General features: G+C 66.8%; 36 protein-coding genes. 18 read left to right on the top strand and 18 right to left on the bottom strand.

Annotation, left to right across the window (positions count from 1 at the left end; translation table 11 throughout):
• Both AC1DW4_RS12210 and AC1DW4_RS12205 read left to right on the top strand, forming a co-directional pair.
• A partial coding sequence (locus AC1DW4_RS12210) for an EF-Tu C-terminal domain-related protein (RefSeq protein ID WP_477017546.1) occupies positions 1–144 on the top strand: 144 nt, incomplete at its 5' end.
• A gap of 151 nt (positions 145–295) precedes the next feature.
• Positions 296–1,699, top strand: coding sequence for an adenosine deaminase family protein (locus AC1DW4_RS12205; RefSeq protein ID WP_477017536.1), 1,404 nt, complete (start codon positions 296–298; stop codon positions 1,697–1,699).
• Here AC1DW4_RS12205 and AC1DW4_RS12200 read toward each other — a convergent pair.
• Positions 1,696–1,860, bottom strand: coding sequence for a hypothetical protein (locus tag AC1DW4_RS12200; RefSeq protein ID WP_477017535.1), 165 nt, complete (start codon positions 1,858–1,860; stop codon positions 1,696–1,698). The genes AC1DW4_RS12205 and AC1DW4_RS12200 overlap by 4 nt on opposite strands.
• A 144-nt stretch (positions 1,861–2,004) precedes the next feature.
• On the opposite strand from AC1DW4_RS12200, the gene AC1DW4_RS12195 reads away from it, so the two are divergent.
• The 4 genes from AC1DW4_RS12195 (at position 2,005) to rpoC (ending at position 12,843) form a co-directional block, all read left to right on the top strand.
• Positions 2,005–3,174, top strand: coding sequence for a GNAT family N-acetyltransferase (locus tag AC1DW4_RS12195; protein WP_477017534.1), 1,170 nt, complete (start codon positions 2,005–2,007; stop codon positions 3,172–3,174).
• Positions 3,175–3,185: 11 nt separating this feature from the next.
• Positions 3,186–4,109 (top strand): cupin-like domain-containing protein, encoded by a 924-nt coding sequence (locus AC1DW4_RS12190; protein WP_477017533.1) that lies wholly within the window; start codon positions 3,186–3,188, stop codon positions 4,107–4,109.
• 324 nt (positions 4,110–4,433) lie between these two features.
• Complete coding sequence (gene rpoB, locus AC1DW4_RS12185) at positions 4,434–8,549, top strand: DNA-directed RNA polymerase subunit beta (protein ID WP_477017532.1); 4,116 nt, start codon at positions 4,434–4,436, stop codon at positions 8,547–8,549.
• Positions 8,550–8,649: 100 nt separating this feature from the next.
• Positions 8,650–12,843 carry a DNA-directed RNA polymerase subunit beta' gene (gene rpoC / locus AC1DW4_RS12180; RefSeq protein ID WP_477017531.1) on the top strand — a complete coding sequence of 1,398 codons (4,194 nt, stop codon included), beginning with the start codon at positions 8,650–8,652 and terminating at the stop codon, positions 12,841–12,843.
• A 67-nt stretch (positions 12,844–12,910) separates the two neighbouring features.
• Here rpoC and AC1DW4_RS12175 read toward each other — a convergent pair whose 3' ends face one another.
• The 4 genes from AC1DW4_RS12175 to rnr are packed head-to-tail and all read right to left on the bottom strand — an operon-like array spanning position 12,911 to position 17,200.
• On the bottom strand, positions 12,911–13,714 hold the full coding sequence (locus tag AC1DW4_RS12175; RefSeq protein ID WP_477017530.1) for a hypothetical protein: 804 nt from the start codon (positions 13,712–13,714) through the stop codon (positions 12,911–12,913).
• Positions 13,715–13,774: 60 nt separating this feature from the next.
• Entirely contained in the window at positions 13,775–14,176 is a 402-nt protein-coding gene (locus AC1DW4_RS12170) for a DUF5990 family protein (protein WP_477017529.1), read from the bottom strand.
• Entirely contained in the window at positions 14,169–14,873 is a 705-nt protein-coding gene (locus AC1DW4_RS12165; RefSeq protein WP_477017528.1) for an NUDIX hydrolase, read from the bottom strand. The genes AC1DW4_RS12170 and AC1DW4_RS12165 overlap by 8 nt, the downstream gene beginning before the upstream one ends.
• A complete protein-coding gene (rnr, locus tag AC1DW4_RS12160; RefSeq protein WP_477017527.1) occupies positions 14,870–17,200 on the bottom strand; it encodes a ribonuclease R in 2,331 nt (776 codons plus the stop codon). The genes AC1DW4_RS12165 and rnr overlap by 4 nt, the downstream gene beginning before the upstream one ends.
• 112 nt (positions 17,201–17,312) lie before the next feature.
• Between rnr and AC1DW4_RS12155 the strand changes: the two genes are divergently transcribed.
• On the top strand, positions 17,313–18,725 hold the full coding sequence (locus tag AC1DW4_RS12155) for a pyridoxal-phosphate dependent enzyme (protein ID WP_477017526.1): 1,413 nt from the start codon (positions 17,313–17,315) through the stop codon (positions 18,723–18,725).
• Between the two features lie 4 nt (positions 18,726–18,729).
• Entirely contained in the window at positions 18,730–19,893 is a 1,164-nt protein-coding gene (locus AC1DW4_RS12150; protein ID WP_477017525.1) for a cystathionine gamma-synthase, read from the top strand.
• Positions 19,894–19,933: 40 nt separating this feature from the next.
• Here AC1DW4_RS12150 and AC1DW4_RS12145 read toward each other — a convergent pair whose 3' ends face one another.
• From AC1DW4_RS12145 to AC1DW4_RS12130, 4 genes are all read right to left on the bottom strand, one after another.
• Positions 19,934–20,527 (bottom strand): fasciclin domain-containing protein, encoded by a 594-nt coding sequence (locus tag AC1DW4_RS12145; protein ID WP_477017524.1) that lies wholly within the window; start codon positions 20,525–20,527, stop codon positions 19,934–19,936.
• Between the two features lie 113 nt (positions 20,528–20,640).
• A complete protein-coding gene (locus AC1DW4_RS12140; RefSeq protein ID WP_477017523.1) occupies positions 20,641–21,576 on the bottom strand; it encodes an NAD(P)H-dependent flavin oxidoreductase in 936 nt (311 codons plus the stop codon).
• 76 nt (positions 21,577–21,652) lie between these two features.
• Positions 21,653–22,231: an SOS response-associated peptidase gene (locus AC1DW4_RS12135; protein ID WP_477017522.1), complete on the bottom strand. Its 579-nt coding sequence runs from the start codon at positions 22,229–22,231 to the stop codon at positions 21,653–21,655.
• Positions 22,232–22,308: 77 nt separating this feature from the next.
• Positions 22,309–23,163, bottom strand: coding sequence for an acyl-CoA thioesterase (locus AC1DW4_RS12130; RefSeq protein ID WP_477017521.1), 855 nt, complete (start codon positions 23,161–23,163; stop codon positions 22,309–22,311).
• A 221-nt stretch (positions 23,164–23,384) separates the two neighbouring features.
• On the opposite strand from AC1DW4_RS12130, the gene AC1DW4_RS12125 reads away from it, so the two are divergent.
• Positions 23,385–23,888 (top strand): winged helix-turn-helix transcriptional regulator, encoded by a 504-nt coding sequence (locus tag AC1DW4_RS12125; protein WP_477017520.1) that lies wholly within the window; start codon positions 23,385–23,387, stop codon positions 23,886–23,888.
• Here AC1DW4_RS12125 and AC1DW4_RS12120 read toward each other — a convergent pair.
• From AC1DW4_RS12120 to AC1DW4_RS12095, 6 genes are all read right to left on the bottom strand, one after another.
• Positions 23,885–24,451, bottom strand: a complete 567-nt coding sequence (locus AC1DW4_RS12120; protein ID WP_477017519.1) for a hemerythrin domain-containing protein — start codon at positions 24,449–24,451, stop codon at positions 23,885–23,887. The two genes, AC1DW4_RS12125 and AC1DW4_RS12120, sit on opposite strands and share 4 nt — an antisense overlap.
• Positions 24,444–25,676 carry a tRNA 2-thiouridine(34) synthase MnmA gene (mnmA, locus tag AC1DW4_RS12115; protein WP_477017518.1) on the bottom strand — a complete coding sequence of 411 codons (1,233 nt, stop codon included), beginning with the start codon at positions 25,674–25,676 and terminating at the stop codon, positions 24,444–24,446. Before mnmA ends, AC1DW4_RS12120 begins: the two co-directional genes overlap by 8 nt.
• 107 nt (positions 25,677–25,783) lie before the next feature.
• Positions 25,784–26,068: a CtrA inhibitor SciP gene (gene sciP / locus AC1DW4_RS12110; RefSeq protein WP_477017517.1), complete on the bottom strand. Its 285-nt coding sequence runs from the start codon at positions 26,066–26,068 to the stop codon at positions 25,784–25,786.
• Between the two features lie 173 nt (positions 26,069–26,241).
• Positions 26,242–27,678, bottom strand: coding sequence for a flagellar hook-basal body complex protein (locus tag AC1DW4_RS12105; RefSeq protein WP_477017516.1), 1,437 nt, complete (start codon positions 27,676–27,678; stop codon positions 26,242–26,244).
• A 46-nt stretch (positions 27,679–27,724) separates the two neighbouring features.
• On the bottom strand, positions 27,725–28,390 hold the full coding sequence (locus tag AC1DW4_RS12100; RefSeq protein ID WP_477017515.1) for a flagellar hook assembly protein FlgD: 666 nt from the start codon (positions 28,388–28,390) through the stop codon (positions 27,725–27,727).
• A 4-nt stretch (positions 28,391–28,394) separates the two neighbouring features.
• On the bottom strand, positions 28,395–29,705 hold the full coding sequence (locus AC1DW4_RS12095; protein ID WP_477017514.1) for a flagellar hook-length control protein FliK: 1,311 nt from the start codon (positions 29,703–29,705) through the stop codon (positions 28,395–28,397).
• 373 nt (positions 29,706–30,078) lie between these two features.
• Here AC1DW4_RS12095 and flgK point away from each other — a divergent pair, with 373 nt between their 5' ends.
• The gene (flgK, locus tag AC1DW4_RS12090; RefSeq protein WP_477017513.1) at positions 30,079–32,202 is read left to right on the top strand and encodes a flagellar hook-associated protein FlgK; all 2,124 of its coding nucleotides are present in this window, start codon (positions 30,079–30,081) and stop codon (positions 32,200–32,202) included.
• Positions 32,199–33,128: a flagellin gene (locus tag AC1DW4_RS12085; protein WP_477017512.1), complete on the top strand. Its 930-nt coding sequence runs from the start codon at positions 32,199–32,201 to the stop codon at positions 33,126–33,128. The genes flgK and AC1DW4_RS12085 overlap by 4 nt, the downstream gene beginning before the upstream one ends.
• On the opposite strand, the gene AC1DW4_RS12080 is transcribed toward AC1DW4_RS12085, so the two are convergent.
• Positions 33,116–33,523, bottom strand: a complete 408-nt coding sequence (locus tag AC1DW4_RS12080) for a GIY-YIG nuclease family protein (protein WP_477017511.1) — start codon at positions 33,521–33,523, stop codon at positions 33,116–33,118. The two genes, AC1DW4_RS12085 and AC1DW4_RS12080, sit on opposite strands and share 13 nt — an antisense overlap.
• A 116-nt stretch (positions 33,524–33,639) precedes the next feature.
• On the opposite strand from AC1DW4_RS12080, the gene AC1DW4_RS12075 reads away from it, so the two are divergent.
• The 6 genes from AC1DW4_RS12075 to AC1DW4_RS12050 all read left to right on the top strand — a co-directional run bounded on the left by AC1DW4_RS12075 (position 33,640) and on the right by AC1DW4_RS12050 (position 39,911).
• Positions 33,640–34,881 carry a putative DNA modification/repair radical SAM protein gene (locus AC1DW4_RS12075; RefSeq protein WP_477017510.1) on the top strand — a complete coding sequence of 414 codons (1,242 nt, stop codon included), beginning with the start codon at positions 33,640–33,642 and terminating at the stop codon, positions 34,879–34,881.
• A 1-nt stretch (position 34,882) separates the two neighbouring features.
• A complete protein-coding gene (locus tag AC1DW4_RS12070) occupies positions 34,883–36,328 on the top strand; it encodes a UdgX family uracil-DNA binding protein (RefSeq protein WP_477017509.1) in 1,446 nt (481 codons plus the stop codon).
• Between the two features lie 105 nt (positions 36,329–36,433).
• Positions 36,434–37,552 (top strand): MlaE family ABC transporter permease, encoded by a 1,119-nt coding sequence (locus AC1DW4_RS12065; protein ID WP_477017508.1) that lies wholly within the window; start codon positions 36,434–36,436, stop codon positions 37,550–37,552.
• Positions 37,549–38,358 (top strand): ABC transporter ATP-binding protein, encoded by an 810-nt coding sequence (locus tag AC1DW4_RS12060; protein ID WP_477017507.1) that lies wholly within the window; start codon positions 37,549–37,551, stop codon positions 38,356–38,358. Before AC1DW4_RS12065 ends, AC1DW4_RS12060 begins: the two co-directional genes overlap by 4 nt.
• A 12-nt stretch (positions 38,359–38,370) precedes the next feature.
• Positions 38,371–39,309: an MlaD family protein gene (locus AC1DW4_RS12055; protein WP_477017506.1), complete on the top strand. Its 939-nt coding sequence runs from the start codon at positions 38,371–38,373 to the stop codon at positions 39,307–39,309.
• Complete coding sequence (locus AC1DW4_RS12050) at positions 39,306–39,911, top strand: ABC-type transport auxiliary lipoprotein family protein (RefSeq protein WP_477017505.1); 606 nt, start codon at positions 39,306–39,308, stop codon at positions 39,909–39,911. The genes AC1DW4_RS12055 and AC1DW4_RS12050 overlap by 4 nt, the downstream gene beginning before the upstream one ends.
• Here AC1DW4_RS12050 and AC1DW4_RS12045 read toward each other — a convergent pair.
• Both AC1DW4_RS12045 and AC1DW4_RS12040 read right to left on the bottom strand, forming a co-directional pair.
• Positions 39,908–41,686, bottom strand: coding sequence for a patatin-like phospholipase family protein (locus tag AC1DW4_RS12045; RefSeq protein ID WP_477017504.1), 1,779 nt, complete (start codon positions 41,684–41,686; stop codon positions 39,908–39,910). The two genes, AC1DW4_RS12050 and AC1DW4_RS12045, sit on opposite strands and share 4 nt — an antisense overlap.
• 30 nt (positions 41,687–41,716) lie before the next feature.
• Positions 41,717–43,249 (bottom strand): D-alanyl-D-alanine carboxypeptidase, encoded by a 1,533-nt coding sequence (locus tag AC1DW4_RS12040; RefSeq protein WP_477017503.1) that lies wholly within the window; start codon positions 43,247–43,249, stop codon positions 41,717–41,719.
• 280 nt (positions 43,250–43,529) lie between these two features.
• On the opposite strand from AC1DW4_RS12040, the gene AC1DW4_RS12035 reads away from it, so the two are divergent.
• Positions 43,530–44,021 (top strand): phasin family protein, encoded by a 492-nt coding sequence (locus tag AC1DW4_RS12035; RefSeq protein WP_477017502.1) that lies wholly within the window; start codon positions 43,530–43,532, stop codon positions 44,019–44,021.
• Positions 44,022–44,036 lie beyond the last annotated feature (15 nt).

Raw genomic sequence — 44,036 nt, 5'->3', positions numbered from 1 at the left:
GTCGAGATGATCATGCCCGGCGACAACGCCGAGCTGAACGTCGAGCTGATCACGCCGATCGCCATGGAAGAGAAGCTGCGCTTCGCCATCCGTGAAGGCGGCCGCACCGTCGGCGCCGGCGTCGTCGCCAAGATCATCGCCTGATCTTAAGGGCGCTAACGCTCGCCGCGCGGCGGCTCGCTGCTTGAGCGCGTGAGTGACTGAACCGAGCAAGGCCTCCCGGTGCGAACCGGGGGGCCTTTTTCTTTGCGCACGCCGAGGGGCGATGCCAGTCTGTCGGGCAGAGGGATGGGCCATGAAGATCGCTGCGACCGGAGCCATGCTCTTGTTTCTGGGCCTGTCGGCCTGCGCGTCCCTGGGCGCGTCGGAAGCAGTCGAGACCCGGGATCGCTTCGCGCCCGATCTTTCGGCCATGTCCGATGCGGAACTGACGGCCTTCACCCGGGCGATGCCGAAGGGCGGCGATCTGCATCTGCACCTCGCGGGAGCGCTGTTCGCCGAGACGTTGATCGGCTGGGCGGCGGAAGGCGGCCTGTGCGTCGATCTGACGGCGCTGGAATTTCAGCCGCCCTGCCAGCCGGACGACACCCACGTCATCGCCGGTACCCTGACGTCGGAGCAGAGGAGCGCGTTGATCGACAGCCTCAGCGCCCGGACGCCGGGATTTGCCGGACGGAACGGTCACGATCAGTTCTTCACCACCTTCGACCGGTTCGGCCCCGTCTTCGCCGGGCGCGCGGGCGATGCGCTGGCCGACGTCATGCGGACGCTGGCCGCCCAGAATACGGGCTATGTCGAGGTCATGGTGACACCGCAGGGGGCGGCCAGTCGGTCGCTGGGTCAGGCGCTGACGTGGAACGACGACATGGCGGCCATGCAGATGACTTTGGCTCCATCCTTGCCCGACATCGTGGCGGCCGCGCGTCGCGATACGGATGCGATGGAAGCCCGCGCCCGCGACCTGCCTCACTGCGATACGCCACAGGCGGATTCAGGGTGTGGCGTGACGGTCCGCTATCTGGTTCAGGTCAACCGTCTGACGCCTGCGCCGATGACCTTCGCTCAGCTGCAGGTCGGGGTCGCCGTCGTGGCGGCCGATCCCCGATGGGTCGGGCTTCAGCTGGTCGCACCCGAGGACGACCCGCTCGCCTTGGCCAACTATCGCTCGCAGATGGCCATGATCGCCTTTCTGACCGACCGGGGCCGATCGACACCGGTCGCGCTTCATGCCGGCGAACTGACCCTGGCGTGGGCGACGCCGACGGACCTGTCGTTCCATATACGCGAAGCGATCCAAGCGGGGGCTCGGCGGATCGGCCACGGCGTCGCCATCGCACATGAGGATGGGGCGGCCGAGCTGGTGGAAACGATGGCGCGCGACGGGATCGCCGTGGAAGTCAATCTGACGTCCAACGCCGTCATCCTGGGGATCGAGGGGGCCTCTCATCCGGTCGTCTGGCTGCGCGAACAGCACGTGCCCGTCACCTTGTCGACGGACGACCCCGGCATTTCACGAACCGATCTGTCGCAGGAATACGCCCGTGCTGTCCGCGAGACCGGCGCGACCTACGATGATCTGGTCGCCTCGGCCCGGACCGCGATCACGGCAAGCTTTCTCAACGGCGCCGACAAAACTCGCATGCTGGATGACTTCGAACGACGGCTGGCCGCGTTCGAGGCGGCGGAGACAGGGCGCTAGTCGTTCGGCTTGCCGGTCGCGGGGTCCGTGGCGGTCTCACCGGAGTTGCTGCTGCCCTCCGAGCCGCGCGGTTCGGTGGCGGGGCGGGGGGTCGTGCCCTCACCGGCGGGGCGCTGGTTTTCGTTTTCGGTCTGGCGGGGCGGGCGGGCGGGGTCGGTCATGGGTGGGCTCCGGGTTGATCAAGGCAACGCTCGCCCGCTCGCGAAGGTTTCGTTCACCACGCCGTTCAACCGTCCCGAAACGGCGCGTGGGGTAGCACTCGCGCTGGAACGGCGCTTGCTGCTGCGGGCGTCTTGGAGACGCGCATGGCCGGAACGCTACAGATCGAGGTCGTCAAGGCGGACCAGCTGACGGTCGCCGACGTCGCCCTGTGGCGTCAGATGACGGACGCCAATCCCGATCTGGCCAGCCCTTATTTTCGGTGGGAGTTCACCGAGATCGCGGCGCGGATCAGCCCGGACGCGGCGGTGGCGATCCTGACCCGCGATGGACGGACCGTCGGCTATTTCCCCCATCAGCGACGCGGATCGGCGATCCAGCCGCTGGGCGCGCCGATGAACGACTATCACGGCGTGATCGCCATGCCGGGCGAGGCCCCGACCCTGGCGGCGATAGCTGAGCTGCTGGGGGCACCCCGCCTGAACGTCTCGGCCTGGGTCGGGCCGTCGGGCGTGGGGGCTTTGCGCGAGACCCTGATGACGGTCGTGCCAGAGGCGGGCGAGGCCTCTTATGACGGCTGGTACGCCGAACGGCGCCAGACCTGGGGCAAGTATTTCAAGGACAAGGAGCGGGCCCGTCGCAGCCTGGAGGCCGAGCTGGGTCCGATCCGGGTCGAGCATGGGCTGCGCGATCCGGCGCTGCTGGATCACCTGATCGGGTTGAAGCGCGACCAGTATGCACGCACGGGGCGGCACGACATCTTCGCCTGCGGCTGGACCGTCGAACTGCTGCACGCCCTGATGAGCGAGACCCGCACCGATTTCGGGGCCTCGATGGCGGCGCTGTGGGCGGGCGACCGGCTGACCGCCATCGAGTATTCGCTGCATGCGGGCGACCGCTATCACTTCTGGTTCCCCGCCTATGAGCCGGCGCTGGCGCGATGCTCGCCGGGCATCCTGCTGACCATGGACACGATGCGGCTGGGCTGTGACGCCGGTTTCCGGGTGTTCGACTTCGGCTTCGGCGGCGAGGGCTACAAGAAATACTTCTGCAATGCGACGCAGAGCGTGCGCGAGGCCGTGGTGCTGAAGCCCGGCCTGGGGGCCAGCCTTTCGGACGCGGCGGTGGGCTTGCTCGACAGTGCGTCCGGCGGGCGTGGAGAGCGGCTGAGGACCAGCGTGCGGCGTCGCTGGGCCGCCATCGAGGCGTGCGAGACGACGCCCGCCAACCGCTTCATGGGGGCGGTGGCCGCTGCCGGTGTCGCGATGAAAAAAGTGACCGGCCGCCCCATGAGTGCGGGAGGGGCCGCGGCCTGAGAGAGATGACGATGATCCAGACCCAGCAAGCCGCCCGCCGCACCCGCTATCCGGGTCCGATCGCTCAGGCCGCCAAGCACCCGCATGCCCTGGTCGATCAGGGGTTCGCGACCGACGAGGCGCTGGCCGAGATCCTGCACCGGTATCCGGCGCATCTGTTCGACATCAACCTGTACGACTACGACGACGAGGGTCAGGTCAGCTTGCGGACCGGCGCGCGGGGCAATCTGACGGGCGACCAGATGCTGGCGGCGATCCAGGCCGGGCGGCTGTGGGTCAACCTGAGGCAGGCGGAGCAGGGATGTCCGGAGCTGTGGCGCGCCTCGATGGGCGAGTTCGCGAAGATCCAGGCGACCTATCCCGGCATGAAGGCGGTGACCAACGCGGGTCAGCTGATCATCTCCTCGCCCGTGGCCAAGGTGCCCTATCATTTCGACGCCGCGGGGGTGGTGCTGTTCCACCTGCGGGGGCGCAAGCGGCTGTTCATCTATCCGGGTGACGAGGCGCATCTGCCCGAACAGGCGATGGAGCAGGTGGTGGCGCGCCAGACGACCGAGGAACTGCCCTATACGCTGGCATTCGAGGCCGATGCCCAGGTCATGGACCTGGAGCCGGGCGAGGCCCTGACCTGGCCGCTGTATGCGCCGCACCGGGTGGAGAACCTGGACAAGTTCTGCGTCAGCCTGTCGATGGATTTCCAGACCTGGCCGACGCGGTTCAGGAACGGCGCGATCTATACCAATGCCGTGATCCGCAGCCGGGGCGGGCGTCCGCGCTTTACCGACGGCATGTCGACGCCGGAACTGGCCGCGCGCTGGGCCGCGTCGTTGGCGCTGCGTCGCGTGGGCGGACTGAAGAGCCGGATCGAGCATTTCGAGCGTGATTTTATGCCGGATGCGGCCGCGGCCGACGGAGCCGGGGCCTTGCCCGCCTGACCTGAGGGCGACACTCGCATCGGCAAACCGCCGACGGACGAAATCGCGCGACGGGCCTTTATTTCGCCCGCGAAGCGCGTATATATGCGCGTTCCGCAATCACTCCATGATTCCGCGCGAAAGCGCCGAGGCCCGGTCCGTCGCCCTCCGACCGAGCGAAGGCGTGGCTCCTTCCCCAGGGAGCTTACCAGATTTCAGGCCTCCTGATGCGCGAAGGCGCGTCGAGGGTGGAGGCCGAAACCGATTGTCGCGGGACACCGAACGGTGCCCCGTGCCGCTGCATTTCACGCGCGCTTCCCCCGGCGCGCGCCATGGGAAAACAGAATGACTGACGTCCTGAACGGTCTCACCATCAACGGTCAGATCGCATCGGCCACGACCTTCACCGGCAAGAAGCGCATCCGCAAATCGTTCGGCCGCATCCCCGAGGCGGTGCAGATGCCGAACCTGATCGAGGTTCAGCGCGAATCCTACGAGCAGTTCCTGCAGCGCGAGGTTCGCCCCGGCGTCCGCAAGGAGCAGGGTATCGAGGCCGTGTTCAAGTCGGTCTTCCCGATCAAGGACTTCAACGAACGCGCCGTGCTGGAATACGTGTCCTATGAGTTCGAGGACCCCAAGTACGACGTCGAGGAATGCATCCAGCGCGACATGACCTATGCCGCGCCGCTGAAGGTCAAGCTGCGCCTGATCGTCTTCGAAGCGGACGAGGAAACGGGCGCGCGCTCGGTCAAGGACATCAAGGAACAGGACGTCTACATGGGGGACATCCCCCTGATGACGGACAAGGGGACCTTCATCGTCAACGGCACCGAGCGGGTCATCGTCTCGCAGATGCACCGGTCGCCGGGCGTCTTCTTCGACCACGACAAGGGCAAGACCCACTCGTCTGGCAAGCTGCTGTTCGCCGCTCGGGTGATCCCGTACCGCGGGTCGTGGCTGGACTTCGAGTTCGACGCCAAGGACATCGTGTTCGTCCGCATCGACCGTCGCCGCAAGCTGCCCGCCACCACCTTCCTGATGGCGCTGGGCATGGACGGTGAAGAGATCCTGCGCACCTTCTATGAGACCGTGCCCTATGAGAAGCGCGGCGAAGGCTGGGTCACGCCGTACAAGGCCGAACGCTGGAGGGGCGTGAAGCCCGAGTTCGACCTGGTCGACGCCGACACCGGCGAGATCGTCGCCCAGGCCGGCCAGAAGATCAGCGCCCGCGCCGCCAAGAAACTGGGTGACACCACCAAGTCGCTGTCGCTGGCCGCCGACGCCCTGGTGACCCGCTATCTGGCGGCCGACGCCGTCAACTACGAGACCGGCGAGATCTATGCCGAGGCCGGCGACGAGCTGGACGCGCCGACCATCGAGCTGCTGGAAGAGCGCGGCTTCACCACCATCGACGTGCTGGACATCGACCACGTCACGGTCGGCGCCTACATGCGCAACACCTTGCGGGTCGACAAGTCGACGGGCCGCGAGGACGCGCTGTTCGACATCTATCGCGTGATGCGCCCCGGTGAGCCGCCGACCCCGGAAGCCGCCGAGGCCATGTTCAACTCGCTGTTCTTCGACGGCGAACGCTATGACCTGTCGGCCGTCGGCCGGGTCAAGATGAACATGCGTCTGGAAACGCCGGAAGTGTCCGACGAAATCCGCGTCCTGCAGAAGGACGACGTGCTGAAGGTGCTGCAGATCCTGGTCGGCCTGAAGGACGGCCGTGGCGAGATCGACGACATCGACAACCTGGGCAACCGCCGGGTCCGTTCGGTGGGCGAGCTGCTGGAAAACCAGTATCGCGTCGGCCTGCTGCGCATGGAGCGCGCGATCAAGGAGCGGATGTCGTCGGTCGATATCGACACGGTGATGCCGCACGACCTGATCAACGCCAAGCCGGCCGCCGCCTCGGTGCGCGAATTCTTCGGCTCGTCGCAGCTGTCGCAGTTCATGGACCAGACGAACCCGCTGTCGGAAATCACCCACAAGCGTCGCCTGTCGGCGCTTGGACCGGGCGGTCTGACGCGCGAACGCGCGGGCTTCGAAGTCCGCGACGTGCACCCGACCCACTATGGCCGCATCTGCCCGATCGAAACGCCGGAAGGCCCGAACATCGGCCTGATCAACTCGCTGGCGACCCACGCCCGGGTCAACAAATACGGCTTCATCGAGAGCCCGTACCGGCGCGTGAAGGACGGCAAGGCCCTGGACGAGGTGGTCTACATCTCGGCCATGGAGGAGTCGAAATACACGATCGCCCAGGCGAACATCGGCCTGAAGGACGGCATGATCGTCGACGAACTGGTCCCCGGCCGGATCAACGGCGATTCGCAACTGCTGATCCGCGCCGACGTGGACATGATGGACGTGTCGCCCAAACAGGTCGTCTCGGTCGCCGCGGCCCTGATCCCCTTCCTGGAAAACGACGACGCCAACCGGGCCCTGATGGGCGCGAACATGCAGCGTCAGGCCGTGCCTCTGGTGCAGTCCGACGCGCCGCTGGTCGGCACGGGCATGGAAGCGGTCGTCGCGCGCGACTCGGGGGCCGTCGTGGTCGCTCGTCGTGACGGCGTGGTCGAACAGATCGACGGCACGCGGATCGTGGTCCGCGCCACCGGCGACCTGGACGCCGGCCGTTCGGGCGTCGACATCTATCGCCTGTCCAAGTTCCAGCGTTCCAACCAGTCGACCTGCATCAACCAGCGCCCGATCGTGCGCGTAGGCGATGAAGTGAAGACCGGCGACGTGATCGCCGACGGTCCGTCGACGGACCTGGGCGAACTGGCCCTGGGCCGCAACGCGCTCGTCGCGTTCATGCCCTGGAACGGCTACAACTTCGAGGACTCGATCCTGATCTCCGAGCGCATCGTGCGCGACGACGTCTTCACCTCGATCCACCTCGAGGAGTTCGAGGTCATGGCCCGCGATACGAAGCTTGGGCCTGAGGAAATCACCCGCGACATCCCCAACGTCGGCGAGGAGGCCCTGCGCAACCTCGACGAAGCGGGAATCGTGGCCATCGGCGCCGAGGTCCAGCCGGGCGACATCCTGTGCGGCAAGGTCACGCCCAAGGGCGAGAGCCCGATGACCCCGGAAGAGAAGCTGCTGCGCGCCATCTTCGGCGAGAAGGCTTCGGACGTCCGCGACACCTCCCTGCGCCTGCCGCCCGGCGTGGCCGGCACGATCGTCGACGTGCGCGTGTTCAACCGTCACGGCGTCGACAAGGACGAGCGCGCCATGTCGATCGAACGCGACGAGATCGAGCGTCTGGGCAAGGACCGCGACGACGAACTCGCGATCCTGGAGCGCAACACCTACGGCCGTCTGAAGCCTCTGCTGCTGGGCAAGAACGCTATCTCGGGTCCCAAGGGCCTGGGTCGTGGCGAAGTCACCGAAGCCAAGCTGGGCGAGCTGTCGCGCGGCCTGTGGTGGCAGATCGCCCTCGACGACGAGAAGGCGATGGGCGAGCTGGAGCAGATGAAGAAGTCGTTCGAGGACGCCCGCAAGGCCCTCGACCGCCGCTTCGAGGACAAGGTCGAGAAGCTGCAGCGCGGCGACGAACTGCCCCCCGGCGTGATGAAGATGGTCAAGGTCTTCGTGGCGGTGAAGCGCAAGCTTCAGCCCGGGGACAAGATGGCCGGTCGTCACGGCAACAAGGGCGTCATCTCGAAGATCCTGCCGATCGAGGACATGCCGCACCTGGAAGACGGGACTTCGGTCGACGTCGTTCTGAACCCGCTGGGCGTGCCCTCGCGCATGAACATCGGCCAGATCTTCGAAACCCACCTGGGCTGGGCCTCGGCCGGTCTGGGCAAGCAGATCCAGGGTCTGCTGGAAGCCTGGCAGGGCGGCGGCCAGAAGCAGGCGCTGATCGATCACCTGACCGGCATCTATGGCGAGGACACCCCCTTGCCGCAGGACGAGCATGAGCTGGTCGAGCTGGCGCAAAACCTGTCCAAGGGCGTTCCGTTCGCCACCCCGGTGTTCGATGGCGCGCATATCTCGGACATCGAGGACCTGCTGGAGAAGGCAGGGCTGGAGCGTTCGGGTCAGTCGATCGTCTATGACGGCACGACGGGCGAGCAGTTCAAGCGTCCGGTCACGGTCGGCTACATCTACATGCTGAAGCTGCACCACCTGGTCGACGACAAGATCCACGCCCGTTCGATCGGACCGTACTCGCTCGTTACCCAGCAACCGCTGGGCGGCAAGGCGCAGTTCGGCGGCCAGCGCTTCGGGGAAATGGAGGTCTGGGCTCTGGAAGCCTATGGTGCCGCCTACACCCTGCAGGAGATGCTGACGGTGAAGTCCGACGACGTGGCCGGACGGACGAAGGTCTACGAGGCCATCGTGCGCGGCGACGACAGCTTCGAGGCGGGCATTCCCGAGAGCTTCAACGTTCTCATCAAGGAAATGCGCTCGCTGGGTCTGAACGTGGAGCTGGAGAACAGCTGACCGACCGAATGATCCCTCCTCGCGCAAGCGGGGAGGGACGGTCCCTCCGCTCTCTCCACCTTTCGAATTTTACGCGGCCCCCGCCGCAGAAGGAATCAAGATGAACCAGGAAGTCCTGAACATCTTCAACGCGGTCCCGGTCACCCCGACCTTCGACCAGATCAAGATCGCCCTGGCGTCCCCCGAAAAGATCCGCTCGTGGTCGTTCGGCGAGATCAAGAAGCCCGAGACGATCAACTATCGCACGTTCAAGCCCGAGCGTGACGGCCTGTTCTGCGCGCGCATCTTTGGCCCGACCAAGGATTACGAATGCCTGTGCGGCAAGTACAAGCGCATGAAATACAAGGGCATCATCTGCGAGAAGTGCGGCGTGGAGGTCACCCTGGCCCGTGTTCGGCGCGAGCGGATGGGTCACATCGAGCTGGCGTCCCCCGTCGCCCACATCTGGTTCCTGAAGTCGCTGCCGTCGCGCATCTCGCTGATGCTGGACATGGCGCTGAAGGACGTGGAGCGGGTGCTCTACTTCGAAAACTACATCGTCACCGAGCCGGGCCTAACCCCGCTGAAGCAGAACCAGCTGCTGACGGAAGACGAGTTCTATCGCTACCAGGACGAGTTCGGCGATGACGGCTTCACCGCCGAGATCGGCGCCGAGGCCGTGCGCAACCTGCTGATGGGCATCGACCTGCACGCGGAGGCCGAGCGCCACCGTGGCGAGCTGGCCGACAGCCCGTCGGAAGTGAAGGCCAAGAAGGCGTCCAAGCGCCTGAAGCTGATCGAGGCCTTCCTGGAATCCGGCAACAAGCCGGAATGGATGATCCTGACGGTCGTGCCGGTCATTCCGCCGGAACTGCGTCCGCTGGTGCCGCTGGACGGCGGTCGTTTCGCGACCTCCGACCTGAACGACCTGTATCGTCGCGTGATCAATCGCAACAACCGCCTGAAGCGGCTGATGGAGCTGCGTGCGCCCGACATCATCATCCGCAACGAAAAGCGGATGCTGCAGGAATCGGTCGACGCCCTGTTCGACAACGGCCGTCGCGGTCGCGTCATCACGGGGGCCAACAAGCGTCCGCTGAAGTCGCTGGCCGACATGCTGAAGGGCAAGCAGGGCCGCTTCCGCCAGAACCTTCTGGGCAAGCGCGTCGATTATTCGGGCCGTTCGGTCATCGTGGTCGGCCCCGACCTTAAGCTGCACGAGTGCGGCCTGCCCAAGAAGATGGCGCTCGAGCTGTTCAAGCCGTTCATCTATGCGCGCCTGGACGCCAAGGGCCTGTCGGGCACCGTTAAGCAATCCAAGCGCATGGTCGAGCGCGAACAGCCCCAGGTGTGGGACATCCTGGAAGAGGTGATCCGCGAGCACCCGGTCATGCTGAACCGCGCACCGACGCTGCACCGTCTGGGCATCCAGGCGTTCGAGCCCAAGCTGATCGAGGGCAAGGCCATCCAGCTTCACCCGCTGGTCTGCGCCGCGTTCAACGCCGACTTCGACGGCGACCAGATGGCCGTGCACGTCCCGCTGAGCCTCGAGGCCCAGCTGGAAGCGCGCGTCCTGATGATGTCGACCAACAACATCCTGTCGCCCGCCAACGGCAAGCCGATCATCGTGCCGTCGCAGGACATCGTCCTGGGCCTGTACTACCTGTCGCTGGTCAAGGACGGTGAGCCGGGCGAAGGCAAGCTGTTCGCCAACATCGGCGAGATCGACGCGGCGCTCGACGCCGGTGTCGTGACCCTGCACACCCGCATCAAGGCGCGCTGGACCGAGGAAGACAAGGACGGCAACGAGGTGACCAAGGTCATCGACACGACGCCGGGCCGGATGAAGCTGGGCGCGCTGCTGCCCAAGAACCCGAACGTCGGTTACCGCCTGCTCGAGAAGAACCTGACCAAGAAGGAAATCGGCAACCTGATCGACGTGGTCTATCGCCACTGCGGTCAGAAGGCGACGGTGATCTTCGCCGACCAGATGATGGGACTGGGCTTCAAGGAAGCGGCCCGCGCCGGCATCTCGTTCGGCAAGGACGACATCGTGATCCCGGCCAAGAAGGTCGAGATCGTCGCCGCCACCCGCACCCTGGTCGAGGAGTACGAGCAACAGTACGCCGACGGCCTGATCACCAAGGGCGAGAAGTACAACAAGGTCGTCGACGCCTGGGCCAAGGCCACGGACCGGGTCGCCGACGAGATGATGGGCGAGATCGCTCAGCCGCGCGTCCTGGCTTCCGGTCGTACGGCCGAGATCAACTCGGTCTACATGATGGCCAACTCCGGTGCCCGTGGTTCGCAGGCCCAGATGAAGCAACTCGGCGGGATGCGCGGCCTGATGGCCAAGCCGTCCGGCGAGATCATCGAGACGCCGATCGTGTCGAACTTCAAGGAAGGCCTGACCGTCCTCGAATACTTCAACTCGACCCACGGTGCCCGCAAGGGCCTGGCCGACACCGCGCTGAAGACCGCCAACTCGGGTTATCTGACCCGTCGTCTGGTGGACGTGGCGCAGGACTCGATCGTCACTGAGGAAGACTGCGGTTCCACGCGGGGCATCACCCTGCGCGCCGTGGTCGAGGGCGGCGACGTGCTGGTCTCGCTGGGGCAACGCGTCCTGGGTCGCTACAACGCCGAGGACATCAAGGCTCCGGGCACCGACACCGTGCTGTTCCCGGCCGACACCTATCTGGTGGAGGACGTGGTCGAGGTCATCGACCGCGAGGGCGTCCAGTCGGTCAAGGTCCGCTCGGCCCTGACCTGCGAAGCCGAAGCCGGCATCTGCGGCATGTGCTACGGCCGTGACCTGGCGCGCGGCACCAACGTGAACATCGGCGAAGCGGTCGGCGTGATCGCGGCGCAGTCGATCGGCGAACCGGGCACCCAGCTGACGATGCGGACCTTCCACATCGGCGGCACGGCCCAGGTGGCGGAAACCTCCTTCTACGAGGCGACCAACGCCGGCACGATCAAGATCGTGGGCCCCACCGTCACCGGCACGACCGGCGACCTGGTGTCGATGAGCCGCAACGTGGTCGTCACCGTCATGGTCGATGGCAAGGATCGCGAGTCGTACAAGATCCCGTACGGCGGCCGTCTGCGCGTCAAGGAAGGCGAAGAGGTCAAGAAGAACCAGCGCCTGGCCGAGTGGGACCCCTACACCACCCCGATCATCACCGAGGTGGGCGGCACCGTCCGCTTCGAGGACCTGACCGAGGGTCTGTCGTTCCGCGAGGAAACCGACGAAGCGACGGGCATCGCCCAGCGCGTCGTCATCGACTGGCGGGCCTCGCCGCGTGGTTCGGACCTGCGTCCGGCCATGGGCATCACGGCGGGCGACGCCTACACCAAGCTGGCCTCGGGCTCCGACGCCCGCTACCTGCTGCCGGTGGGGGCCATCCTGTCGGTCGCCAACGGCGACGAGGTGAAGCCCGGCGAAATCCTGGCCCGTATCCCGACCGAGGGCGCCAAGACCCGCGACATCACCGGCGGTCTGCCGCGGGTGGCCGAGCTGTTCGAGGCCCGTCGTCCCAAGGACTGCGCGGTCATCGCCGAGATGGACGGCCGCGTCGAGTTCGGTCGCGACTACAAGAACAAGCGCCGGATCAAGATCACGCCGGAGCTGAACGCGGACGGCGAACAGCCCGAAGCGGTCGAGTTCCTGATCCCCAAGGGCAAGCACATCTCCGTCCACGACGGCGATCTGATCCAGAAGGGCGACTACATCATCGACGGCAACCCCGATCCGCACGATCTGCTGCGCATCCAGGGCGTCGAGGCGCTGGCCGAGTATCTGGTGAACGAAGTGCAGGAGGTCTATCGACTGCAGGGCGTGCCGATCAACGACAAGCACATCGAGGTGATCGTTCGCCAGATGCTGCAGAAGGTCGAGATCATCGACTCGGGTGAAACCACCCTGATCCGTGGCGACACGGTCGAGGTGGCCGAGGCGGTGCTGGAGAACGAGAAGGTCGAGAAGCGTGGGGGCCGAATCGCCACCACCCAGCCCGTCCTGCTCGGCATCACCAAGGCGTCGCTGCAGACCCGCAGCTTCATCTCGGCGGCGTCCTTCCAGGAGACCACCCGCGTCCTCACCGACGCTTCGGTCAACGGCAAGAAGGACACGCTGGAAGGCCTGAAGGAGAACGTCATCGTCGGCCGCCTGATCCCGGCGGGCACCGGTGCCTACCTCCGCAGCCTGCAGAAGGTCGCCAACCAGCGCGACGCCGAGCTGACCTCGACCCGCGAAGCCGCGATCGAGCCCCTGCCGGCCGAACTGCAACTGGAGCTGGCCGAAAGCGAGTGATCGCTGTCGCAGACTGAAGACCGAAGAGGGCGGTTCCGGTGACGGAGCCGCCCTTTTCGTTGGGTGCCTATTCCATCTTGCGGTTGTTCCGCAGGCGGTCGTCGGTCATCTCGAACCCAGGCCGAAGGAACGCCCCGGCGCAGCTGCCGCGCAGATTGCCGCCCGGGCAGTCCGGGCTGGCCCCGACGATGCCGGAGCCGCCGGACGGAGGCGCGTGGTTGCGCTCGTAACGTGCCAGGGCCTGCGCGCCCTCGCGGTCGAGCTCAGCCTGGCGTTCGGCCTCTCTGGCGGTGAGTGTGCGTGGCCCCAGCGGTCCGGCACGACCGGCGGCCTCGTTGAAGCGGTCATCACACAGCCGCTGCTCCGAAGGGCTCAGACGGCCGTCCATGGCGCGGCAGCCGGCGGCACCCAGACGCATCGAGCGGGCAACGGCGGCCCGCATCGTCTCGGGCGTCACCTGCCAGGGATCCACGGTTGCAGCGGGCGCACCGGCCGCGGGATCGGCCGCGATGCGGGGTGACGGCGTGGGTGGCGTGTCTTCGTTCTGCCCCTCCGTCCCGGACAGGGTCGAGGGCTGGGACAGCGCCTGTCCCAAGGTCGGGACCGGCCCGGAAGGACTGGCGGCCGGCGCACGGGTCCTCGCCCTTTCCCCCGGCAGCAGCGGCCGGGGTTCCATTTCCAGATACATTGGAGCCAGAAACAGGGGGTCGGAAATCACGCCGGGCGGCGGAGGCTCGAAGAACCGCAGCGCCAACGGTGTCAGGATCGCGACGTAGAACAGCATCGACCCGGCCAGCAGTGCGGCGCGTCGGCGCTGGACCGGCCCGAAGGACGGACGGCGCGGCAGGAAATTCAAGCTGGCGTCGACCACGCATCCTCCCCGCCGATCTCAATGAGGCTGACGGGCGACCGTGGCGGGATCAGGGCGCGCTTAGCCGACGAGCCGCCAGGGCGTCAGCGGGCGCACGGTGGCGCAGGCGGGCGTGCCGTCCTTGCCGCGACCGGGCAGGGTGGTCTCGATCACCGCGCCGGGCCTCAGCAGGTCGGCGGGGATGTCGTGGACATCGATCTTGGCGCGGCGGCTGACGACGGGCAGGCCGGGCATGGCACCGCCGATGGCGATGTAGACGAAGCGGCGTTCCTTGCCCTCGCGCCTAACCCATGTGCCGCCCAGCTTGCCGTCCGGACGCAGATCGACGGGCATGTCGAACGTCAGCGGGGCCTCGGTGGACAGGCGGATGTCGTGGGGCGCGTTCTTCGCGTCCTGCCGCCAGTAATGCAGGCCGGGGACGGGGTCGGCGATGGTCAGGCGCAGGGTCAGGGTTTCAGTCATGGGTCACGATGTGGCTGCCGCGCACCATGCGTACGAACGGGATGGGGCGGCCTTGCTGGTGCAGTCGCTCGGCCACCTCGGCCAGAACGAACCGGGTGATCGAGGGCAGGTCGAGCGCGCGCGCCTCCTCCAGCGGGAACCAGGCGATTTCGTCTAGTTCGCCCGATCCGGCCGTGGGCTCCGGGGCCAGCAGGGCCGAGGCGTCGGCCATGAAGAACCGGGCGTCGAAACGGCGCGTGCGGCCGGGCGGGGTGATGGCGCGGGCGACATAGTCCAGCGCGGCCAGGTCGGGCAGGGCGCCGGCGTGTCGAAACGCGCGCCAGGGACCGGCGACAGAGGCGGTGGGTGCCGGGCGACCCAGGATCAGCCCCGTCTCCTCGAAGGTCTCCCGCACGGCGGTCAGGCACAGGGCGCGGGCGCGATGCGGGGCCAGCTCGGTCTCCAGCCGCGCGCGGGTGATGGCTGAGGGGTCGCTGGCGGACGCGGCCGCGAAATCCGAGCGGTCGATCCGGCCGCCGGGAAAGACCCATTTGGACGCCATGAACACATGCCCCGGCGCACGGCGGCCCATCAGCACCTGCGGGTTCCTGCCGGATCGGACGAGGATCAGGGTCGCGGCATCCCTGGGGCGCTGACGCGGGCCGGTGGCGCGCGGAGCATCGGCCAGATCCTGTGCGGCGTCGAAGGGGATGCTCACTTCCGCTTGCCCTTTCGAACGCCCTTCAGACCCCCTGACGGACGTCCGCCGTTTCGCGGCTTGGGACCGCCGGGGCGGCCGGTGCCGCGCTTGGGCGGGGCTTCGCCGCCGCGTCCGCGCATGCCCAGACGCGGCGCGGGCGCGTTCGGATCGCGGGGTTCAGGGTCCGACAGCATCTCGAACAGCAGGCCGCCGGTGATGGGGGTGGCCTCCTTGAGCTTGACCTCGACGGTGCGGCCCAGGGTGTAGCGCTGGCCACTGCGTTCCCCGACCAGGGCGTGGGCGCGGTCGTCGTGGGTGAAATACTCATTGCCGAGCGAGGAGACCGGCACGAGGCCATCGGCCCCGGTCTCGTCCAGGCGGACGAACAGGCCGAAGCGGGTGACGCCGGTAATGCGGCCGCTGAAGGTCGCGCCCACGCGGTCCTCCAGGAAGGCGGCGATGTAGCGGTCCATGGCGTCGCGCTCGGCGGCCATGGAGCGGCGCTCGGTCAGGGTCACCTGATCGGCGATGGCGGGCAGTTCGGCGATCTCGCGGTCGGTCAGACCGTCGGAGCCGAGGTTCAGCGCGCGGATCAGGCCCCGGTGGACGATCAGGTCCGAGTAACGCCGGATCGGCGAGGTGAAGTGGGCGTAGCGATCCAGGTTCAGGCCGAAGTGTCCGACGTTGTCCGGGCTGTAGATGGCTTGCATCTGGCTGCGCAGGACGACCTCGTTGACGACCTCGGCGTGGGGGCCGTCGCGGGTCTCGTCCAGCAGCCTGTTGAACCGCTTCGTCGTCGGGGCCTCGCCCTTGTTCCACGGCTTGCCGAGGGTCGACAGGAAGTCGGCGAGGTTGAAGACCTTTTCCTGGCTGGGGGTGTCGTGAACGCGGAAGATCAGGGGGGTCTTCTTCGCCTCCAGGGTCTCGGCTGCGCAGACGTTGGCCTGGACCATCATCTCCTCGATCAGCCGGTGGGCCTCGAGGCTGACGCGTTTCTCGATCGAGGCGATGCCACCGTCCGGCGACATGCGGATGCGGCGTTCGGCGCTGTCGATCTGCAGGGGCGCGCGTTTCAGCCGGCCCTTCAGCATGGTGTGGTAGGCGTTCCACAGCGGATACAGGATCGCATCCATGATCGGCCCGGTCGTGTCGTCGGTGCCGCCGCCGTTCTCGACCCCGTCGATGGCGGCCTGGGCCTGTTCGTAGCTGAGCTTGGCGTGGCTGCGCATCAGGCCGCGATGGAATTTGTGGCCGAGTTTGCGGCCCTCCTTGTCGAAGACCATGCGGACAGCGAGCGTCGCGCGGTTCTCGCCCTGCTTCAGGCTGCACAAGCCGTTCGACAGCCGCTCGGGCAGCATGGGCTCGACGCGGTCGGGGAAGTAGGTGGAGTTGCCCTTGGCGCGGGCTTCGCGGTCCAGGCTGGTGTTCGGCCGGACGTAGGCGGCGACGTCGGCGATGGCGACCCAGACGATCCAACCACCCTCGTTCTTTGGATCCTCGTCGCGCTGGGCGTAGACGGCGTCGTCGTGGTCGCGGGCGTCGGCCGGGTCGATGGTGACGAAGGGGATGTCGCGCAGGTCGTCGCGCCCTTTGAGCGTTGGCAGGTCCTGGTTTTCGGCCTCCTGCTCGACGGCCTCGGAGAAACCCATCGGCACGCCGTGGGTGTGGATGGCGATCAGGGAGGCGGCGCGGGGATCGTCCTCGCGGCCCACGGTCTCAAGGATCTTGCCGCGCTTGTGGCCGTATCGCTGGTCGGATTTCTCGATGGCGGCAAGGACGAGGTCGCCGTCGCGAAGGTCGCCGGCCTGGACGGCCGGCACGATCAGGACGTCCTTGGAGCGCCGGTCGACGGGCTCGACGCGGGTCTCCTTGTTCGATTTGCGGATCACGCCGAGGACGCGGTTGTTGTTGGTGTCCAGCGTCTTGATCAGCCGGGCTTCCCAGCCGTTCGGGCCGTGCTCGAACTTGGCCAGGACGCGGGCTCCCAGGCCGGGGGCAGGGCCGGGCTTTCCCTTGTCCGGGATAAGGAGGGCCTTGGGCGCGTCGGCCGAGGCCTCGACCATGCGGACATAGAGGTCGCCGTCGTCGTCCTTCTCGACCACGTCGGCGACGCCGACGGGGGGCAGGGCCCCGGCTTCGGTAAAGCCCTTCCTGCCGCGCTTGCCGAGCTTGCCTGCCGATTCGAGGCTCCGGATCATCTCGCGCAGGCGGCGGCGATCCTCGCCCTTGAGCCCGAAGTGGCGGGCGATATCGCCCTTTTCCGCCGATCCGGCATCGCCCAGGAAGGCCAGCAGCGTGGCCTCATCCGGTAATCCAGCGGCGGGTTTTTTGGGTGTTTTGGTCATTGAGTTCCTATGTAAAGCGCTTCGCGTAAAAGGGCGAAATCTTGCGCCGCTTGACCGGATGAGGTCGGGCGATCAGCTTCCGCCGCGCCTGCCTGATCCGGAGTCTATTCGAATGTCTGCCATGTCCCTTGCCGAACACCCGACCCTGAGCGCGCCGACCGGTTCGCTGCTGGACCTGATCGGCAAGACGCCGATGGTGGAGGTGACGCGGATCGATACCGGGCCGTGCAAGCTGTTCCTGAAGCTGGAAGCCCAGAATCCCGGCGGGTCGATCAAGGACCGCATCGCCCTGTCGATGATCGCGGCGGCCGAAGCCGAGGGCTATCTGAAGCCCGGCGGGACCATCGTCGAGGCGACGGCCGGGAACACCGGACTGGCGCTGACGCTGGTCGGTCAGGCCAAGGGCTATAAGGTGTTGCTGGTCATCCCGGACAAGATGTCGAAGGAAAAAATCCAGCATCTGCGCGCCATGGGGGCCGATGTGCGCCTGACCCGGTCCGACGTCGCGCACGGGCATCCGGAATATTACACCGACATGGCCGAGCGGCTGGCGCAGCAGATCCCGGGCGGGTTCTTCGTCAACCAGTTCGCCAACCACGCCAACTCCGCCGCCCATGTAAAGACGACCGGCCCCGAAATCTGGGAGCAGATGGGTCATGACATCGACGCCTATGTCGCCGGCATCGGCTCTGGCGGGACGATCACGGGGGTGGCGCAGTATCTGAAGAGCCAGGGATCCAAGGCCGAGATCGTGCTGGCCGATCCCGTCGGCTCGGTGCTGGCCGGTATCGTCAACGACGGGGTGCCGGGGCCGGAGGGCAGCTATACCGTCGAGGGCATCGGGCAGAACTTCGTGCCGGACACCGCCGACATGAGCCTGATCGACAAGGCCTATTCGATCCCGGACGCGGAAGCCGTGGCGACGGTGCGGGAACTGTTGCTGAAGGAGGGCATCCTGGCCGGGTCGTCGTCGGGCACGCTGATCGCGGCGGCCCTGCGCTGGTGCCGCGAACAGACAGAGCCAAAGCGGTGCGTCACCTTCGTGTGCGACACCGGGGCCAAATATCTGTCCAAGGTCTACAACGACGCCTGGCTGGCCGATCAGGGGCTGGGCGAGCGAGTCATCCAGGGCGACCTTTCGGACCTGATCAGCCGCAAATACGAGAAGGGCGACGTGGTCACGGCCGGGCCGGACGATACGCTGGACACCGCCTTCAAGCGGATGCGATCGGCCGACGTGTCGCAGCTGCCGATCATTCAGGACGGCCGTCTGGTCGGCATCCTGGACGAGAGCGACATCGTCCACATCATGAACACCGACGAGATCACGCGGAAGGAGCGGTTCGCCAAGCCGGTGTCCTCCGCCATGACGCGCGACCTGGACACGGTTCAGGTGACCGAGCCGCTGGACGCGCTGATTCCGCTGTTCGACCGGGACCGGGTGGCCATCGTGCTGGACGGCGAAAAATTCGTCGGCCTGATCGCCCGCGTCGATCTGATCAACCACCTCAGCCTGAACCGGTAGGACCATGGCCGATCTGAAGAACAGCCAGGGTTTCTCGACCCGCGCCATTCATGCCGGACAGCGGCCGGACCCGACGACGGGGGCGGTGATGACGCCGATCTACGCCACCTCGACCTATGCCCAGGAAAGCCCGGGCGTGAACAAGGGGTACGAATACGCGCGGGGCAAGAACCCGACGCGCGAGGCGTTCGAGGCCTGTATCGCCGATCTGGAAGGCGGCGTGCAGGGGTTCGGTTTCGCCAGCGGAATGGCGGCGACCTCGACGGCGCTGGAGCTGCTGGACGCGGGGTCGCACATCGTCACGGGCGACGACCTTTACGGCGGGTCCTGGCGGTTGTTCGAGCGGGTGCGTCGGCGCTCGATGGGGCTGGATTTCGCCTATGTGGACCTGAGTGACGTCGCGGCGGTCGAGGCGGCGATCACGTCGAAGACTAAGATGCTGTGGGTCGAGACGCCCACCAACCCGCTGATGAAGCTGGCCGACATCGCGGCCTTGTCGAAGGTCGCCAAGGCGCACGGTCTGCTGCTGGTGGTGGACAACACCTTCGCCACGCCGTGGAGTCAGCGGCCGCTGAGCCTGGGCGCCGACATCGTCATGCATTCGGCGACGAAATACCTGAACGGCCACTCCGACATCATCGGCGGGGTGCTGGTCGCCGGGAACGCCGAGATCGCCAGGGAGATCAAGTTCCTGCAGAACTCGGTCGGCGGGGTGATGGGGCCGTTCGACGCCTTCCTGGCCAACCGGGGGCTGAAGACCCTGGGCCTGCGCATGAAGGCGCACAACGAGAACGCCCTCGCGATCGCGCGATGGCTTGAAGCGCGCGATGGCGTCGCGAAAGTGATCTATCCGGGGCTGATCAGCCACCCGCAACACGACCTTGCGACGCATCAGATGAACGGTCGCTACGGCGGCATGGTTACGGTCCTGATCGACGGCGACCTGTCGCGGACGAAGCAGGTGCTGGAGCGGGTGCAGGTCTTCACCCTGGCGGAATCGCTGGGGGGCGTGGAGAGCCTGGTCAACCACCCGGCCATCATGACCCACGCGTCCGTGCCGAAAGAGGTCCGCGAGGCGGGCGGGGTCACGGACAATCTGATCCGCCTGTCTGTCGGGGTCGAGGACATCGACGATCTGATCGCCGATCTGGATCAGGCGCTGGGATAGGCCGAGACGGAGGGGGCGAACCCCCTCCGTGCAAGGTCGCCTAGTTCGGCATCGAGACCGCGTCGGTGACGTGGATCACGCCGTTCGACTGCAGCACATCAGCCTGGGTCACGCGGGCGGTGCCGCCCTTTTCGTCGGTCAGGACGACGGTGTCGCCATCCAGGCTGGCCGTCAGGGTGCCACCTTCGACGGTGGTCAGGGCGGCAGAGCCGTTGCCGGCCTCGATCCGGGCGATCAGGTCAGCCGCGGTCACGCGGCCGGCGACGACGTGATAGGTCAGGATCTTGGTCAGGGTCGCCTTGTTGGCAGGCTGGACCAGGCTCTCGACCGTGCCGGCGGGCAGGGCGGCGAAGGCTTCGTCCGTCGGGGCGAAGACGGTGAAGGGGCCGGGGCCGGACAGAGTCTCGACCAGACCGGCGGCCTTCACGGCGGCGACCAGGGTGGTGTGGATCGGCGAGTTGACGGCGTTCTCGACGATCGTCTTGGTGGGATACATGGGCGCGCCGCCGACCGTGACGGTGTCGGAGGCCATGGCCATGTGATCCTGGGCGCTCATCGACTGGGCCAGGGCGGCGGGGGCGGTGGCGAGCAGGGCGGCGGCCGAAACGGTACCGGCGAGAATGGTCAGTTTCATCGAATCTCTCCTGAGAAGATCGCATCGAGGCGAACTGCGCAGGAACGACCGTCGGCTGGGTCTGGATGCCCGGACAGGCTGTCGCGCGGCATCCGGCCACGCCCCCCAGGAGGTCAGGCGGCGACGCCGACCTTGCCTGCGAACTGGGTGGTCGCCTCGGCATATTCGGACCGCAGCCGGGCGACCAGCTCGGCCGCCGGGACCACGTCGTGGACCGCGCCCGCGCCCTGTCCGGCGGACCAGACCGTCTTCCAGGCCTTGGCCTCATCGCCCATGTCCAGCTTGTGCTCGGGCAGCTGTTTCGGATCGATACCGTTGGCCTGCAGCGACTTGATCATGAAGTTGGCGGGGATGCCGGAAACAGCCGGCGTATGGACGATGTCGGTCGCGCCGGACTCGATGATCATGTCCTTGTAGGCGTCCGGTGCCATGGCCTCGGTCGTGTTGATGAAGCGGGTGCCCATATAGGCGAAGTCGGCCCCCAGCATCAGGGCGGCGGCCACGTCCTGGCCCGTCGACAGGCAGCCGGACAGGATGATGGTGCCCTTGAAGAACTCGCGCACCTCGTTGACCAGGGCGAAGGGATTGATGATTCCGGCGTGCCCGCCCGCGCCATTGGCGACCAGGATCAGGCCGTCGACGCCGGATTCCGCGGCCTTCCTCGCGTGACGAACGTTGGCGATGTCGTGGAAGACCACCCCACCGTAGCCGTGGACCGCGTCGACGACGTCGCGCACGGCCCCCAGCGAGGTGATGATCAGCGGCACCTTGTGCTCCACCGAGACCATCATGTCGGCCATCAGGCGCGGGTTGGTCGGGTGGACGATGTGATTGACGCCGAAGGCGGCTGCATCGGGGTTCAGGCGCGATTTGATCTCGACCAGCCACTCGGCATAGCCCTCGGTGGTGCGCGCGTTCAGCGACGGGAAGGTGCCGATGATGCCGCTGTTGCAGCACTCGACCACCAGGTCGGGCCCGGACACCAGGAACATCGGCGCCTCGATGACCGGCAGCTTCAGACCCTTCTGCAGGGAGGCGGGGATGGCCATGGCGTTCGCTCCGTTTTGTTTGGCTACGCTTAACCGGGTGTCGCGGGGGAAGGCAAATCAGCCCTTGGGTCGTAAGTCAGGTCTTCGCCGTCTCGAACACCGTGAACGACCCGGCCTCGGACGGGGCCAGATGGGGCGCGCGAGAGCGTTCGTCCAGCCAGGCGGCCCAGTCCGCGGGTGCGACGACAGCGGGCTGGCGGTCGTGGGTACCCACGATGTCGGGACCTGCGTCCACCGTCAGCAGACTGAATCGGGGCCCCTCGGGTGTCGGCTTCCACAGGGCGGCGAAGGTGATGAAGTCACGCTCGACCGGCGCGATCGTCCACTTCGTCTTGGGGTATTTGGTGCCGGTGTATTCATAGAACCAACTGGCAGGGACCAAAGCCCGACCGGTCGAGAAGCTGCGGCCCTCGCTGCGCATATTGATCAGCAGGGGGCGTTTGGGCGCGCTGGGCGGCAGGCCCCAGCGGACCGTGGTCAGGCTGGCGCTGCCCGCGCCGTCGCCCCGGATCAGCAGGGCGGGGTCGGTCGGGCGTATGCTTTCGGCAGGCTCCGCATTGGGCATGCCCTCGGGGAACAGCATCGGTATGGCGGCGTCGGCGAAGCTGGCCATCAGCGTGGCCGGCGACACCTTCATCGCATAGTTGTTGCACATCCCTGGGACTTCCTTCGGAGCGCGTTATCGCTCGACGTGCGGCGTCACGCTATTCGAGCGCGTTCTGGTCCGTCCCGCTACCGCTCGGAACGCGCAGGCCGCTGGGGGGCCAGTTTGCGGCGCTGGCGGGCGAGGGCGAGGGGTTGGCCGGTCGGCGAGAAGGCGATGCCGTCGTCCAGCGCCCAGCCGCCGCCCAGATCGCGGACGGTGAACTGGAACACGGCCCATCCCTCCGGCGACGTCTCGGGTGTCAAGGGTTCGATGAAATCGTAGCGCAGGTCGACGCTGGCCGAGATGATCGGCGGGGCGGGCAGGACGGTCATGTAGGACGGAAAGATGCCATCGAGCAGGAAGCACAGATCCAGTTCGTCCAGCGGCTTGTGGTCCGTCGTGCGCATCCACAGGCGAAGGGTCGGGTCGGTGACGGGGTTCTGCTGATACAGACGCGGCCCGCCGTCGAACCGATGCTCGATGTAGCGGGTGAACCAGGGGGCCAGACCAGGATCGACCGGCGACGGGTCCAGAGCGCCGAAGGGCGTGACGGGGGCGGTCAGCGGCTTGATCGTCTGGCCGGGCACCACCGTGCCGAAGGTCGCGAGCGCCGACAGCGCAGGACGGTCGGGCTGGCCTGCCTCGACGCGGGCGAAGGCGACATTGCGGCCGCCGCGCAGCAGGGTGGGGGCGAAGGCGCAGTCCTCGAACCGGGCGGCGGCCAGATACTGGACCGTCAGGGTCTGGAGCGGCGGCGCGATGTCCAGGCCCTCACGCGCCGTCCGGACGGCCAACGCCGCCATAAGGCCACCGAAGGGCGCGCCCTTGCTCGGGTCCATGGCAAGGGGGGCGTTGGAGAAGTCACTGGTCAACCGCGCGAACAGAACGCCGTCGGCGCTGGGCGTCAGGGTCAGGGCTTCGGCCAGGGACTGTTGCGACATGGGACCTGATCACAAGAAAACGGGCGACAGACAAGCTGCCGCCCGGAAGTCGGGAATGCAGGAACGCCGCGACGGATCGCAAAGTTCGTTGCGAAACAAGACTGACTGACTGGGTTCCTTTTGGCAACCCTCTTGCAAATTGGCTGACGTGACGTCACCTTCACAGATCAGTGGGCGTCATCCTGTCGGAAAAACGCTCGCACTTTTCCGGACGACGCCTGATGGGACGCACAGCCGACTATTCACGCCAGAGCTGCTCGATCGCCGCGACGCTGGAGGTCATCGGCGATCCGTGGACGCTTCTGGTCATCCGCGACGCCTTTCAGGGCGTGAAGCGGTTCGAGCAGTGGCAGGACCGGCTGGGCGTGGCGCGCAACGTCCTGGCTGCGCGGTTGAAGACCCTGGTGCAGCACGGCGTTCTGGAGCCGCAGCTGTACTCCGAACGGCCGCCGCGCAACGAATACGTCCTGACGCCCAAGGGGCGCGACCTGTCGGACGTTCTGGTCAGCCTGTACGGCTGGGGATCCAAGCATGTCTATGACAAGGAGGTCGCCGGCTTCGACATGGTTCACGAAACCTGCGGGCACTCGCTGCAACCTCGTATTGCCTGTGCCTGCTGCGGAGAAATCGTCAATCGACGCGACATCACACTGACCCGGACCGAGAACCGACCCACGGTGGGCGAGGTCATGCCGCGCGAAATGGCTTCCGAAGACGCCGCCTAGCCTCTGAAAACATCCGCGTGGCGGGTAATGAGCGGGACGACGATGTCCTCCTCGTCCTCCAGATGGCGAGCCAGGGACGGGCCCGACGTGTCCAGCGCGTCGGCCAGCCGCGCGGCGGCGTCGCCCGCGGTCGGCGTGTTGCCGCCGACCGCCTGGTGGAAGGCGAGCCCTGTCTGAAACAGCGTCTCGAGATGACCGTGGATGACGTCGTGGTCGCGGTCCAGCAGGTCGATGCCCGCCCCGATGCGCGGCTCAACCCTGCGCATGGTCGGGAAATAGTGGTGGGTCTCGATATTATGGTGGCCCTCCAGATGCTGGAGGAACTGCTGCAGGGTGGGGATCAGCCGGCGGTGCAGGTCGGGCAGGGCGAGTGTGCCTGAGCGCCACTGGCCGGTCAGGGCGTCCATCTGGGCGACCTCGCGACGAAAGCCGGAATGCATCTGTAGCCAGAAGCGGGCCATCGCGGCGATCTGGTTGCCCTGCCAGCGGTCACGGGGCAGGTCGGCGAGCAGGTAGCGATATTCCTCCGGCAGGCCGGAGCGGGCGTGCAGGTCGTCAGACAACGGCTGAAACGACGCTGGCTGTCGTGGTCGCGATGAAGCCGCCGCCGAGCAGGCGGTCTGGGTCGGCGGGGTCGTAGAGGGCGCAGGCCTGGCCGGGGGCAACGCCTTCCTCGCCCGTTTCGAACACGACCGCGATCGCCCCGTCCTGCATCGTCAGGCGGGCGGGCGACGGGGGGCGGGTCGAGCGAACGCGGGCGAGGACCGGGGCCTCAGCCTCGGCGGCGGCTTCGATCGAGGCTTCGTCGCCCAGCCAGTTGGTCTCGTCCAGCGTCAGGGATGCGGTCAGCAGCGCCTCGCGCGGGCCGACGATGACGCGGCGGTTGTCGGGGTCCAGTTTGGTGACGAACAGGGGCTCGCCCACGGCGACGTTCAGGCCCCGGCGCTGGCCGATGGTGTAGTCGGTGATGCCGGCGTGGATGCCCAGCACGCGGCCGTCCATGTGGACGATCTCGCCCGCCTCGCGGCCCTGCGGGCGCAGACGGTCGATCAGGGTGCGGTAGTCGCCGGAGGGGACGAAACAGATGTCCTGACTGTCGGGCTTGGCGGCGATGCGAAGCCCCAGCCCGGCCGCCACGCCGCGCACCGCCGGTTTTTCCAACCCGGCGAGGGGGAAGCGCAGGTAGTCCAGCTGGTCGCGCGTGGTGGCGAACAGGAAGTATGACTGGTCGCGCGACGGGTCGATGGCCTTGCGCATCTGCGTCCGCCCGTCGGGGCCGACGGCGCGGCCGACGTAGTGACCCGTGGCCATGGCCGCGGCCCCCAGATCGCGGGCGACGTCCAGCAGGTCGCGGAACTTCACCGTCTGATTGCAGCGGATGCAGGGGACCGGCGTCTGGCCCTTCAGATAGCTGTCCGCGAACTGGTCGATGACCGCGTCGCGAAAGCGGCTTTCGTAGTCGAGGACATAGTGGGGAATGCCCAGCATCTCGGCGGCGAGACGGGCGTCGTGGATGTCCTGGCCCGCGCAGCAGGCACCCTTCTTCTTCAGCGCCGCCCCGTGATCGTAGAGCTGGAGCGTGACGCCAACGACGTCGTATCCCGCCTTGTGAAGCAGGGCAGCCACCACGGTGGAGTCCACGCCCCCCGACATGGCGGCCACGATGCGGGATCCGACCGGCAGCCCGACCGCCGCGCGCGCCGACGCGATCGCCGCGTCCATGTCGGGCGCGGCGATGTCGGGGATCGCGCAGAGGGGCTCGGCCAATTCCGAAAGAGCGGGCGTCATCGGGCGCATATAGAGCGGATGGGGGCGGATTTCGAGGGCGGGCCAGAAACGACAACGGCCGCGCCTGTCGCCAGGCGCGGCCGTCGGTCGTCTCGGGGGAAGAAACCCTAGGAGCGGTAGTTCTGGATGCGCGTGGTGCGCAGGCCCTGCATGCCCCATTTGTCGATCGCCTTCTGCCAGGCCAGGAACTCCTCGGCCGTCAGGCGGTATTTGGCCAGGGCGTCGTCCAGGCTGAGCAGGCCACCGCGAACGGCGGCGACGACCTCGGCCTTGCGACGGATCACCCAGCGGTCCGTATTGGCGGGCGGCAGATCGCGGATCGTCAGGGGCGTGCCCGTCGGACCGACGACATACTGCTCGCCTTCTTTATTGACTCTGCGTTCTTGCAACATGGGCTTTTGCCTCATTCACCACTACCGATTGACGGTGACTGTAGCCAAGCGCCGCTAAGGGCCGGTTTAGCGTCGTGGTGAAGGAATGGATAAAATCCATTTCCTCCAGAGCGACGGTTCTGACCCAATCTAAACATGCGATTCATTCAGGCTAACGGACCGTTACTTGGCGATCAGCGTTTGATGCTGATCAGTTCGGCCAGCATCTCGTCGGCCGTGGTGATGATCTTCGACGATGCCGAATAGGCGCGCTGGGTGGTGATCAGGCCGGTGAACTCGGCCGACAGATCGACGGTCGAGGCCTCCAGCTGCGACGCGCCGATCAGGCCCGCGCCGCCCGCGCCGGGGGTCTTCAGGTTGTAGGTGCCCGAGCCCTGGCTGACGCGATAGGCGTTGCCGGTGGCCGAGGTCAGGCTGTCGGCGCTGGTGAAGGTGGCCAGGGCGACCTGGGCGATGCGGCGGGTCACGCCGTTGTCGAAAATGGCGGTGACATAGCCCTCCTCGTCGATCTCGATGTTCGACAGGTTGCCGAAGGCGGTGCCGTTGGTGACCACCGCCTGGACGATGGAGTCCGAGTCGTATTGGGTCAGGCCGCCGGCCGAGGCCGTCAGGTCGAATGAAACGGTCTGGTCGTCGATGCCGAGCGAGGTCTTCCACTTCGGCGCGGCGGCGGTTCCGGCGGCGGCATCGGAGGCCCCGAGGGTGATGGAGGCGGTCGAGGGATCGGCGAACAGCATGGATCCGGGGGTCGCCGTCTCGCGGGCCTTCATGGCGTCGATGTCGAGGCGACCATCCTGGGTGAACAGGACCAGTCCCGACTTCAGAATGCCGTTCGACGGCGTCGTGCCATTGTCGATGTCGGAGGCCGGGATGACGTGGACCTCAGCCTGCCATTCGTTGGGATTGGCGGTCTTGAGGAAAGAATAGGCCACCGTGCGCTGGCCGCCCTTGGAGTCCGAGACGGGGACGGTGATCTGGAAGTCGGGCTTGAAGCCGGTACCCGCCGTAGCGTCATACGTGGACATGGACTTGGTCGCGGTCGAATAGGTCGCGATATCGGCTGACACGGCCTGACTGGATTTGAGGTTGGCGTTCAACTGAGCGCGTGTCGTGGCCTCGGCCGTGCCGCCGACCGAGCCGACGTTGATCGAGGTCAGCTTGTTCAGATCCGACGGGTCGGTGGGGATGTCGCCCTCGGCGTTGACGGGCCAGCCCTGCAGGTAAAGGCCGGCCGTATTCTTCAGATAACCGAAGTTATCGACCCGGAAGGCTCCCGCGCGTGTGAACAGACGGGCGTCGCCGGCGTCCAGCCCTTCGGCCTTTTCCGTGGTGACGAAGAAGCCCTGGCCCGCGATGCCGAGGTCCGTCGAGGATGTCGTGCGCTGCAGCTGACCGCCCTGGGCGATGTAGTTCCTGGTATTGGCCAGGACGCCGCCGGCGGAGTAGCCCGCGCCCTGGCTCTGGGAGTTGACCACAGTCGAGAACTCGGCGGCGGTGCGCTTGTAGCCGACCGTGTTCACGTTCGCGATATTCTGGGAGATCGCGGCCAGTGCGGCGGAGTTGGCGGTCAGGCCGGACACGCCAGCGAGAAGGGCGGAGTTGATGCTCACGAGGTGGGCTCCTTACAAAACGCGAAAAAAGAGAGGGCGGCGGCGGTCATGTCTCGGGGTGATCCTTGACGCCGATGACCGAGGACAGCGGCACCAGCGAAGCGCCGATGGTCAGGTAGGGGACGCCGTCGGCGAGCTCGACGCCCGTGACCTTGCCCTGGGTGAGGACCTGGGCCGCGACGTCGTTGGTGCCGTTCTTGGCCGTGACCTTCAGGGAATACACGCCACCGTCGGGCAGCTGGCCGCCCGCCGTGGTCTTGCCGTTCCAGACGAAGTCGTGGGTGCCGGATGCGCGATCGGGCGCGGGTCCGGTCCAGACGGTTTTGCCCGCGCCGTCCACAACGCTGAGCGTCGCCTCGGACGCGGCGGCCCCCAGTTCGTAGCTCCAGTTCGCTTGGCCGCCTTCCAGCTTGGTCGCGGACCAGACGGCCGTCGCATCCTTGCCGATATAGTTGGCTGCGCCGCCCAGACCGCCGCCCTGCTGGGCCGCGAGGAGACTGGTCAGCAGGTCGTTTGTCAGCAGCTGCTGCTCCACGCCCGACATCTGGGTCAGCTGCTGGGTGAACTGGTTGGAATCCAGCGGCGACAGCGGATCCTGGTTCTTCAGTTGCGAGGTCAGCAGCTGAAGAAACGTCTCGAAATTCGAGGTCAGACTGGTCCGGCCCGCGGTGGTGCGGGTGGCGGCCTGTGTGGCTGTGACGGCGTCGACCATGGGGTCAGACCTTCATATCGACGCGCTCTGGCGTCAGGGTGAGAGACATCCAGCGGGCCGGCACGAGGCTGGCCTCCGCATCGAGGGACAGCCGCGAGGCAGCACCGAAGGCCCGGGCGGTATTGCCGCGCTGACCACGATCGAAGGCGCTTCCGTTTCCGGCCGAGGGCTCGCGCTGATCGAACGACAGGGCATCATCGGAGACGGTGAAGCCGGCATCGGTAAGCTGACGACGCAGTTCGTCCACCCGCCCGCGCAGGTCGGCGGCGGCGAGCGGATTGTCGAAGGCCAGGCGGGCCGACAGCTGGCCGTCGGCGTCGATGTCCAGGCTGACGTCGACGCGACCGAGATCGTCGGGGGTCAGGGCCATTTCGAACCGGGTCGAGCGGCCTTCCAGCGCCTTGATGACACGGGCGGCGATCTGGGCGGTGGCGTGGATCGCGCCCTGGGACAGTGTGGACAGGGCGGGGGTCGCGGCGGCGGTGGCCTGGGTGGCGCGGGTTTCGGCGGGTGTAGTGCTTTGAAGAGCCTGGGGGGGCTCGGTCGGATCGAGCTTCGTCGTGGTGGTGGCGGCTGGCTCGGCAGCGGCCTTCGCAGCGACCGGAGCGGCGTCTGTCTGCGTGGCCTGTGGTGACGGCGGGTTGGCGGTGGTGGTTGCGGCGTTGCTTTCGGGCGTCACGGTCGGGCTGTTGCCGGTGGTCGCATGAGACGCGGCGGCGTTGCCCGTCCTGGCCTGTTCGATCGTGTCGCGAAGGCGCGGGGGGGCCGATGCTTCATCGGGCAGGGCCAGGGCAGACGTTTCGGCGGTCGCGGCCTCGGGCGCAGCGTGCACGTCATCGGACAGCGTTTCCGGAGGCTTGGACCCTGCGACGGGCAGAGGCACCGGCACCGGTGCGGCCGCTGGGGGAGGAAGGGGGGCGGCGTTCACAGGCGCGGCGTCCACGGGAAGGGCTGGGACCGGGGGCGCGGCAGGAATGGTCGTACCGTCTTCCGTCGCGGTCGACGCGGCTTCGGCGGTTATCGTTGGCGCGGGTGGCGGATTTGGGACGACCGCGAGCGCCGGCACGACGGTGTTTTCGTTCGCTTCGGCCGTAACGTCTTCCGGCTTTTCGATCGCGGTGTCTGTCGCGGGGGCATCGGCCGTCTTGCCGGGCCGGGCAGGGGGAGGCGGCGTCTCCGGCGCGGTCGCTTCGTCCAGCGCGGCGGCGAAGGTGTCCAGCTGGCTCTCGGCGCGCACGGGGGCCGGTCGCCGCGAAGGTGCTGCGGTCGGGGCTGTCACGGGGACGGGGGCCGGGGCGAGAGTGGGGGCGGACATGAGGGCGGCAGGCGTTTCGCGCTGGAGACCAAGGGCGCCTGCTGCGCCGGAACATTCGGCACCGCCGTCGCAAAGGCTGGGCCAATTGCGCGTTTTGGCCACAAGTCACTGATACTATGGCGTAATCCGAGAATCGTGGCGTACGGTGCAGCCGTCAATGCCCGTCGCTTCTTGCCGCGTCTCCGTCGCTTTTTGCCCGGTGCCATGAGGGGATGCGGCGAGTGGCCCGCCGTTTGCGCGCCTGACTGACCATGACCGATGTGTCGCGTATCCAGATTAACGATTTCAAGGGGTTGGCTGACCGACAGGCCTGCCGGGCTGGGCAAGTCGCGCCTGGGCCTGGGCAGGGCTTGCCGGGCGGAGGATTGAGCCGATGAGCCTGAGTTCCATCCTGAACATCGCCAACTCGGGCCTGCAGACGGCTCAGCAACAGCTGCGCGTCGTCTCGGACAACGTCTCGAACGTCAACACGCCGGGCTACGTCCGCAAGATCGCCGAACAGACCTCGTTGACCACACAGGGTGTCGGGTCGGGGGTCGAGGTCACGCGCATCCGGCTGGCCACCGACCGGTTCCTGCAGGCCGCCTCGCTGAGCGCGGGGGCCGAGGCCGCGCGCCAGGGCGTGCGCTATGAGCTTTACGACCGCATCCAGTCGCTGTTCGGCGATCCGGGCGGCGACAGCGGCTTCTTTTCCCAGATCGACGAGGTGTTCTCGTCGTTCGCGGCCAGCGCAGAGGACCCGACGTCCGGGCCGCGCCGACAGGATGCATTGTTCAAGGCACAGGCCGTGTTCGACGAGGCGACGCGTATCTCCGGCCAGATTCAGGCCGTGCGCGAAGACGCCGACGGCCGTCTGCAGAGCGCGGTCGAAAAGGCCAACGGCCTGCTGCAACAGATCGAGACCCTGAACAGCGACATCGCGCGCGCGACCGTGCTGAACGGTGACGCATCGGGTGCGCAGACACAGCAGGCGCGGCTGGTGGACGAACTCTCGAGCCTGCTGGACGTGCAGGTCACGCAACGGTCGGTCGGGGGGGTCTCGATCCGCACCGGGGCCGGCGTGCAGCTAGCCGGTAACGGCGCGGCGACGCTGGAGTACCACCGGGCCGGCACGGTCAATGCCGAGACCAGTTTCAACGACATCTACGTCACCGAGAAGGGCGGCACGCCGCGCGCCCTGGCCGACGGGCTGAAGTCGGGCGAGATCAAAGGCCTTCTGGAGCTGCGCGACACCGAAGCCCCGGCCACCGCCGAGCGGCTGGCTGAACTGGTCACCCATGTCGCCGACGAGTTGAACCGTGCGCACAATGCGAATGCGTCGGTCCCGCCCCCGACCACCCTGACGGGGCGAAATGTCGGCCAGGCGCTGGATACGGCCCTGACCGGCTTCACGGGCAAGACGACGATCGCGGTGGTCAACCCGACGACGGGAGCGATCGCGACCCGGGCCGACATCGTCTTTTCTGGCTCCACCCTGACGATCAACGGGGCGGCCTCCACGCCCGCGAACTTCCTGACCGACCTGAACACGGCGCTGGGTGGCGCAGCGACGGCGAGCTTCGCCAACGGGTCGCTGAAGATCACGGCGGCAGGCACCAACGGGGTCGCCATCGCCGACGATCCGACGACACCGAGCAACAAGGCCGGGCGCGGGTTCTCGCACTATTTCGGTCTGAACGACCTGGTCTCGGCGGAACGGCCGGCGCTTTACGACACGGGGCTGACGACCGGTTCGCAGCACGGTTTCACGCCCGGAGAAACGCTGACGTTCCGGTTCACCAGCGAGACCGGCTCTCGGCTGCGCGACATCCAGGTCGCGGTACCGTCGGGGACGGGAACGGTCGGCGAACTGATCACTCAGCTGAACAGCACGACGAATGGCGTGGGGCGCTACGGCACCTTCGCGCTGGATGGGTCGGGTGAGCTGAAGTTCACCGCGTTTGGCGATCCGGCACCGAAACTGAGCGTGCTGGCGGACACCACTGTCCAGGTCCCGTCGGGCGTGTCGGTGACCGAGCTGTTTGGTATCGGTGGCGGCGTCCGGGCGTCGCGCGCGGACGGGTTCAAAATCCGGACGGATATCCAGCAGAGCCCATCGAAACTGGCGCTGGCGCAGCTGAATCTGTCGGCGGCGGCGGGGACGGCGGCGCTGAGCGCGGGCGACGGGCGAGGCGCGCTGCTGCTCGCCGATGCCGGTCAGGTAACCTCGAAGTTCTCGGCCGCCGGGACCAGCCCGGGCGGCAATCTGTCGGTGTCGCGCTACGCATCCGAACTCTCGGGGGAGATCGGGGGAACGGCGGCGGCGGCCAAGACCCGCCAGCAGAGCGCCCAGGCCCTGGCCACCGAGGCTGACGCCCGACAGTCGAACTATGAGGGCGTCAATCTGGACGAGGAACTGGTCCTGATGACGACCTATCAGCAGGCCTTCAACGCCTCCGCCCGCCTGATCCAGGCGGCGCAGGACATGTACGACACGCTTCTGGGGATGGTGCGATGAGCCGCGTTTCGACCACGGGCAACTTCCAGTCCGCCCTGCTGAACCTGATGGCGTCGCAGCAGCAGCAGGCCGATGCGGCCAACCGCGTCTCGACCCAGAAGAACGCGACGGACCTGACCGGCTTCGGCCGCAGCTCCGAGACCCTGACCGCGCTGAAGGCCGCCTCCAGCCGGGTGCAGGGCTTCATCGACACGGGCGAGGTCGTGGGGGCCCGTCTGGAAGCGCAGGACCTGGCGTTGAACCAGGTGATCGACGGCATCGGGGGAGCGCGCGAGGCCATCGGCGGTGTCCTGGCGTCGGATTCGGCGGGCACCTTGCTGTTGGAGCTGGAAGGACAGTTTGCCTCCGTCACCGGCGGGCTGAATGCGCGACACCAGGGCGGATATCTGTTCGGCGGGGCCAATACGACGCAGCCGCCCGTATCCGTCGCAACCCTTTCAGACCTCGCGGCCGCCCCTACCATCGCCGGCACCTTCAACAACGATACGATCAAACCGGTGTCGCGCGTGGCCGAGAACACCTCGATCGAGACGGGCTATCTGGCCAGCGATCTGGGATCGACGATTTTCCAGATCTTCAAGGACATCAAGGCCTACAACGACGATCCGGCGACGGGTCCGCTGAACGGCAAACCGACCGACGCGCAGAAGGCCTTTCTGACCGCCCAGCTGTCGCGGCTGGATGCGGCCAAGACCGCCGCGGTGGACGTGGCGTCGCGCAACGGCTCGCTGCAGAAGCGGGTCGAACAGATTGGACTGAGCCACACCGCGCAGCTGACCTCGCTGGATGAAATGGTCTCCAAGCGGACGGACGCGGACCTGGCCAAGGCGGTGACCGACCTGCAACTGTCGCAGATCGCGGTCCAGGCCAGCGCCCAGGTGGTCAGCCAGCTGCGGGACGTCAGCCTGCTGAACTATCTGAAGTAGGGTGCCGCAGCCTGGTCGGCATCATCCTCCTTGGCCAGGTTGGCGAGGAAGGCCGCCACCCCTCCGTCATCCTTGGACTTGATCCGAGGATCGGACGCTTCACCAAGAAGAAAAGGAAAGAGGTCGCACCAATCTGGATTGCGACGCTCGATGAGCTGCATCTTCCACGGGCGGTTCCAGCGCTTCAATTGCCGTTCTCGATGAATGGCGCTGACCATGAGTTCGTGCGGCTCGTACCAGACGAGCATTCCGCAATGGTATTTTTTGGTGAAGCCATTGATAGCTTCGCTGCGATGCTGATGGCCGCGGCGATAAAGGTCGCTGGTCGAGCCGATGTAGATCACACCGAACGGGCGGCTAGCCATGATGTACGTCGCGATGAAGGGGCGTTCCATAAATCCGGCTCGCTGAACGTCCGATCCTCGGGTCAAGCCCGAGGATGACGGGGGGGAAGGTCGTGCGTCGTTTGTGCTCTAGCCATTTTCCCCCAATGAGAACATAATGGCAACATATGGCTCAGCTCGATCTCAGGCGGAAACTGTCGGTGTTGGCCGACGCGGCGAAATACGATGCATCGTGCGCATCGTCCGGGACGTCGAAACGCGATTCAAAAGACGGCAAGGGCGTCGGATCGACCGAGGGAATGGGCATTTGTCACGCCTATACGCCGGACGGACGGTGCGTGAGTTTGCTGAAGATCCTGCTGACTAACTTCTGCATCTACGACTGCGTCTACTGCATCAACCGGACCTCCTCGAACGTGCAGCGGGCACGGTTCAGTGTGGACGAGGTGGTCGAGCTGACGCTGAACTTCTATCGCCGGAACTATATCGAGGGTCTGTTCCTGTCGTCGGGGATCATCCGGTCGGGCGACTATACGATGGAGCAGATGGTGCTGGTGGCCAAGACCCTGCGGGAGGAGCACGACTTTCGCGGCTATATCCATCTGAAGCTGATCCCCGAGGCCGATCCGAAGCTGGTGGCGGAGGCGGGGCTGTATGCCGACCGTCTGTCGGCCAACGTGGAACTGCCTCGAGACGAGGCCATGGGCCGGTTCGCGCCGCAGAAGGACGTTGGTGTCATCAAGAAGGCCATGGCCGACGTGCGCCGCTCGGTCGAGGCGGCCCGGCCGGGCAAGAAGGATCGGGCCAAGCCGCCGAAGTTCGCGCCGGCCGGGCAGTCGACGCAGTTGATTATCGGAGCGGACGGCGCGCCGGACACCGAGATCATCGACCGGTCAGCCTCGCTGTATGGGGGTTATGGCCTGCGCCGCGTCTATTATTCCGCCTTTTCGCCCATTCCGGATTCCAGCGCGGCCCTGCCGCTGTCGAAGCCGCCTCTGATGCGCGAGCACCGGCTGTATCAGGCGGACTGGCTGATGCGGTTCTATGGCTTTTCGCCGCCCGAGATCGGGGAGGCGACGACGGACGGAATGCTGGACCTGGCCATCGATCCGAAGCTGGCGTGGGCCCTGAACCGGCGCGAGCGCTTTCCGGTGAACGTGAACACCGCCCCGCGCGAGGATTTGTTGCGCGTGCCGGGGCTGGGCGTGAAATCCGTCAACCGGATGATTTCTATCCGCAGATACCGGACTTTGAGGCTGGAGGATGTGGCACGGCTGTGTCGCGGCATCGACAAGGTTCGCCCCTTCATCACGGCGCTGGACTGGACCCCCGGTGGGCTGACGGACGTGGCGGACCTGCGTGCGCGGCTGGTCCCGGAACCGAAGGCGGCGCAACTGAGCTTGTTCTGAGATGGCGACCGCGGAACTGGCCCATGAGACGGATTTCGACGACTGGCGTGCGGCCGCGCGGCGGTTCCGGCTGGGGGGCGTCGAACCGGCGTCGGCCCGGTTCGTGGTGTCAGGTGGGGAGGGGTCCGGGTCGCTGTTCGACGACGGCCCGGTCATCCCGTCGGACCGGCCGCAGGAAACCGCCTTTACCGTGCCCAAGGCCTTCGTCGATATGGCCAGGGAGGTGATCCTGCATCGGTCGGCGGACCGGTTCGACCTGATGTACCGGATGCTGTGGCGGCTGCGGGAGGAGCCGGACCTGATGAAGGTCACGTCGGACGCCGATGTCGCCGACGCCCTGGAGCGGGCCAAGAACGTCAGTCGCGCCTCGCACAAGATGAAGGCCTTCGTCCGGTTCCGGCTGGTGCACGACGCCGAGGGCGAGGCCTATGTCGCCTGGCTCGAACCCGCGCATCGGGTGCTGGAAAAGACCGCGCCCTTTTTCGTGCGCCGGTTCGCCAGCATGCGGTGGTCGATCCTGACGCCGGAGGGCTCGGCCTTCTGGGATGGCGACAGCCTGACGTTCGGTCCCGGCGCGCGGCCCGAAGACGCGCCGAAGGACGACGAGATCGAGGAATTCTGGAAGACCTATTATGCCTCGACCTTCAATCCGGCGCGGCTGAAGACCAAGACCATGCAGGGCGAGATGCCCAAGCGGTACTGGAAGAACCTGCCCGAGGCCTCGCTGATACCGGAACTGATCGCGGCTTCGCGCGATCGGACCGAGATGATGGTTGATCGCGCGCCGTCGCAGCCGAACGCGAAGCTGGCCGCAGCGGTCGCGCCCGACGCGCCTGGCGGCGGTCTGGACGATCAACGCATCGTCTCCGATCCGGGCGAACTGGGACAGGCGATCCAGGGCTGTCGCCGCTGCCCGCTGTGGCGCGATGCGACGCAGGGGGTCTGTGGCGTCGGGCCGGTGGGGGCCAGGCTGATGATCGTCGGCGAACAGCCGGGGGATCAGGAGGATCTTGCGGGTCTGCCCTTCGTGGGGCCGGCGGGACAGGTGATGGACGCGGCGCTGGAGGAGGCCGGAATCGACCGGTCGGACGTCTACGTCACCAATGCCGTCAAGCATTTCAAGCACGAACCACGCGGCAAGCGGCGGTTGCACAAGACCCCGAACGCGGGCGAGGTCACAGCCTGTCGCTGGTGGCTGGATCAGGAGCGCGTCCTGGTCAAGCCCAGCCTGATCCTGACGCTGGGCGCGACGGCGGCATTTGCCGTTTTGAATCAAAAGGTCGCCGTGACGAAGGCGCGGGGGGAACCTTTGCCGTTGCCGGACGGTTCTCGGGCCATGGTCACGGTTCACCCCTCCTATCTGCTGCGACTTCCAGACGAAGACGCAAAGGTCCGCGAACGCGCCGCCTTCGTGCGCGATCTGGTCAAGGTCCGAGCGCTGCTCTGACCCGATGCACCGCTTGTGGCTCAACAATGACGCCTGCCGAACCATGTGCGCCGGGTCCTGGCGCGGGGCATGGGCGATTCGGTCGCGCTCCGCTATGGAGGGCGAATGAGCAGCGCTGACTTCCAGATCGACGATGCGAAGGGTGGCGGCTCCGTCCTGCGTCTGACGGGCGACTGGACGACGATGTCGCTGGGTCGGACAGCCGGTCGGCTGTCGGACGGGCTATCGGGCCGGACAATCCAGTCAGTCGATCTCAGCGAGCTTGGACGGTTCGATACCGCCGGTGCGCTGGCCCTGGTTCAGGCGTCGGACCTGACCCTGCCCAAGGACGCCTGGAGCGCACGGCCGGAGGCGGGTCGCATCTACGACATGGTTGAGACGCTGGAGCGCAAGTCGATGCCGGCCCCCAAGCGGCAGGCCTCGCTGACCCGCATGTTCGCCCGGATGGGCCACGGCGTGCACGACGCGGCGGCCGAGTTCCTGCTGTCCATGGCCTTCCTGGGGCGGTTGATGGCGGCGACCGGCAATGCGCTGCGGCACCCCGGCGCGATCCGCTGGCCCGCGTGGGTCAGCCAGGGCGAGCGGTCGGGGCTGGACGCCATGCCGATCATCGCGGTGACCAACTTCTTCATCGGTGCCGTGATCGCCTTTCTGGGCGCCGATCTGCTGACCCAGTTCGGGGCCGGGGTTTTCGCGGTCGATCTGATCGGTGTGTCGATCTTGCGCGAACTGGCGGTGCTGATCACCGCCATCCTGCTGGCCGGACGGTCCGCATCGTCGTTCGCGGCCGAGGTCGGGTCGATGCGGATGAACCAGGAGGTGGACGCCATGCAGGTGATGGGCGTCGATCCGTTCCAGGCGCTGGTGATCCCGCGTCTGGCGGCCATGCTGGTGATGCTGCCCCTGCTGACGTTCGTCGGCATGATCGCGGGCCTGTTTGGCGGGCTTATCGTGACGTGGAGCCAGCTGGCGCTGGGGCCGGCCTTTTTCCTGCAGCGCATGGTCGATACGCCCGACATGTTCACCCACATGATGGTGGGACTGTCCAAGGCACCCGTGTTCGCCATCGTCATCGCCGCCATCGGCTGTCGCCAGGGCCTGGCTGTGTCGGGCGATGTCGAGAGCCTGGGTCGGCGCGTGACGGCAGCCGTGGTGCAGGCCATCTTCGCCATCATCTTCCTCGATGCCGTGTTCGCCCTCGTCTATCTGCAGCTCGACATATGACAGACCAGCCCGCTACCCGGCCCGCGAACGACGCGGCGAAAAAGACAGAGGTCTTGATCGAGGTGCGTGGTCTGCGCAGCCAGTTCGGCGAGCAGGTGATCCATGACAACCTCGATCTGGACGTGGTCCGGGGAGAGGTGCTGGGCGTCGTCGGCGGCTCCGGCACCGGCAAGACGGTGTTGCTGAACACCATCATTGGTCTGAAGGAACCCGACGGCGGCACCGTGAAGATCTTCGGTCACGACACGGGCGACCTGTCGGAGGCCGACAGCGCCGACATCGAACGCCGCACGGGCGTGCTGTTCCAGCAGGGGGCTCTGTTCAGCTCGCTGAGCGTGCTCGACAACGTCGCATCCCCGATGGTCGAACATACGAAACTTCCCAAAGACACCATCCGCGAACTGGCGGAGATGAAGATCGCCATGGTCGGGCTGAAACCCGAAAGCCATCACCAGAAGCCGGCCGAACTGTCGGGCGGGATGCGAAAGCGCGTCGGCCTGGCCCGCGCCCTGTCGCTGGATCCCGAGCTGCTTTTCCTGGACGAGCCGACGGCGGGGCTGGATCCGATCGGGGCCGCGGCCTTCGACGAACTGATCAGGAAGCTGTCGGACGACCTGGGTCTGACCGTCTTCATGATCACCCACGACCTCGATAGCCTGTATGCCATCTGCGACAAGGTCGCGGTGCTGGCCGACAAGCGGGTGGTGGAAAAGGCCACGGTGCAGGAACTGGAGAAATCCGACCACCCGTGGATCAAGGAATACTTCCTGGGGCCGCGCGGTCGCGCCGCCACCAAGGCTGCGTAGGACGAGAACGAGATGGAACGAGACGCACATTACGCCGCCGTCGGCATTGCCACCGTCGCCCTGCTGGCGGCGCTGGCCGTGTTCGCCATCTGGCTGGCCCGGCTGCAGTTCAACGACAGCTACGACCTGTACGACATCGTGTTCACCGGTCCGGTGAACGGCGTGTCCGAGGGCGGAGAGGTGCACTTCAACGGCATCCGCGTGGGCGAGGTCACCGACCTGAACCTGGACCCGAACCGCGGTGACCAGGTCATCGCCCGCGTGCGTCTGGACGCCACCACGCCGGTGCGGGTCACCAGCCGTGCACAGCTGGAACCACAGGGGATCACGGGCCTGAACTTCGTCCAGATCACCGCCGGCACGCCCGGCAGTCCGCTGCTGAAAACGCAGTACGCCGACGACGTCGTACCGGTGATCCAGAGCCAGGCCTCTCCGTTCGCCGAGCTACTGAGCGGATCGGGCACCGTGCTGGCCCAGGCGGTGGACGCCCTCAACCGGATCAATCGCGTGATGTCCGATGACAATATCCGCAGCATCTCCGCCACCTTCAAGAACGTGGAATCGATGTCGAACGAGCTGGAAGCGCGCAAGGGCATGTTCAAGGAACTGGAAGAGGCCCTGACCAAGGCCAATGCGGCCGTGGGCGAATATCAGGCGCTTGGCGTGGACGCGCGTCGCCTGGTCAACGGCGATGGAGCCGAAGCCGTGGCCAACATCAACGCCGCCGCTGCCGATGCGCGGACCGCGATCGCCAGCATCAATCGCACGGCGACGGGTCTCGAAGGTCCGGCCGGTGAACTGGCCACCAACGGCATTCCGCAGTTGCTCGACGCCATCCAGGGTCTGCAGGAGGCGACGGATTCGCTGCAGGGTCTGGTCGATGACGTGCGAGCCAGCCCGCGAGACTTCATCGGACGGCCGCCGTCCCAGGAACTGGAGGTCCAGCCATGATCCGTTCAATTCTTGCCGCCGCAGGCGTCGCCGTCGCCCTGTCGGGCTGTGCCCTTCTGTCCTCGCCCGATCCGGTGCAGCTGTATCGCTTCGGTGCCGTCGGTGCGGCCGCGACCCAGGCGGCGGCCGATCCGGTGCAGGTGAAGCTGCGCGCCGTGGAGTTCCCTCAGGCGTCCCAGGGCGACCGGTTGCTGGGCGTGACGGCCACCGAAGCGGCCTATATCAAGGGCGCGCGCTGGGTCTCGCCGGCGTCGCAGCTGTATGTCTCGAGCCTGGAGAGCGCATTCGCCGGGCAGTCGCGGGCGGTGCGGTTGATCGGGCGGCGTGAGCTGACACCGACGACGCGGGTGCTGGACATCGACATACGCAGCTTCGAGACCCGCTATGAGACAGCGGGCGCTGTGCCGACGGTGGTGCTGAGCGCGCGGGCGCGTCTGCTGCGCTTTCCCGAACGCACGGTGCTGGCCGAGCAGACCTTCGAGATCAGCCAGCCCGCCAGCGAGAACCGCATCGCCACGATCGTCGATGCCTATGACGTCGCGACGCGCGACCTGAATAGCCAGATCGTGGCCTGGACCGACGCGAACGCGGCCGGGGGTTAGGCCGGGGTCAGGGGGATGGCGGCCGTTGCCGATGGCCCGGGTGACGTCTCCATGGGGTCCGGCATACGCTTGCGAAGGGTTTCGATCGGACCCTCGAGTTCGGCCAGAGCTTCCACCGCAGCCGCGTGACCTGAGGCCACGACAGGATCGTAGGTCTTCCAGTCCCGGATGTCTGACCCTTCCGGCATCGGCAGGATCAACAGATCGGTCTCCGCGCGCGAGGTTTCCATCTCCGCGTCGGTGGTGATGGTCGCGGCCCTCATCAGGATGGAGACGATCGGCGGACCCTTTTTCCAGGCGCCCGACGCGATCCAGCGCCACCATGACGGCGGGTTCTCCAGAGCGCCCGGATCGACGCCCCGCATCTGTGACATGTCGACGCCGATGATCGGCCCCGCATTGAACTGGCGCATCACGTCGCTGGGGAAGTTCTTGATGACGGCACCGTCCACCAGGACCTGACCATCGATCACCACAGGAGGCATGACGCCAGGGATGGAGATGGATGCCCGCATGGCGCGCCGCAGCAGGCCCCGACGATGCACCTCGATCCGGCCGGATGTCAGATTGGAGGAGACGGCGAAGAAGGGCAGGGGCATGTCGGCGATGTCAATGTCGCCGTACGCCTCCTCCAGCAGGCGCGCGACCTTGCCCGCGCGGGTCATGGCGATCATCGGGAAGGCCAGGTCGGACAAGGGGTCTGAGCGGACGAAGGCGCGTCGGATGCGGGCGTCCAGCTCTTCGTCCGACCAGTTCAGGGCGGGGCCGGCGGCGATGACGGCCCCCATGGACGACCCGCCAAGGAAGTCGAACGCCACGCCCGCTTCCCTCAAAGCCCGCACCGCGCCGACGTGAGCATAGGCGCGGGCACCGCCACCCGACAGGACCAGACCGATTGCCGTGCCCGTGACGACGCGGGCGATCCGCGCGGCGTCGTTGGGGTCGGCCTCCATGGCGTGGAACCAGCGGCCGGGATTGATGGCGTTGAGCCAGACCGAGGTGTTGGCGGGCCGCGACATGCGCGGATCCCGCAGCAGGATCAGGTCGGTGAACTGTTGCAGGCCGTGCGCGGTCCGGCTGGGAACGGACTTGGGCGGGGCCGTCAGGGCATCGCCGACGACGAACAGTCGGTCTACCTGGCGAGCGCACAGATTGGCCCACGATGGCTCGTCCAGTTCGGCGACATATAAGACAAAGTCGTGCGTATCCTCCATCCGGGAGAACCACTCGGACACCGACGACAGGGCCGAATGGTCGATGACCTGACAGGTGAAGCCCAGCGCTTCGACCGCCGCCGCGACACGCTCGACAAAGGCGCGGATCGGGCGGTTTCGAACCGAGATGAAGCCGAACACGCTGGGCGCTGTGACGCCCGGCGCGCGCTCTCGAGCGCGGTGCAGCATCAGCCGGGACAGCTCCAGCATGACCTCGGGCTGGGTCCTGACGGCGTCGAAGAAGGTCTCGGCGGGCAGGGCAAGGATCTCGGAGTCGCGCAGGGCGACAACGCTGGAAGTATGGGGGGTGCCCGCGATCAGAGCCATTTCGCCCACAGGCTCACCCGGCTTGACCACGCCCAGGAACCTGGGCGGCTGGTCGTCCTCCTGTCGGAAGACGCCGAGGCGACCCGAGCGGACCAGATACAGGCTGTCCGGGGCCTCTCCGGCGGAGAACAGCAGTTCGCCGCCGGTCAGGGCGAACCAGCTGGCCTTGGTGTTCTGATCCTCGAAGACCCGCGCGAGAGCGGCTTCCAGACTGTCGGGCCGGGGGTGGCGCATGGTGGAGTGTCGTCGTGTCCGGGGCGGGGGTTACGCCCCCGGGCGCACCACCATGCAGGTGATGTTGCGGGCCGACAGGGCTTCGCAGGCGCTCTCGGCCGAGGCCTGGGTCATGCCGACGAAACGCGATCTGTGCCAGCCGGCGGCGTCCACGACGGTGCGCTCGGCCGATGCGAACTGGGTGCGGAAGCGACGGTTGACCTCCGTCAGCCAGTCGCGCGCGACGGTGGCATCGCGAAAGGCACCGACCTGGACGGCCCAGCGGCCGGCGGCGGTCGTGGGCGCGCTTGGACGCGGGGGATTGGCGACGGCGGTGCCGGGCCGGTTCAGCGAGCCCGTCGCCGAGGTCGTGACGCCGCTGTTGAGGCTGGCGGTCAGGTTTCCGCGCGAGGGCGTGGCGTCGGCTCGCTGGACCGGCGCTGGTGTCGGGACGGTCTGTCGCGGGGCCGGGGCGGGCGTCTGTGCTACAGCTGTCTGGTAGGGGACGACGTTGGGGCCGTAGCCCGGAGGTGTTGTGACCGGCGGCCGCGTGTTCGATGCGGCCAGGACCGGGGCGGTCGAGGTAACGGTAGCGGTGCTCGGCGATGTCGGCGCGGGCTGTCCGTTCAGGGCCGCATAGGCGACGGGGGCGCCGCCGTCCGGCTCCCCGATGCCGAAGCCGCGTTGTTCGAAGAAGGTCTGGGCCACCTCGATCCGCTCGCCCGCGGCACGGCGGGTCTCGACTTCGAAGCCGGTGTCCATCAAGGCGGCGACGTGGGCGTTCCTCGTGATGCTGGATCGACCGCCCAGGACGATGGTGATGACCCGCTTGCCGCCCCGCACCGCCGAGGCCGCCAGATTGTAGCCGGACGCGTTGGTGAAGCCGGTCTTGATGCCGTCATAGCCGTTGCCGCCCAGCAGCAGGCCATTGGTGTTGCGATACTCCCGGCCCTGATACTGCCAGTCGTGGATGCCGAAATAGCTGTAGTACTGGGGATAGTCCCGCATGATCGCGCGGGCCAGGATGGCCAGATCGCGGGCTGAGGTCAGCTGGCGGCTGTCGGGCAGGCCGTTGGGGTTGACGTAGCGGGTCTGGCCCATGCCGAGCTCTTCCGCCTTCAGCGTGGCCATGGCGGCGAACCGCGCCTGGGATCCACCGATGTGCTCGGCCAGCACCATGGCCATGTCGTTGCAGGACCGGACGGTGGTCGCGCGCATGGCATCGTCGAGGCGGATCGTTTGCCCGGCCGCCAGTCCCAGCTTCGACGGAGGCTGCGACGCGGCGAGCGGCGAAACGGTGATGACGTCATCCAGATGGACGGTGCCTTTTTCCAGAGCTTCGAACACCAGATACAGGGTCATCATCTTGGTGACGGAGGCGGGATAACGCTGGCTGTCGGCGTGACGGGCGAACAGGACCTCTCCAGTTCCCGCATCGACGACAATGGCGGCGTAGCGACTGTTTTCGCCCGACTGGGCCTCGACCCGTGTCGTGGCCAGCGGGCCCGACAGGCCGACCAGCACCAGCAGGGTCAGGCCGAGGGCCATCAGGCGGCGCGGGAAGGACGAACGGTCACGCATCATCGCCAATCGAAGCCTCATCGTTTGTGGCGCGGCGGCGGCCCCCCGGCGCGTCGCAATTGATCCCTTAGCATGGGAGCCGCAGGTTTCAGGGTGGTTAAGCAGAGATCAACGCAGATTTGAACGGCCGGAATCTGATGGCGCGGTCACCAAAATGTTGCACTGCACAATCTTCTTGACGCGTCTTCGCACTTGCACCATATGAGCGGCATCGAACCAGAATCGCCTGGGACGAGCAACATTCCGCGGGCCAACCGCGATCATCAGGTTCAGGAGACTTCACATGGCTGACAGCGCCGAAACCATCAAGAAGACCGTCGAAACCGCCACCACCACCGCCAAGGTCCAGGGCGAGCAGTTCAAGGCCCAGGCCGAGAAGATGCAAGCCACGGGCACGCAAGCCCTGCGCGAGACCATGGACAAGACCTCGGCCTCGATGGCCGAACTTTCGGCCCATTCGAAGCAGAATCTGGAAGCCCTGACCGCCTCAGCCACCGCCGCCCAGAAGGGCGTCGAGGCTCTGTCGGCCCAGGCCCTGTCCTACTCGAAGACCAGCTGGGAAAACGGCGTCGCCGCCGCCCAGACGATCGCCAAGGCGCGTTCGGTCCAGGAGCTGATCGAGTTGCAGACCAACTATGCCAAGTCGGCGATGGAAACCTACCTCTCGGAAGTCACCAAGATGACCGAGACTCTGACTGGATCGGTCAAGGAAAGCTTCAAGCCGATCAACGAGCGCGTCACCGCGACCGTCGAGACCTTCCAGGCCGCCCGCTAAGCCTGAACTAGTTTG

Source organism: Brevundimonas sp. P2_A6 (assembly GCF_056404975.1).
The sequence above is the reverse complement of the archived record's forward strand: the minus strand, read 5'-3'. Positions and strand labels throughout refer to the sequence as shown.

Bases quoted from the DNA above. Each gene is read 5' to 3' on its own strand.
- AC1DW4_RS12205 (WP_477017536.1), top strand. From the start codon at position 296: ATGAAGATCGCTGCGACCGGAGCCATGCTCTTGTTTCTGGGCCTGTCG.
- AC1DW4_RS12200 (WP_477017535.1), bottom strand. From the start codon at position 1,860: ATGACCGACCCCGCCCGCCCGCCCCGCCAGACCGAAAACGAAAACCAG.
- AC1DW4_RS12195 (WP_477017534.1), top strand. From the start codon at position 2,005: ATGGCCGGAACGCTACAGATCGAGGTCGTCAAGGCGGACCAGCTGACG.
- AC1DW4_RS12190 (WP_477017533.1), top strand. From the start codon at position 3,186: ATGATCCAGACCCAGCAAGCCGCCCGCCGCACCCGCTATCCGGGTCCG.
- rpoB (WP_477017532.1), top strand. From the start codon at position 4,434: ATGACTGACGTCCTGAACGGTCTCACCATCAACGGTCAGATCGCATCG.
- rpoC (WP_477017531.1), top strand. From the start codon at position 8,650: ATGAACCAGGAAGTCCTGAACATCTTCAACGCGGTCCCGGTCACCCCG.
- AC1DW4_RS12170 (WP_477017529.1), bottom strand. From the start codon at position 14,176: ATGACTGAAACCCTGACCCTGCGCCTGACCATCGCCGACCCCGTCCCC.
- rnr (WP_477017527.1), bottom strand. From the start codon at position 17,200: ATGACCAAAACACCCAAAAAACCCGCCGCTGGATTACCGGATGAGGCC.
- AC1DW4_RS12155 (WP_477017526.1), top strand. From the start codon at position 17,313: ATGTCTGCCATGTCCCTTGCCGAACACCCGACCCTGAGCGCGCCGACC.
- AC1DW4_RS12150 (WP_477017525.1), top strand. From the start codon at position 18,730: ATGGCCGATCTGAAGAACAGCCAGGGTTTCTCGACCCGCGCCATTCAT.
- AC1DW4_RS12145 (WP_477017524.1), bottom strand. From the start codon at position 20,527: ATGAAACTGACCATTCTCGCCGGTACCGTTTCGGCCGCCGCCCTGCTC.
- AC1DW4_RS12140 (WP_477017523.1), bottom strand. From the start codon at position 21,576: ATGGCCATCCCCGCCTCCCTGCAGAAGGGTCTGAAGCTGCCGGTCATC.
- AC1DW4_RS12135 (WP_477017522.1), bottom strand. From the start codon at position 22,231: ATGTGCAACAACTATGCGATGAAGGTGTCGCCGGCCACGCTGATGGCC.
- AC1DW4_RS12130 (WP_477017521.1), bottom strand. From the start codon at position 23,163: ATGTCGCAACAGTCCCTGGCCGAAGCCCTGACCCTGACGCCCAGCGCC.
- AC1DW4_RS12125 (WP_477017520.1), top strand. From the start codon at position 23,385: ATGGGACGCACAGCCGACTATTCACGCCAGAGCTGCTCGATCGCCGCG.
- mnmA (WP_477017518.1), bottom strand. From the start codon at position 25,676: ATGACGCCCGCTCTTTCGGAATTGGCCGAGCCCCTCTGCGCGATCCCC.
- sciP (WP_477017517.1), bottom strand. From the start codon at position 26,068: ATGTTGCAAGAACGCAGAGTCAATAAAGAAGGCGAGCAGTATGTCGTC.
- AC1DW4_RS12100 (WP_477017515.1), bottom strand. From the start codon at position 28,390: ATGGTCGACGCCGTCACAGCCACACAGGCCGCCACCCGCACCACCGCG.
- AC1DW4_RS12095 (WP_477017514.1), bottom strand. From the start codon at position 29,705: ATGTCCGCCCCCACTCTCGCCCCGGCCCCCGTCCCCGTGACAGCCCCG.
- flgK (WP_477017513.1), top strand. From the start codon at position 30,079: ATGAGCCTGAGTTCCATCCTGAACATCGCCAACTCGGGCCTGCAGACG.
- AC1DW4_RS12085 (WP_477017512.1), top strand. From the start codon at position 32,199: ATGAGCCGCGTTTCGACCACGGGCAACTTCCAGTCCGCCCTGCTGAAC.
- AC1DW4_RS12080 (WP_477017511.1), bottom strand. From the start codon at position 33,523: ATGGAACGCCCCTTCATCGCGACGTACATCATGGCTAGCCGCCCGTTC.
- AC1DW4_RS12075 (WP_477017510.1), top strand. From the start codon at position 33,640: ATGGCTCAGCTCGATCTCAGGCGGAAACTGTCGGTGTTGGCCGACGCG.
- AC1DW4_RS12070 (WP_477017509.1), top strand. From the start codon at position 34,883: ATGGCGACCGCGGAACTGGCCCATGAGACGGATTTCGACGACTGGCGT.
- AC1DW4_RS12065 (WP_477017508.1), top strand. From the start codon at position 36,434: ATGAGCAGCGCTGACTTCCAGATCGACGATGCGAAGGGTGGCGGCTCC.
- AC1DW4_RS12060 (WP_477017507.1), top strand. From the start codon at position 37,549: ATGACAGACCAGCCCGCTACCCGGCCCGCGAACGACGCGGCGAAAAAG.
- AC1DW4_RS12055 (WP_477017506.1), top strand. From the start codon at position 38,371: ATGGAACGAGACGCACATTACGCCGCCGTCGGCATTGCCACCGTCGCC.
- AC1DW4_RS12050 (WP_477017505.1), top strand. From the start codon at position 39,306: ATGATCCGTTCAATTCTTGCCGCCGCAGGCGTCGCCGTCGCCCTGTCG.
- AC1DW4_RS12045 (WP_477017504.1), bottom strand. From the start codon at position 41,686: ATGCGCCACCCCCGGCCCGACAGTCTGGAAGCCGCTCTCGCGCGGGTC.
- AC1DW4_RS12040 (WP_477017503.1), bottom strand. From the start codon at position 43,249: ATGATGCGTGACCGTTCGTCCTTCCCGCGCCGCCTGATGGCCCTCGGC.
- AC1DW4_RS12035 (WP_477017502.1), top strand. From the start codon at position 43,530: ATGGCTGACAGCGCCGAAACCATCAAGAAGACCGTCGAAACCGCCACC.